The following is a 57,550-nucleotide window of genomic DNA, read 5'->3' as shown; positions in this document are numbered from 1 at the left end:
GACCCGTTCACCGGGTGCTCGCGCGTTCGGCGCCCGCCTTCCCCGCCGGTCCGGTCCCGTCCAGGCCGGGAACCGCCGACCGGCCGACGGAGCGTACGGGTGTTCGCTTAACCTGGCAGTGTCGGACGGCCCTGGTGAGGGGCCGTACGGCAGGCCCGGCGCACGGCGGTACCCTGCGCAGGGCTCGGGGGAACCGGCGCCGACCCGGCACGCGGGCGCGCGGAACCGGCAGAGGCGGATGCAGGTGAGGAATGGACAGCAGTCCCGTGCGCGAGGCGGCTCGGCCGCGACGGGAGCCGGGCGACCGGTGACCGGGCGAGCACACCGAGCACACCGAGCACACCGCCAGGAGCGCCGGGGCCGTACGGGGGCGGGTCGTCGTGGATAAGGTCCTGCTCACGGCCGCCGGCCTGTACGTGATCGTCCTGCTCCGGGCCGGCGGGACCTTCGCCCTCGGCTGGCTCGCCGGTGCGGGCGCCCGGCGCAGCAGGTTCGGCGAGCGGATCTCGCAGTCCAAGTTCCAGCGCGTCGAGAGCGCCATCCAGCGGTGGGGCGCCCCGGTCGTCGCCGTCTCCTTCCTGACCGTCGGCTTCCAGACCGCCGCCAACTTCCTCGCCGGCAGCATGCGCATGCCGCTCACCCGCTACCTCCCCGCCCTGTTCATCGGCGGCGCCTGCTGGGCCCTGCTGTACGCGACGGCCGGGATCGGCATCCTGGAGATGCTGGGCAGGCTGTTCGCCCAGCACACGGCGCTCGGTGCGGCTGCCGTCGCGGCGCTGGTGCTCGCGGTGGGCGCGCTGGTGGTGTACCGGCGCAGGCGCCGAAGCAGCGCGGAGACGGTCTCCGAGGACGCGACGGCCGACGAGTCCTGAGGGCAGGCCCCGGGAGCCCGGACTCACTCAGGGCCCCGCGTGCACCTGGCAGGCCCACAGACTCGGGGTCCGCGGATACGTGTCCCGCAGCGCGCGCACCGCCGCGTGCAGGGCTTCAGCCGCCCGGTCGACGTCGAGCCCGCCGTCACCCGCGGCCAGCGCCTCGTACACGCTCCGGGCGACGCCCGCGCCGATCGTGTCGTCCACGTGCCACAGCGAGCCGATCACGTGCGGGAAGCCCGCGATCTGCAGGGCTCCGACGATGTGCACGGCCTCGTCGGCGAGTTGGGGGCTGGTGCGCAGCGTGTCGCAGGCCGACAGATAGGCGAGCCGCACCGACGGCAGCCGCAGCCGCGCGAGGTCACGGACCGTGAGCGGACGCTCCGCGTGGTCGTGCAGGACGAGCCGGCTGCCCGACGGCCGGACCAGGTCACCGAGCGCGTGGCAGGCGAAGTGGGCGTACGCGGAACGGGGCAGAGCCGCGAGCACCGCCGGCCGGGTCGCCGAGTCGTCCGCGAGCACCTCGGCGCCGGGCAGCAGCCCCGCCACCTCCGCCGCCTCGCGCCGCGCCGCCGGCAACGGGGCGAGCCCGCCCGCCGCGCCCACGGCCACGACCAGGGCCCCGCCCGCCGCTCCCCGGCCCTCCGCACGCGCGGCCCGCGCACGGGCGTGGTGCAGCGCGCGCAGCGTCGGCGTGTACGAGGACACGACCCGGTCGAGCGCACCGGGCCCGCCCTCCGCCGGGGTGGCGGCATGCAGCGGCAGGGTGCCGAGCACCCCACCGAGCGACCACCACACGCGCCCGCCCACACCCGGCCCCAGCTGGTCGAGCACAGGCCCGGTGACCGCCTCCCACAGCCAGCCGAGGGTGCCGTGGACCGTACGCTGCGCCCGCAACGACTGGTCGCGCGAGGTGTCCGGCGCCTCGATCCGCAGCAACGCGTCCTGAAACGCCCTCAGTTGACCGGCGACAGAGTCCGGGTCGAGGCGGGCGAGCGGCACGGCGTCCACGCCCCGCGCGGTGACGACCAGGGCATGACTGCCGTACGAGGAGACATTGACCAGGACCACCGGGCCCGGCTCGGCGATGGCGCGCAACTCCTGCTCGTCCCACGCACGGACCGGGCGCAACAGGCCGAGGCCGGGGTGCTCGGCGCGGATCCGCCGCGTGAGCTCCCGCCACTCGGTGGCGAGCTGCTGACGCCGGTCGGCCTGAGCGTCCTGCGGGTCGAGCGCGCCCGGGGCAGCGGGCAAGGCCGGGTCGCGGGCGGCCTCGGGCTGAGCGTCCGCGTCCTCGGCCAGCAGGCCCTGGTTACCGCCGAGCGTGGCCGCGTCGAGCGCGTCGCGCAGCGCCGTGAACCGATCGGCCAGGTCCGGGGCCTCCTCCCGGAGCCGGGTGAGGTCGCTGTCGGCGTCGAAGGCATGCGAGAGGATCACGCCCCTGGCCTGTTCGAGCAGCCCGACCGCGAGCCCCGGTCGCCCGCACCGCACCGCGCAGGCCGCTGCCGCCGCACCGAGCCCCACCGTCCGGCTCAGCCGGAACTCCTGATCGTCACGGACCAGATGGCGGGGCGCGACGGACTGCAGCAGGTCGACCGCCAAGACATAGCCGTCCAACGCCCCTTCCCAGTCGCCTAGTTCGGCCCGCGCCTCACCCAAGGAGCGCGCCGCGTCGAGGCGCAGCCACGGGTTGCCCTGCTCCTCCAGGGCCGCCGCCTCGAACGCCTCGGCGGCCTCGACCAGACGTGCCTGGCGACGCCGACGGCGGCTCGGGACGAGCGAGCGCTGCCGCAGCGTGCTGCCGAGGTGGGTCAGACGCAGCGTGCGCTGCGGATGGCCGGGCGGCGTCAGCTCCACCGACCGCCGGAACAGGGCCACCGCCTCGTCCCGCACCCCCGACGACACCAGCGCCCGCGGGCTCACGAGCCGCGCCCCGGCCGCCACGGTCAGCGCACCCGGCAGTACGGGCGAGTGCGCGGGCAGCGCGGCGATCGCCAGGTCGGCAAGGTCACGCGCCTCGCGGGCCTCGTCGATCCGCAGCGTCAGGCCGATACGGGTGAGCAGCGTGATGGCGAGATTCAGCCGCCGTGCCGGCAGCATCGGGTCGTCGTCCGGTGTCAGGGCGACCGCCTGCCTCAAGTGGCCCACGGCTTCGTCGAGTTGGGCGCGAGGATGGGCGGCACGCTCGTACCCGGTCGACAGGCTGATGCCGAGCGAACTCGTCAGCGCCGCCCGGTGCCTGGGGCCGAGGCCGGGCAGCGCGGCGGCCCGGCGCCGGAACTCCTGGGCCTCCCGCAGGTCCTCGCCGTCATCGGTCAACTGGTGGCGCAGGCTCAGCACGGCCCCGAGGTTGAGCAGCCGCACCCCGAGCAGGGCGTGGGCCCCGGGTGTCAGCGTCACCGCCTCCCGGTGCGCGCGCACCGCCTCGTTCAACCCGTCGGCGCCGCCGGAGCGTTCGTACGCCGCCCGCAGCACCAGGCCGAGGTCGTTGAGGGCCAGGGGCCGGTCCGGGTGCTCCTCGGGCATCAGCGCGAGGAACGCGCGCACCTGCCGCAGGGCCTCGTCCAGCTCGGAGCCGTCCGCCCGCGGGTTGTGCAGGTGACGGGAGTAGAGCGCCATCGCGCGCTCCAGGTACGGGGGTCGGGGTTCCGTGAGGGCGGCGGCGGGCGAGGTGCCGGACGTGTCTGCGGGAACGGGAGGCTCCGTCGGCTCGGCGGCGTCCACAGGCTCGGAGGTGAGGGCGAGTGCCTCGTCCAGGTCGCGCGGGTCGCCGGTCATCACATGCCGGGCGCGCAGCGCATTGCCGAGAGCGCTCCGCAGCACGCCCTCCTCCTGCGGATCCGTGGCCGCCCGCAGTGCCTCGCCGAGTACGGTGACGGCCTCGTCCAGGTCCGTGGGCAGACCGGTGTACTGCGCCCGCAGCAGGAGCGCCGACCCCAGGGTGTGGCCGGTGAGGGCGGGCCCGTCGGGGTTGCCGGGCACGGCGCGGCGGCACACGTCGACCAGCTCGTCGCAGGCCTCGGGCGTCGCGCCCTCCCGCTGCAGCCACAGCAGCAGCGCGCGCCCCAGGGACCGGAGGCAACTCGGCATCAGCGGGCTGCCGGAGGGGAGTTGCGCCAGTACGTCACGAGCCAGGCCGACCGCCTCGGCCAGGTCTTCCGGGTCGTACGACGTCAGGTAGCGCTCGTGCAGCCGGTCGCCCAGGGCGTGCAGCGCGTGCAGCCGCTCGGGGGAGTCGGCGGGAAGGGTCCGCAGGGCACGGCGGGTGAGCCCCAGCAGGTCGGGCCCTGCCGGTTCGTCGGCGCCCCCGGCCGTGGAGGCCAACTCCCCGAACGGCCAGTCCCGTCCGGCGAGTTGGAGGGCGCGGGCCAAGGCGGCGGCACGGTGCGCGTGCGCCGGCTCGTACTCCGGTGTGGCGAGGACCGCGAGGCTGCCGCAGCCGACCGCCGTGGCGCGTGCGATCTCGGGCGGGAAGCCCATGCGCGCGAACACCCCGGCCAACTCGTGGAGCCGGCGCACGTCCTCGGTGGCGTCGGCCGAAGGCGAGTCCTGCCGCCCCTGCGCGACCAGTGCCAGGGCGGCGCACTCGGCCGCCCACTCGGCCGGGCCGTCCGCGTTCGCCGGGTCGGGTCGTACGGCGGGGTCCAGACTCGCGAAGTGCTCCGCCAACGGCTCGGGCACCAGGGACGGGTCGGCGACCCACACCGGGAAGAGCAGCGTTCCGGCCATGCTGCCGTGGACGGTGCCGTGGCCCCCGTCGTCGGCGGCCGCGCGGGCGGCGCACAGCCAGCCCGCCGCGTGCCGGGCCTCCAGGTCGGTCCGGGGGTCGGCGGCCCGCAGCAGCGCGCGCAGCTCGGCGTCGGCCGCGCCGCCCGACACGGCTTCCGCCCGCACCTGCCCGTCCTCGGTCCAGGACCGCAGGACACGGTCCCGTACGGCCTGTACGAGCCGGTCGCGCTCGCCGCCCACCCATCCCGCCGGACGGTTCTCCACGTCCGGGTCCCGATCGTCCCTCACGTCGCCTTTTCTCCCCTCGCAGGCGGCCCAAGGATGTCAGGAAACCCCTCAACAGGCCTGCCGCTGCGGCACACTTGAGCCATGACCGCACCGGCCGACCGCCCCCGACCCGACCCCAGGACCGCGGCGCTCTGCGCACTCCTCGGCTCCACGGCCGAGGTGCGGCGGCTGCCCGAGGTCGAGGCCGCGGCCCGGCGCGCCACGGACCTGCTCCGCTCGGGCGCCGACCCCGCAGCGCTCGAAGCCTGTTTCGACGTACTCGACCGGGAGCTGCGCCGGGCCGGGGACGCGGGCGGACTCGTGTACGGCTCACGCGGCACACGCGCGCCGGGCGTCGTGCCGCACCTCAAGGTGGCCGTCTGCCCGGCCCCGGACCGCTGTACGCGCGTGGAGCGGGCCCGCGACCTGCTGCCCGCGCCGCCCTGCGCCGTCCACGGCACCCGCATGCTCAAGACCCGCCTGCGCTGACCGGCGCCGCTCCCGGAAAGCGCCGCGAACCCATGAACCCGCTCCTCACCACCCTGGGCAGCAAGCTCACCGAGCGCTGGCTGAACCTCCTCGTGCTGCCCGGTGCGCTCTTCCTCGCCGCCACCGCCCTCGGCGCGACCCTGGGCCACCGCCACTGGCGGGACCTCGACCTGCTGCGCACCACTCTGGACGACCTCGCGGCCCGCCCCGCACTCGAACGCCCGGGCACCGCCGCCCTGTTGGTGGCCCTCGCCCTGCTCGCGGCGGCCGCGGCCTCGCTCGCCGCGCAGTTCCTCGGCGGCGCCATCGAACGGCACTGGCTCCGCCACCCCCGCGGCCCGCTCACCCGCGCCCTCACCGAGCGCCGCCGACGGCGCTGGGCGGCGCGGGACGCGAAGGTGGACCAGGCACTGCGCCAGACCGTCGCGCACACCGACCCCGGCGCCTGCGACGAGTCGCCGCACCCCGACTCGCCCTCCGCCCGCGCCCTCGCCCGCCTCCAGGCCCGCATCGAGCACCGCGACCGCGTCGCGCTCCGCAACCCGGCCCGCCCCACCTGGTACGGCGACCGCATGCAGACCACCGCCGACCGGGTCGCCGACGCGTACGGCGTGGACCTCGCCGCGCTCTGGCCACGCCTGTGGCTGACCCTCCCCGAACCGGCCGTACGACAGCTCCAGTCCGTCGGCGACTCCTTCTCCGCCGCCGCCCGTCTGGCCGCCTGGGCCGTGGCGTACGCGCTGCTCGCCTGCTGGTGGTGGCCCGCCGCGCTGGTGGCCGTGGGCTGCGCGGCCGTCGCCCGCACCCGCGCGCACACCGCCCTGGACGCGCTGGCCGAGCTGATCGAGGCGGCGGTCGACGTGCACGGGCGTGAACTGGCGGCGCGCGTCGGCCTGTTGGCGCCCGAGTCCACGGGGCGCCTGGGCCCGGAGACCGGCGACCTCCTGTCGGAGCTGTTCCGAAAGGCCGAATGAGGGCTCTCCGGAGCGCGCGTACGTCCGCGTGGACCCGCCCCCCGGACCGCAGCCGCCTCCGCGGTTCCGCCGTACCCCGCTGGCAGGCTACGAGCGGCATGACGCGCCCGCACCGGGGCGCCGCCGACCACACGTACCGCCCTCCCGGAGGAACGATGGACCACCTCACCGTCACCGGCATCACCGCGGACCTGGCCGTCCCCGACATCGCCGCGGCCCGCGGCTTCTACACCGGCTATCTCGGCCTGAGCGTCGAGGACTTCAACCTCGGCTGGGTCGCCCGCTACCGCTCTCCGGACGGCCGCGCCGAGATCCAGCTCCTCACCCGCGACGCCACCGCGCCGCGCAACCCCGTCGTCTCGGTCAAGGTCGGCGCGGCCGTCGGCGAGGCGTACGAGGAGGCGAGGCGGCGCGGCTTCGAGATCGTGCACCCACTGACGGAGGAGCCGTGGGGCCTGCGGCGCTTCTTCGTCCGCGCACCGGACGGCAACATCCTCAACATCGTGAGCCACCGCGACGACTGACGGCACGTCATCTGAACGGCCTCCACCAGCCACGGGGCACATCACCTACAGGAAACGGCCACCCCGGGCCGCGGACGCCAACTCCTCCAGGCTGTCGAAGCGCGCGTCGAACCGGTCGGTGTCCCGCGGCGGGTCGCCGGCCGGGCGCCGCACGTGGGCCGTTCGCATGCCGACGGCCTGCGCGGCACGGAGGTCCCAGGCGTGCGCCGCGACCATCAGGACCCGTTCGGGCGGGCATCCGGCGGCGTCGAGCGCGAGCCGGTAGACCTCCGGTGCGGGTTTGCAGGCGCGGGCGTCGTCGGCGGAGAGGGCCAGATGCCAGCGCAGTCCCCCGTACGAGGAGAGCCGGAGCAGCGTGGCGCGGTCGGCGTTCGACAGGCCGATCACGGGGAAGTGGCGGGCGATGTCCGCGAGTCCGGCGACGGAGTCGCCCCACGGTGGAAGGCGCTGACTCGCCGTGGCCAGCCGCTCGATCGTCAAGGGGTCGGTCACACCCGCCAGTTGGGCGACCTGCCGGGCGGCTTCGCCGTCGAGGGTGGCGGAGTCCGCGTAGGCGCGATCGCCCCGTCCGATGCGGGCCTGCTGCCGCGCGACGTACTCCTGCCAAACCGAGGCGAGGTGATCGTGCGGCGTGGTGTCAGCGGTGGGGACGGCCTCCCGGAGGGCCGTCCGCAGCCCGCCCGGCTCGTCGACCAGCGTGCCGAGGACGTCGAAGACGACCACCTCGATGCCGGATGCCTCACCCATGTGCGTCTCCTCGCCCTCGGCCGGCCGTGCGTCACCGGTTCAACTGGTGACGATGGTTGCCCGGACGACCGTCACCGGTCAAGATGGTGACGTGAGATTCGCCTTCGTGAGCGGCAGCCCGGCCCTCGACCTCATCGGCACGGTGGGCTCCCGCAGGGACACCCCCGTCGACCTCCTGGCCGGCCCCGCCGACCTCCGGCAATGGGTCCTGGAATGCGGCGAGTTGCCCGATGACGTGCGCGTGGACGAGCCGAGCTTCACCTCGGCGCTGCGGCTCCGCGAGGCGCTGTACGAGCTGGCGCTCGACCGCCTGCGCGCCCGCGCCTTCTCCCGCGCGTCCCTGGACGTCGTCAACGAAGCCGCCGCGGCCCCGCCCCCGGTCGCCGAACTCACGGACGCGGGACTGACGTGGTCCGGCGACATCCGCGCCGTCCTCGCCCATGTCGCCCGCAGCGGCATCGCCCTGCTCGCCGACCGCGACGCCTGCCTCAAGGAGTGCGGCCGCACGGGCTGCACGCGCCTGTACGTCGACCGCTCCCGCGGCGCCCGCCGGACCTGGTGCGGAATGGACGCGTGCGGCAACCGCGTGAAGGCCGCGGCGTACCGGGCCCGGAAGAGAGGGAGTTCAGAGCTCTGAGGTGCAGGGCCCGTCTCCCCGGTCTTCGCGGGCCCGCGACGCCTGGCGCGCCCTCTCGCCGCACGCCCGCATCAATCAAGTACGTCCAGTACGAGGGCGATCCGGACGCACTCCCCCAGCCTGCGGCCGGGGGGACCCCAGAGCACGCTCCCCCAAGCTCTCGACTCCTCCCCCAGCCTCCGGCCGGGAGGTGCCCCCAGAGCAGGGGGAGCCAGGGGAGCCCCATGACGCCGCGGCCTGATCCGCGAAGATCGGGAAGACGGGCCCCAGCGCTCAGGCGGTCACGCGGTCACTCCACCCGCTCGATCCACTCGCTGCCGCCCAGCGGGTAGTCGTAGCCGGGCCGACCCTTGTTGCCGCTGGTGCGGAACGGGACGCCGGAGTTGTCGACCTTGACGGTGCCCCGGCGGTCGCCGCTCGACCAGGTCAGGGTGAGTTCCCAGCGGACGTCGTGCGCCACCGTGTGCGCCGAGACGTAGAAGACCTTCGGGTCGGACTCGCTCACCTTGTAAGGGAAGGCGCCCTGGCTGTTCTTGGCGGTGACGACGGGGCTGCCCGCGTCGAGGTCGATGTCGAACGACTTGGTCTGCACGTCGCCGCCGCAGCCCACGCCCATCGAGTAGTCGTTCCACGCGAGCGGCGCCGCCTTGCCGACCACGCGCACCCGCAGCGACTCCAGCACGACCGTGTCGTCGCCGGTGCCCTGGATGGTGAGCGCCACCCGCTGTTCGCCCCCGGAGACCGCCCCGTAGGCAGCCGACCAGCGCTGTGCGTCCTGCTCGCTCGCGGGCGGGCCGACCTGCTCGGGCTCGCTGTCGACGAGGAAGTGCTGGGCGCACGGATTCTCGTACACGTACGGGCGGGTGGCGACGTGCAGAGGGGCGGCCGAACTGTCGCCGGTCCCGGCTCCGTCCCGCCGCTCGCCGCCGCCCTTCGCGTCCCCGTCCGTGCTCGCGTCGGCGCCCTCGGTGGACTCACGCGGCGTGGCGGACTTGGACGGCGACGCGGGCTCGTCGTCCTTCCCGCGCGCGGGCGGCGATGCGGAGGCCGACACAGACGGCTCCGCCTTAGCGTCCCCGCCGCGCGCCTCACCTCCCCCGCCCGGCGGTAGTACGGCGAGCGCCACGGCCCCGAGCGCGGCGGCCACCGCGACGGCGGCGATCAGCGCGGTACGCCGCCGCTTCCCGGTCCGGGCGGCGGACGGCACATCGGAGACCACCTGCTCACCGGACGCACTGCTCTCGACACGCTCCCCGGGCTCCTCGCGCTCCCTGGGCTCCCCGGCCTCCCCGGGCTCCTCGCGCTCCCTGGGCTCCCCGGCCTCCCCGGGCTCCCTGGGCCCCCCGCGCCCCCCGGACTCACCAGACTTGCTGTCCGGTAAGGGAGTTGCTGAAGCCCCCTGCGACGCGGGACCCGCCCCGCCCTCCGCTCGGCGCCCCCGGGACGCGTCCGCCAGGATCCACTGCCGGTGCAGCTCGACCAGCTCGTCGGGCGTCGCCCGGCACAGGCGGGCCAGCCGTTCCACCGGGGCGTAGTCGTTCGGCACCGCGCTGCCGTTGCAGTAGCGGTGCAGGGTCGACGTACTCATGTGGAGCCGCTTGGCCAGCGCCCCGTAGCTCAGCCCGGAGCGGTTCTTCAACTCCCGCAGCAGCCTTGCGAACTCGTCCCTGCCCGAGGACCCAGCAGTGCCCGACATTCGTTCCTCCCCGTTCCACGTGTCCCAGTCCCGCGTTCCAGGGACACGGCGTTCCCCCTGGTCAGAGCCGTATCGGCGTTCCAGCGTCCCCAACTGGCGGCCAGCTGTGGCCGTCGGGACGGATCACCGCACAAGCTCCACTCATCCAAGCACCACAGCCACCCCAACTCCGAAGGGGCATCACCATGTCAGGCATCCGCACCTCCTTTGCGTCCCGTCCCGCCCGTCCCGCCCGCACCTCCCGCACCTCCCGCGCCCGGCTCGTCGCGGCCGCCGCGTCCGTCGTGCTCGCTGCCTTCTCCATGACCGCCTGCGACAGCGGCACGGGCGTCACCGACGAGGGCGCCGCCTCGACCGCGTCCTCGGCCACCCCGGGAGGCGATGAGCCCGCCGACCACGGGGCGACCGGAGGCTCCACTTCCGGCAAGCCCGCCCCCGACGCCACCAAGCCCGACGCCACCAAGCCCGCCCCCGACGCCGACCGGTCCCGGGATCAAGCCGCGCCCAAGGCCGTCACCTGCGAGGGATCCACCACCAGGACCGTCGCGTCCCCGCTGAAGCGGCCCGTCAACCGCATGCTCCTGACCGTCACCAACACCGGCGGCAAGCCCTGCTCCCTGTACGGCTACCCGGCCGTGCAGTTCGGGGAGGCGCAGTCCGTACCGCCCGCCTTCGAGGACTCCAGGCCGCAGGCCGTCGTGACGCTCCAGCCGGGCGCGTCCGGCTACGCCTCCATCGCCCTCTCCGGCACTGACGGATCCTCCGACGGGTACACGGCCAAGACCCTGGCCGTCGCCTTCCAGGGCCGGTCCGGCAATGAGAGCGTGGGCGAGATCGCGCACCCGGCACTGCCCGCCAAGGGCGTCTACGTCGACAACACGATCCGGGTCACGTACTGGCAGCAGGAGATGAAGGACGCCGTCAGCTGGTGACCCGTCAGTTGGTGACGCCGTCAGCTGGTGAGGCCAAGCATCGGGTGAGGCCAGGCATCGGGTGAGGTCGACCCGCTGCACACCCCTTGACGCTGTTCGGCGGGGGAAGGCAGCATGCGTACCGACTGGGCGGTATGTGCGGTGCCCATGTGTCCCGAGGGCGGCAGGGGGCAGCGGGGACCGTGCGGGCCGCCCGCCCGGCCCGGACCTCACCTGGAGACCCGCATCGTGACCAGTGTTCTGATCGCCAACCGTGGCGAGATCGCCGTCCGAGTCGTCCGCGCCGCACGCGCCTCGGGGCTGCGGCCGGTCGCGGTGCACACCCCCGGCGACCGGGACGCGCTGCACGTACGTCTGGCCGACCAGGCGCACGAGTTGACGGGCGCCGACGGCTACCTGGACGCCGAGCAACTGGTCGCCTTGGCCCGGCGTGCCGACTGCGAACTGGTGCACCCGGGCTATGGATTCCTCAGCGAGAACGCCGAGTTCGCCCGGCTCTGCCGCAAGGCCGGGCTCACCTTCGTCGGCCCCTCGCCCGAGGTCCTCGTCGAGTTCGGGGACAAGGCGCGGGCGCGGGCGCTCGCCGAGGCGCAGGACGTGCCGGTGCTTCGGGCCACCCCGGCCGGGACCACGCTCGCCGAGGCGGCCGCGTTCCTGGACGGACTCGGGCCCGGCGCGGCCGTGATGGTCAAGGCTGCCTCGGGCGGCGGCGGTCGCGGCATGCGCGTCGTACGGCGTCCCGAGGAGTTGGCGGAGGCGTTCGAGCGGTGCCGTTCCGAGGCCGAACGAGCCTTCGGGGACGGGGCGTTGTACGTCGAAGAGCTCCTCGATTCGGCCCGGCACATCGAGGTGCAGGTGCTCGGCGACGGCAGCGGTGCGGTCAGCCACCTGTGGGACCGGGAGTGCACGATCCAGCGGCGCCACCAGAAGCTGGTCGAGGTGGCGCCGTGCACGACGCTCGGCCTGGAGGAGCGCGCTCCGCTGCTCGACGCGGCCTGCCGGATGGCCGCGGCGGTCGGCTACCGGGGCCTCGGCACCTTCGAGTTCCTCGTCGACTCCCATGACCCCGGCCGCTGGTTCTTCATGGAGGCCAACCCGAGGGTCCAGGTCGAGCACACGGTGACCGAGGAGATCACCGGAGTCGACCTGGTCTCCGCCCAGTTGGAGGTCGCCCTCGGCCGCACGCTGGACGACCTGTGCCTCACCCAGGCCGACATCCCGGCCCCGCGCGGGGTGGCCGTGCAGGCGCGCGTCAACCTGGAGACCCTGCGGCGGGACGGCACCGCGCGGGCCACCTCCGGCCGGATCGAGGTCTTCGAGGTGCCGACCGGGCCCGGCGTACGCGTCGACACGCATGGGCACGCGGGTCTCGTCGCCGACGGCCGGTACGACTCGCTGCTCGCGAAGGTGATCGTCTCCGTGCCCCGTGGCGGGCTCGACCAGGCGGCCGAGCGGGCGGACGCGACGCTCGCCGAGTTCCGCGTCGAGGGCCCCGGCACCAACATCCCCGCGCTGCGCGCGATCCTGAACCACCCGGCGTTCCGCACCGGCGAGGCCACCACCCGCTTCGTGGACGACCACCTGAGCGCCCTGCTGCCACCGGAGGAAGCCGCGTCCCCTGAGGGCGACCTCACCGAGGTGCGCGCCGACTTCGTCGCCACCGTCGTCTCCGTCCCCGTACAAGAACGTCAACACGTCGAGGCGGGAGCGCCGTTGGTGGTCCTGGAGTCCATGAAGATGGAGCACGTCGTGACCGCGTCCGTCGCGGGCACCGTGCGCGAGGTGCGGGCAGCCGTCGGCGACACGGTGGCCGAGTCGGGGCTGCTGATGCGCCTCGACCCTGACTCCACGCAGAACGAACAGGCGGCCGCCGTAGCGGAGTTGGACCTGGACGTTGTCCGGCCCGACCTCGCGGAGATCGAGCGGAGGCATGCCTGCACCCTCGACGAGAACCGCCCCGAGGCGGTCGCCCGCCGCCACGGCACCGGGCACCGCACCGCCCGCGAGAACGTCGACGACCTGTGCGACGCGGGCTCGTTCGTCGAGTACGGCTCCCTCGCCGTGGCCGCCCAGCGCCGCCGCCGCTCCCTCGACGACCTGATCGCGCACACCCCCGCCGACGGCATGGTCACCGGGATCGGCACGGTCGGCGGCGCCCGCTGCGCGGTCCTCGCGTACGACTACACGGTCCTCGCCGGGACGCAGGGGTACGTCAACCACCACAAGACCGACCGGCTGCTCGAACTCGCCGAGCGGCAGCGGATTCCCGTGGTCCTCTTCGCCGAGGGCGGCGGCGGGCGGCCGGGGGACACGGACAGCAACACGGCCTCGGGCCTGGACGTCCCCACGTTCGCGACGATGGGCCGGCTCAGCGGCGGCGTCCCCACCGTCGGCATCGCCTCCGGCCGCTGCTTCGCGGGCAACGCCGCGCTGCTCGGCTGCTGCGACGTCATCATCGCGACCAAGGACGCGAACGTCGGCATGGGCGGCCCCGCGATGATCGAGGGCGGCGGCCTCGGGCGCTACCGGCCGGAGGAGGTCGGCCCGATGTCCGTGCAGGTGCCGAACGGCGTCGTCGACGTCCTGGTGGAGGACGAGGCCGAGGCCGTCGACGTGGCCCGCCGCTATCTCTCGTACTTCCAGGGCCCGCAGGAGAGGTGGACCCACGCCGACCAGCGCGCGCTGCGGCACGTCGTCCCGGAGAACCGGGTGCGGGTCTACGACGTGCGGGCGGCCGTGCGCGGGATCGCCGACGAGGACTCGGTGCTCGAACTGCGGCCCGCGTTCGGCCGCGGTGTCGTCACGGCCCTGGTCCGGGTCGAGGGCCGCCCGATGGGCCTGATCGCCAACGACCCGACGCACCTCGGCGGCGCCATCGACTCGGCGTCCGCCGACAAGCTGGCCCGGTTCCTGCAGCTCTGCGACGCGCACGGACTGCCGGTGCTCTCCCTGTGCGACACGCCCGGCTTCATGGTCGGCCCGGACGCCGAACACACCGCGACCGTACGGCACTTCAGCCGGCTTTTCGTGGTCGGTGCCAACCTGCGGGTGCCCGTCGTGGCGGTGGTCCTCCGCAAGGCGTACGGCCTCGGCGCGATGGCCATGGTCGGCGGCGGCTTCCGCGTCCCCGCCGCCACGGTCGCCTGGCCCACCGGCGAGGTCGGCCCGATGGGCATGGAGGGCGCGGTGCGGCTCGGCTACCGGCGCGAGCTCGACGCGATCGAGGACCCGGCCGCCCGGCAGCGCGCCTTCGACGAACTGGTCGCCGAGCACTACGACCGCGGCAAGGCGGTCAACGCGGCCACGGTCTTCGAACTCGACGACGTCATCGATCCGGCGCACACCAGGGCCTGGATCACCGGCGCACTGCCGCCCGCGTCCGGCGAACCGCCGTCCGTACGCCGGTCGTTCGTGGACACCTGGTGAACGTACGAGCGTACGCATGTGACGGCGACTGTGGAGGAGCAAGCCTTGAACAGCGACAAGCTGGAGCAGTACCTGCGTAACCTGCGCACCCGGCAGGACGCGTCCCGCCCGCCCGGCATCCCGGCGACCGTGCGCTACCCGCTCGGCGAGACCGGCATCCCCGAGCACGTCGCCCACTGGGCCCGTACGGTGCCGGACCGCCCGGCGATCGTCTTCGAGGGCCGCACCACGACGTACGCGGAGCTCGACGCGCTCATCGGCGCCGTGGCGGGCTGGCTGCACGAGACCGGCGTACGGCCCGGCGACCGGGTGGCCGTCCTGCTGCCGAACACCCCGCAGTTCCTCGTCGCGATGATGGCGATCCTGCGGCTCGGCGCGGTGCACGTGCCGGTCAACCCGATGTTCCAGGCGGCCGAGTTGGCGCATGAGCTGGCCGACAGCGGCGCCGAGATCGTGATCACCCTCGACCGCCTCCTTCCGCTCCTCGACACGGTGCTCGACCGCGTTCCCGTACGCGAGATCCTCGTGACCGGACCGGACGAGATGGCCGCCACCGGCACCGAACCCCTCCTGCCCGCGGGTACCCCCGGCCTCACCGCCTGGTCCGCGGCCGCCGCACACGCCCCCGCGCCCGCACACCCCACGGACCTGGACGCCCTCGCCGCGCTCAACTACACCGGCGGCACCACCGGGCTGCCCAAGGGCTGCGAGCACACCCAGCGGCACATGCTCTACACCACCGCGTCCAGCGCGAGCGCCATGGGCCGCGGCGCCGACGGCGACTTCATCGCGCTCTGCTACATCCCGGTCTTCTGGATCGCGGGCGAGAACCTCGGCATCCTCAGCCCCCTCGTCCTCGGCGGCACCTCGGTCCTCATGCCCCGCTGGGACCCGGCCGCCGCCCTCGACCTGCTGGCCCGGCACCGCGTCACCACGATGGTCGGCACGGTCGAGAACTACCTGGAGCTGATGGAACGCCCCGAGTTCCCCGCCGCGGACCTCTCCGCCCTGAACGACCCGATGGCCGTCTCCTTCGTACGGAAACTCAGCCCCGAGGTCCGCCACCGCTGGCAGTCCGCCGCCGGGGCGCACTCGGTGCTCCGCGAAGGCGCGTACGGGATGACCGAGACGCACACCTTCGACGCCACGCCCTACGGACTCGCGAAGGACGACCGGGACCTGCTCGCCGAGCCCGTCTTCTGCGGGGTGCCCGTGCCCGGCACCGACATCGCGGTGGTGTCGTTCGAGACCGGTGAGCCGCTTCCCCTGGGCGAGGTGGGCGAGATCGTCGTCCGCAGCCCCTCGGTGATGACCGGGTACTGGCGCAACCCCGAGGCGACGGCCGCGCAACTGCGGGACGGCTGGCTGCACACCGGGGACAACGGCCGGATCGGCGAGGACGGCTGCCTGCGCTATCTGGGCCGCGACAAGGACATGATCAAGGTCAAGGGGATGAGTGTGTTCCCGGCCGAGGTCGAACTGCTCCTGACCCGGCACCCGGGTGTCCGCACGGCGGCCGTCGTGCCGGGCCGGCATCCGGAGAAGGGGCAGGTGCCGGTCGCCTTCGTGAGCCTCGAACCGGGTGCAACGCTCACCGCCGCGGGCCTTCAGGAGTGGGCGCGCTCGGCGATGGCCGCGTACAAGGTGCCGAAGGTGCGGATCGTCGGCGAGTTCCCGATGACGACCACCGGGAAGATCCGCAAGGTCGAACTGGTCGCGCGGGCACAGGAGATCGTCGACGCGGGCTGAGGCGTCTGGCGTGGCCGCCCGACGAACGGTGTGACGCGGCTTACAGGGCGGTGCCGACCGTTGACGCCGCCCGTCCGCTGCGCGAAGGTGGGACCGTATCGCTAAGCAACTGCTTAGTATGGCAAGCTTCTGAAGGGGTCATGATGCCGGAAGCCGTGATCGTCGCCACCGCACGCTCGCCCATCGGGCGGGCGTTCAAGGGCTCACTCAAGGACATGCGCCCCGACGACCTGGCCGTCCAGATGGTGCGGGCCGCGCTCGCCAAGGTGCCCGCGCTCGACCCGGCCGACATCGACGACCTCGTCCTCGGCTGCGGCCAGCCCGGCGGCGAGTCCGGCTTCAACATGGGCCGCATCGTCGCCGTGCTCGCCGGGATGGACCAGGTGCCCGGCACCACCGTCAACCGCTACTGCTCGTCCAGCCTGCAGAGCACCCGCATGGCGCTGCACGCGATCAAGGCGGGCGAGGGCGACGTGTTCCTCTCCGTCGGCGTGGAGACCGTCAGCCGGTACGGCAAGGGCAACGCGGACGGCCTTCCGGACACCAAGAACCCGCTGTTCGGGGAGGCCCAGACCCGGACCGAGAAGTTCGCCGCGGGCGGTCAGACGTGGGCCGACCCGCGCGAGTCGGGCCTGCTGCCCGACGCGTACATCACGATGGGGCAGACCGCCGAGAACGTCGCCCAGTTCATGGGCGTGACCCGGGCCGACCAGGACGCCTTCGGCGTGCGCAGCCAGAACCGCGCCGAGCAGGCCCTCGCGAACGGCTTCTGGGCCCGCGACATCACGCCGGTGACACTGCCCGACGGCACCGTGGTCAGCAAGGACGACGGCCCGCGCGCGGGCGTGACCCTGGAGGCCGTCTCCGCCCTGAAGCCGGTCTTCCGCCCCGACGGCACCGTGACGGCGGGCAACTGCTGCCCGCTCAACGACGGCGCCGCCGCCCTCGTCGTCATGTCGGACACGAAGGCCCGTGAGCTCGGCCTGACCCCGCTCGCGCGGATCGTCTCCACCGGAGTCTCCGGACTCTCGCCCGAGATCATGGGCCTCGGCCCGGTCGAGGCCAGCCGCCAGGCCCTGCAGCGCGCCGGGCTCGGCATCGGCGACATCGACCTGGTCGAGATCAACGAGGCCTTCGCCGCCCAAGTCATCCCGTCCGCCCGGGAGTTGGGCATCGACGAGGACCGGCTCAACGTCAACGGCGGGGCGATCGCCGTCGGCCACCCCTTCGGCATGACGGGTGCGCGCATCACCAGCACGCTGATCAACTCGCTGTTCCACCACGACAAGCAGTTCGGCCTGGAGACCATGTGCGTGGGCGGCGGCCAGGGCATGGCCATGGTCATCGAGCGGCTGAGCTGAGGGACCCCCACCATGAGTACGAACGGCACGAGTACGAACGGCACGAGTACGAACGGCACGAGTACGCAGTCCGCCACCGACCCCACGAGCAAGGACCCCATGAGCACGCGTTTCGCAGGACGTACGGCCATCGTCACCGGAGCGAGCCGGGGCATCGGCCTCGCCATCGCCGAGCGGCTGGTGGCCGAGGGCGCGAAGGTCGTCGTCACCGCCCGCAAGCAGGAGGCGCTGGACGAGGCGGTCGCGAGCCTCGGCGGGCCCGAGCACGCCCTCGGGGTCGCGGGCCACGCCGACGACACCGGCCACCAGGCCGAGGTGGTCAAGCGCGCCATCGACACCTTCGGAAGCGCCGACCTCCTGGTCAACAACACCGGCATCAACCCGGTGCACGGGCCGATGATCGACCTGGACCTGGGCGCCGCCCGCAAGATCGTCGAGGTCAACTGCCTCGCCGCGCTCTCCTGGGTGCAGCAGGTGCACGGCGCCTGGATGAGGGACCACGGCGGCTCGGTCGTCAACGTCTCGTCGGTGGCGGGCATCCGCCCCGCGCCCGGCATCGGCTTCTACGGTGCCTCCAAGGCGATGCTCACCCACATCACCGAGGAGCTGGCGGTCGAGCTGGGCCCCGACATCCGGGTCAACGCCGTCGCCCCCGCGGTGGTGAAGACCAAGTTCGCCACCGCGCTCTACGACGGCCGGGAGGAGGAGGTCGCGGCGGCGTACCCGCTGAAGCGGCTCGGCGTACCGGACGACATCGGCAGCGTCGTCGCCTTCCTGCTGTCGGCCGACGCCGCCTGGATGACGGGTCAACTCCTCGTGGTCGACGGTGGCGTGACCCTCACCGGAGGCGTCTGATGGCGTGCGGCGGCACGGCCCCGGAGGCGGGACGATGACCGGCGGCCGACGCCGGGTCGACGCCGTCGTGTTCGACTTCGGCGGCGTCCTCACCGGCCCGGTCCGGGAATCCATCGCCGCCTGGCTGAACCGCGACGGCATCGACCCGGCCTCGTTCTCCCGCACCCTCAAGGCCTGGCTCTCCCGCGACGCCCCGGACGGCACGCCGATCCACCGCCTGGAGACGGGGGAGTTGACCGTGGCGGAGTTCGACGCGCTGCTCGCCGCCGAGCTCACCACCCTGGACGGCCGCCCCGTCCACCCGGTCGGCGTGCTCGACCGGCTCTTCGCGGAGATGCGCGAGGACGAGGCGATGTTCGGCCTCGCGGACGAACTGCGCCGACTCGGCCTGCGCGTCGGCCTGTTGTCCAACAGCTGGGGCAACATCTACCCGCGCGAGCGGCTCGACGCACTGTTCGACCCGATCGTCATCTCGGAGGAGGTCGGCCTGCGCAAGCCGCACGCCGAGATCTTCGAGCTCACCCTCGACCGCCTCCGACTCCCGGCCGGACGCGTGGTGTTCGTGGACGACGCCGAGCCCAACGTCCTCGGCGCCCGCGCCGTGGGCATGCGCGCGGTCCTGCACACCGACCCGGCCGCGACGCGCGCGGCCTTGGGGGAGCTGGTGCCGGAGCTGACCTAGCTCCAGCGGTGGTACGGCGAGGACCGGCCGGTGGGGAGCCGGCCCTCGCCGTACTCGGTGTGGACGTCAGTCAGTTGAGGAGTGTCCCCTGGCCCCCGCTGCCGGGGCTCCGCCCCGGGCACTCGGAAGCACCCGGCAGACACCGAAGCCGACCGCCTCGCAGGCGTTCAGGCCCCGGTCGTCGAGCCCGGGCGCACGATCATCAGCACCGTCACCGTCGCCCACAGCAGATTGAAGATGCCCGTGAGCATCGCGAGCCGTGCCGCGCCGGCCCGCCGCGCCTCGGTGGTCGGCGTGTCCGTCTCGGGGAGCAGCCGCTCCTGGCCCGGCAGGATCGCGAACAGCAGGAGCCCCGCGGCCGCGGCGGTCAGGACGATCGAGATCAGCAGCCACGGATCGGTGAGCACGCCGAGCTGTGCCCCGGTCGCGAAGCCGAAGACCGGCACCACGACACCGACGAGTGCGTACGCCCGGCAGATCCGATGGAGCAGTGCCGCAGTGCGCGCCTTCTCGTCCGGTGTCTCCTCAGCGGCGACCGGGCCGCCTTTGGTGGCCTTCGCGGGGCGGACGTAGCGCGGAAACATCGACGCCGCGACCGTGATCGGCCCGACCGCCAGGATCGCGGCCAGCACGTGCACGGAAAGCAGGAACTTGGTCACCGGAGTGCCCTTCTGGGTGGCGGTCCATGGGGCGGGTCCATGGGCCAGGTCCATGGGTAGGCCGCCAATGGATTGGCTGTCGACCTATCAGTAGCACGTCGTCACCTCACTTGGGTAGGCTGCCTAACCATGAAGGCGAGTGCGGTACGCGGACATCTCGACGGACTCCTGCTGTCCGTCCTCGAATCCGGCCCGCTGCACGGGTACGCGGTGATCACGGCCGTCCAGGAACGCAGCAACGGCGTCCTTGAGCTGCGCAAGGGCACCATCTACCCGGCCCTGAACAAGCTGGAGCGCCTCGGACTGCTGCGCAGCGTCTGGGAGTCGGAGGGCGAGCGGCGCAGGCGCTGCTACGAACTCACCGACGCCGGTCGCCGCAGCCTCGCGGAGGAGCGGTCGGTGTGGAAGGAGTTCACGACCGCCATCGGCTCCGTGCTCGACCCGGCGTCCGCCCCCGGCCCGAAGCCCGCGACGTGACGGCGACGGCCGAAGGCGCGGCCACCCCCGCCGAGAACCCCATCGAGACGCACGTCGCGGACCTGGCCGCCGCCCTGCGCGGCCCCGCGCGCGCCAAGTCCCGCATGCTGGCGGAGTTCCGCGAGGGACTGATCGACGCCGCGAGGGACCTGTCGTGCGACGACACCGACGTCGACCGCGTCCGTGCCGCGCGCCGGGCCGTCCGGGAGTTCGGGACCGTCGCCGAGCTCGCACCGGACTTTCAGCGTGAACTCACCGTCGCCCAGGCCCGGTTGACCGCCCGTACGGTCATGCTCGTCGCGCCGCTGCTGCTCATGTGCTGGTACCTGCTGCGGTGGTGGCCCGGTACCGGAGGCGCGTCCGCGCCCGGAGCGGCCCGCGTGCTGGTCGCGCACCTGGGCGCAGTCGCGGCCGTCACCGCCCTCCTGGCCGCGGCCGCCCTCGTCGCCACCGGCGCGCTCGCGCGGCGGCTGCCCATGCCGCGGCGGCTGCCGCTGACCGTGGCGTGGTCGGGCACGGCTGCGGCTGCGGCACTGGCCGTCAGCGCGTTGACGCTCGTCGCCTCGTCCGTACTGGCGAGCAACTGGCCGCTGTGCGCTGCCGCGGCGGGTGTCGTCCTGGTGTTCCACGCGAAGATCGCGGGGGCGGCTCGGGCTTGTCGGGAGTGTGCGCGAGTGCTCTGAGGGCGCGCGTGGTCTTCCCCTACCCGCCCCTTCCCGCAGTGTCCAATATGCGGCTGGCGCCGCGTGGCCTCGCCGGACGGGCCTCCTCAATGGCCGAAATTGAGCCCGGACCGGCAAATTCAGCCCCTCCGGCGATTGAGGAGCGGGGTCCTGGGCGGAGCCCCGAAGCTGCCGCAGGCTTTCGGGAAGGGGCGGGTAGGGGAGAAGATCGCCCCCGGCCACAGAACCCCAGGTCCGACCCCAGTAAAGTGCGCCCGGTCAGCTTCGGCCGAACCCCCACCCGCACCCCCGAACCCCGAGGTACCGCCCCCCGTGACGCCCGTACCACCACGACCGACCCCCGCCGTCACCGTCGTCGGGATCGGCGCCGACGGCTGGGACGGGATCGCGGACGCCGCCCGCGCGGCCCTGCGGGACGCCGAGGTGATCGTCGGCGGGCCCCGCCAGCTCGACCTGCTGCCCGCGGAGTGCACCGGCGAACACGTCCCTTGGCCCTCGCCGTTGCGCCCCGCCGTCCCCGGACTGCTCGCCGCGCACACGGGCCGCCGGATCGCCGTACTGGCCAGTGGGGACCCGATGTTCTACGGCATCGGGCGCGCCCTCACCGAAGAGCTCGGCGCGGACGCGCTGCGGGTCCTGCCGCACCCCTCGTCCGTCGCGTACGCCTGCGCCCGGCTCGGCTGGCCGCAGGAGGACGTGGAGGTCGTGACGGTCGTGGGCCGGCCCGTCGCCCGGGTCGCCGCCGCCCTGCACGACGGCTGTCGGCTGCTCGTGCTGAGCGCGGGCGCCGCCACCCCCGGCGAGATCGCCGCGCTCCTCCGCGACCGCGGCTTCGGGCCCAGCCCGATGCGTGTCCTCGAACAGCTCGGCGGCCCACGGGAGGAGACCAGCGACGCACTGCCCGCCGACGACTGGCCCGCCGACCGCCTCTGCGACCCGCTCAACATCGTCGCCGTCGACTGCCGCCGCGCCCCGGGCGCACTCCGGATCGGCGCCGTGCCCGGACTCCCGGACGCCGCTTACGAGCACGACGGCCAGCTCACCAAGCGCCACGTACGGGCCGCCACGCTCGCCGCCCTCGCGCCCGCGCCCGGCGAACTGCTGTGGGACGTTGGCGGAGGCTCCGGTTCCATCGCCGTCGAGTGGATGCGCACGCACCCCTCCTGCCGCGCCGTCACCGTCGAACGCGACCCCGTGCGGGCCGAGCGCATCGCCCGCAACGCCGACCGCCTCGGCGTCCCCGCCCTGCGTGTCGTCACCGGGGCCGCGCCCGCCGCGCTCGCTCAACTCCCGCGGCCCGACGCCGTGTTCATCGGCGGCGGCCTCACCGCGCCCGAGCTCCTTGAGGCCTGCTGGGACGCGCTGCCCGTCGGCGGGCGGCTCGTCGCCAACACCGTCACCCTCGAATCGGAGGCGCAGCTCGGCGCCGCCCACCGGCGCCTCGGCGGCGAACTGGTGAAGCTGGCCGTCGCCCATGCCGTGCCGGTCGGCGGTTTCACCGGCTGGCGGCAGGCGATGCCCGTCACGCAGTGGGCCGTACAGAAGACTTCCGCAAGCGATCCCGAGTACACCGGCCCCGCGTCGGACGACGACCCCGCAGGAGCGACACGATGACCGTCCACTTCATCGGAGCCGGCCCCGGCGCCGCCGACCTGATCACGGTGCGCGGCGCCCGCACGCTCGCCGCCTGCCAGGTCTGCCTTTACGCGGGCAGCCTCGTCCCGCGCGAACTCCTCGCCGAGTGCCCGCCCGACGCCCGCCTCGTCGACACCGCGCGGCTCAACCTCGACGAGATCACCGCCGAGCTGGTCCGCGCCCACGAGCAAGGCCTTGACGTGGCGCGGCTGCACTCCGGCGACCCGTCCGTGTTCAGCGCCGTCGCCGAGCAGATGCGGCGCCTCGACGCGGCCGGAGTGCCGTACGAGGTCGTCCCCGGAGTGCCCGCCTTCGCGGCCGCCGCGGCGTCCCTGAAGCGGGAGTTGACCGTCCCGACCGTCGGCCAGACCGTCATTCTGACCCGCGTCGCGCAGCGCGCCACCGCCATGCCGGACGGCGAGGACCTGGCCACGCTCGGCCGCAGCGGCGCGCTGATCGTGCTGCACCTGGCCGCCGGTCTCGCGGACCGCGTTGTCGGTGAACTCCTCCCGCACTACGGCGCCGACTGCCCCGCCGCCGTCGTCGCGTACGCGTCCCGGCCCGACGAAGTCATCCTGCGCGGCCGGCTCGACGAGATCGCCGCCCAGGTCAAGGAGGCCGGCATCCAGCGCACCGCCGTGATCATCGTCGGCCGCACCCTGGGCGCGGAACAGTTCCGCGACAGCCACCTGTACTCGGCGGAACGCGACCGGCACGTCTGCTGACCGCCGCCGCACCCGGGCGCCCGCGTACCCTCCAGGACATGGACGAAGAGATCATCCCGATCCTCCGGGTCGAGGACGCGGCATGAGCCGTCGACTGGTACGCGCGGCTCGGCTTCCGGCAGCAGTGGGAGCACCGCTTCGAGCCGGGCTTCCCGGTCTTCACGGAGGTCGCGCGGGGTCCCGTACGGCTGTTCCTGTCCGAGCACAAGGGCGACGCCCGGCCGGACACCCTCGTGTATCTGCGCGTACGCGACCTCGACGCCGTGGCCGCGGAGTTCGGCGTACGACCCGAACAGGCGCCCTGGGGGCGGGAGTTGGAGCTCACCGACCCGGACCGCAACCGCATCCGGGTGGGCGAGGCGACCGACTGAACGGCGCGCGTCACGCAACCGTGCTGCGCCCCACCACCGTCCCGGCCCGGTCGATGCAGATCACGTCCACCGCGACCGGCGCCCCGCGCAGCACCGACAGCGCCGCGTCCCGCGCCGCCGCGGCCACCAGATCGCCCAGCGGCACCCCGGCCGCCCCGCACAACTGCAGTGCCGCGAGGCCCGTGTTCGCCTCGGCGATCCGCGCGGCGAGCGCCTCGTCCGCGCCGCCCGTGCGGGCGAGTCCGGCGAGGAAGCCCTTGTCGACCTGAGAGCGCGCCGAGTGCAGGTCGAGGTGCCCGGCGGCCAGCTTGGACAGCTTCGCGAAGCCGCCGCAGACGGTCAGCCGGTCCACGGGATGGCGGCGGATGTACTTGAGCACGGCGCCCGCGAAGTCGCCCATGTCGAGCAGCGCGTCCTCGGGCAGCGCGTACTCGGAGAGAACGGTCCGCTCCGACGTCGACCCCGTGCACCCCGCCACATGCGTACGCCCCGCCGCCCGCGCCACATCCACCCCGCGCCGGATCGAGTCGATCCACGCCGAGCACGAGTACGGCACCACGACCCCCGTCGTACCGAGGATCGACAGGCCGCCGAGGATGCCGAGCCTCGGGTTCCACGTGGAACGGGCGATCTCCTCGCCGTGGTCCACGGAGACGGTGATCTCCACATCGCCGCTGCCGCCGTGCCGGGCCGCGACCTCGGCTACGTGCTCGCGCATCAGCTGCCGCGGCACCGGGTTGACCGCGGCCTCGCCCACCGGCAGCGGCAGCCCCGGCAGCGTGACCGTCCCCACCCCGGGCCCCGCCCGGAACACCACCCCGGACCCGGCGGGCAGCAGCCGCACCGTCGCCCGCACCAGCGCGCCGTGCGTCACGTCCGGGTCGTCCCCGGCGTCCTTGACGATGCCCGCCATCGCGTGCGAGCCGCCCGGGTCCGTCGCCAACTCCTCGGCGGCGAGCGCGAAGGCGGGGGTCTGGCCCTTCGGCAGCGTGATCGTCACCGGGTCGGGGAAGTCCCCGGTCAGCAGCGCCGTGTACGCGGCGGTCGTGGCCGCCGTCGCACAGGCACCGGTCGTCCAGCCGGGCCGAAGGCCGGTGTGCGCGAGCTGGGCGCCACGCCCGCCCTTGGCCGCACCGCCGCCCCGCGCACCGCTCCGCGCCCCACCGGACGTATCGTCGACGCCCTGCACGTCACCGCTCATGATCGGACCCGAACTTCCATGCACGTACTGATACTCGGCGGGACCACGGAGGCCCGCCGACTGGCCGAGCTGCTCCACGGCACCCCCGGCCTGACGGTGACCAGCTCTCTCGCCGGCCGTGTCGCGAGCCCGCGGCTGCCGCCCGGCGAGGTCCGCGTCGGCGGCTTCGGCGGGACCGAAGGGCTGACCGCCTGGCTGCGGGAACACCGCGTCGACGCGCTCATCGACGCCACCCACCCCTTCGCCGGGACGATCAGTTTCCACGCGGCGCGGGCCGCCGCCACCGCCCATGTTCCCCTGCTCGCGCTGCGCCGCCCCGGCTGGGTCCCCGTCCACGGCGACCACTGGCACGACGCCGCGTCCCTGGAGGCCGCCGCGGCCCTGCTGCCCGCCCTCGGCGAGCGGATCTTCCTGACCACGGGGCGCATGGGCCTCGCCACCTTCGCGGACGCGGCTCTGGACGAGCTGTGGTTCCTCGTACGGTCCGTCGACGCACCGGAGGGCCCCCGGCCCGCCCGTACGGAACTGCTGCTCGATCGGGGGCCGTTCACGCTGGACGGGGAGCGGGGGGTGTTGCGGCGGTACGGGATCGACGTGGTCGTCACGAAGGACAGCGGGGGCGCGGCGACCTCCCCCAAACTCACGGCTGCTCGTGAGGCGGGGATTCCGGTGGTGGTCGTGCGGCGGCCGCCGGTGCCGGAGGGGGGATCGGTGGTGGCCTCACCGGAGGAGGCGGTGGGGTGGCTCGGGCACACGACTTGATCCCCTCCCCGCCCCTTCCCGAAAGTCCTGCGGACAGCCACGGGGGCTCCGCCCCCGGACCCCCGCTCCTCAAACGCCGGAGGGGCTGGATTTAGCCCCCAAGGGACTGTTTTTCAGGGGCGCGGGGAACTGCGCGACCAGCCACGACGGCGCCGCAGCCGAGAAGCGACAGCGCCGCAGCCACGCGGCGCCAGCCGCATATCGACACAGTCGGGAAGGGGCGGGGCGGGGAGAAATCAAGCCCCCTCGGGATACCTCCGCGGCGTCCACACCACCTGCTCGCCCCCACCCCTACGCACAACCCGCGTCTGGGAGGACCCGACAAGCAGCAACGTCCGCATGTCCACCTCGGACGGGTCCAGGTCGGCCAGGCGCACGATCCGGACCCGCTCGCCCGAACCGCCCACATCCCGCGCCACGACCACCGGAGTGTCCGGCGCCCGATGCTCAAGCAGCAGCACCCGCGCCTTGCCGACCTGCCAAGTACGGCTGCGCGAGCCGGGGTTGTACAGGGCGAGCACCAGATCCGCGGCAGCGGCCGCGCGCAGCCGTTCGGCGATGACCTCCCACGGCTTGAGCCGGTCCGAGAGGGAGATGGTCGCGTAGTCGTGGCCGAGGGGCGCACCCGCGCGTGCCGCGGCCGCGTTGGCGGCGGTCACCCCCGGAAGCACCCGCACCGGCACGTCCGCGTACTCGTCCTGCGAGGCGACCTCCAGGACGGCCGTGGCCATCGCGAAGACGCCCGGGTCACCGCCCGACACCACCGCGACCCGACGCCCCTTCCGGGCCAGGTCGAGGGCGAACTCCGCGCGCTCGGACTCGACCTTGTTGTCCGAACCGTGCCGCAGTTGACCGGGCCGGACCGGCACCCGGTCCAGGTAGGTGGTGTAGCCGACCAGGTCGTCCGCGGCGGCGAGCGCGCCCCGCGACTCCGGCGTCAGCCACAGCGGCCCGGCGGGTCCGGTGCCGACCACCACGACCTCGCCCACCGACCGCACCGGACCCACCGGCCGCTGGACGTCCACCTCGCTCGGCAGCACCGCCACCGAGAAGTACGGCACCGACTCCGCGTCGACCTCCGCGAGCCGCGCGAGGCGCTGACCGGGCATCGTGGCCCGCTCCACGTACCGCGCGGCGTCGATCCTGCCCGAACTCTCCATCGCCCGGCGGACCTTGGGGAACGTACGGCCCAGCTTCATCACGACCGCGGCGTCCGTCGCGGCGAGCCGCGCCGTCAGCTCCTCCTCGGGCAGCGTGCCCGGCAGGATCGTCAGCACCTCCTCGCCCTCGGCGAGCGGGGTGCCGAGCCGGGCCGCGGCGGCGGACACCGACGTGACACCGGGGATCACCTCGGTCTCGTACCGGTCCGCGAGCCGCTTGTGCATGTGCATGTACGAGCCATAGAACATCGGGTCGCCCTCGGCGAGTACGGCGACCGTGCGGCCCGCTTCGAGGTGGGCGGCGAGCCGCTCGGAGGCCTCCGCGTAGAAGTCCTCCATGGCGCCCTTGTAGCCGCCGGGGTGGTCCGTGGTCTCCGTCGTGACGGGGTAGACCAGGCGCTCCTCGATGTGGTCGGCGCGCAGGTGCTGCTCCGCGATGGACCGCGCGATGGACCGGCCGTGCCGTGCGCTGTGGTAAGCGATCACGTCGGCCTCGCCGATGATCTCGACGGCGCGGACGGTCATCAGGGACGGGTCGCCGGGGCCGAGCCCCACGCCGTACAGCTTGCCGCTCATTCTTCCTCGCTCGCGATCGCGTTGAGGGCGGCGGCGGCGATGGCGCTGCCGCCACGACGGCCGCGCACCACCAGGTGCTCCACGCCCGGGAATTCGGCGAGCGCGTCCTTGGACTCGGCGGCGCCGATGAAGCCGACCGGCACACCGATGATCGCGGCGGGCTTCGGGGCGCCCGCCTCGATCATCTCCAGGAGCCGGAACAGCGCGGTCGGCGCGTTGCCGACGGCGACGACGGAGCCTTCGAGACGGTCCCGCCACAGTTCGAGGGCGGCGGCGCTGCGCGTGGTGCCCAGCTTCGCGGCCAGCTCGGGGACGGCCGGGTCGGAGAGCGTGCACAGCACGTCGTTGTCGGCGGGCAGCCGCCTGCGGGTCACCCCGCTGGCGACCATCTGCACGTCGGTGAAGATCGGCGCCCCGGCGCGCAGCGCCGCCCGGGCCCGCGCCACCGCGTCGGGCGTGTACGAGAGGTCCCGTACGAGGTCGGTCATTCCGCAGGCGTGGATCATCCGGACCGCGACCTGGCTGACGTCGGCGGGCAGGCCCGCGAGGTCGGCCTCCGATCGGATCGTGGCGAAGGACTGGCGGTAGATGGACGCCCCGTCCTTCTCGTAGTCGTACGTGGTGGTCACGGTGTTCTTCTCGCTGCTCTCGGTCGTCATGCGGTTCGATCGGTGAGCGCCACCAGGGCGGTGGCGAGGTGGGAGGGGTCGTCCAGCGGGACGGGTGGTGCGGGTGTGGCGCGTGCTGCGGAGGTGCTCAGCCGGTAGCCGCCCCCGGGGGAGGCGACGACGTCGATCCGCTCGGTCCGTGGATGCCCGCAACGGCGTTCGCAGCCGGACCAGTACAGGGGGAGGTGCGCGCCACCGGCCGCGTCGAGCGCGCGGGCCGCGTCCGCCCGCACATCGGCGTGCGACTTGGCGCAGCCGGGCCGGCCGACGCAGGCACCGACGCGCAGCCAGGGGGAGTCGGGCGAGGTGACGAGCCCGGTGGCGGCGAGCTGCGCGAGCGCGTACGAGGCGGCGGAGGCGTCGAGGCCCGGCGCCGGAACCACCGCTCCGCGCCAGGGAGTCAGCCGCAGCTCCCCGCCGTGCCGCTCGGCGGTCCGCGTCAACACGTCCCACTGGCGGGCCGAGAGACGACCGAGAGGAATGTGGACGGACAGGGCGTCACCGGACACTCCGGGTAGCGGTCCCTCGGTGACGGAGGCCGGACGCGTCCGTATCTCGCAGTCGATCCGCGCCAGAGCCAGCGCCTTCGCGACCGTACGGGTCAACTCCTCGACCGATACGCCCAGTTCGTCCACCCGCCAGACCCGCGCCGCGCTCCCGGTGCTCCCCGCGCTCTCCTCGGCCGACGTGAGAAACGTCTCGGCGGCGATCAGCGCGGACCGGGACACATCGGACCCGGGGACCTCGATCGCCTCGGCGGACGAGCCGAGGGAGAGCAGCGCGGTGCCACCGGCGCCAGCCCGTACCGTCACATCGGCGTCGAGACCGGCCACATCACCGCGGCCGTCGTCGAGCGCGAACAGGAAACGTCCCGACAGGGCGCGCGCCGCGTCACTCGCGCACAGCGCCGCGTCCAGACCCGTCAACCACGGCCGTACGTCGGCGAAGCCGGTGCCGTCCAGGCCCGACAAGGGAGAGGCGACGACGTTCCTGACCCGCTCGTGCGCGGCGGACGGCAGCAGCCCCACCGCGTCCAGGAGACCGGCGAGTTCACCTCCGCAGCCGTCGCGAAGGCCGCGCAGCTGGACGTTCCCGCGCGAGGTCAGATGCAGCTCGCCGTCGCCCAGCTCACGGGCGGCGGCGGCAAGCGCGTCGGCCTGGCGGACGTCGAGCACGCCACCGGGGATCCGGATGCGGGCCAGTGCCCCGTCGTCCGCGGCGTGCAGCCTGAGCGACCCCGGGCAGGCGTCACCGCGGTCCCGTGAGACCGCTGTGGCCTGGGGCGATGGACGGGGGGCTGGCGAGGGCATGGCGGCGAGCATACCTATCGTCATGAAGGCGGAACGCCCCGCCCTTTTGAGCCGACCCTTACTATGCTCTCGGTGGATCTTCGGGTCCGCCGTCGCCACCACGGCGACAGGGGGAGGAAGCCCGGTGCGATTCCGGCGCGGTCCCGCCACTGTGAGCCCGTTCCGAAGGGGTACGTCCCGGAGGGCACGGGTGAGCCAGGAACTCCCTTTCCCCGCTTCAGGTTTCTCCCCGGCCCGCGCCGGGAGCGGCCCGCGAGCAGGGAGACCCCACTCCTGACACCACCCGGGGCGCGGACCCCGAGGAAGGCCTCACGCGCATGATCCTGCTCCTGTCGACCTCCGACACCGACCTGCTGAGCGCCCGTGCGGCCGACGGACCGGTCCCGTACCGCTTCGCGAACCCCTCGCGGCTCTCCCTGGACGAGCTGCCCGCACTCCTCGACGGTGTCGGCCTCGTCGTCGTCCGCCTCCTGGGCGGCATCCGCGCCTGGCAGGACGGGCTCGACCTGCTCCTCGCCGACGGCCGCCCCGTCGTCGTCCTCACCGGTGAACAGGCCCCGGACGCCCAGCTGATGGCCGCCTCTACGGTGCCGGTCGGCATCGCCGCCGAGGCGCACGCGTACCTCGCGCACGGCGGTCCGGCCAACCTGGAGCAGCTCGCCCGCTTCCTCTCCGACACGGTCCTGCTCACCGGCCACGGCTTCGAGTCGCCCGCCGCCGCGCCGACCTGGGGCCCGCTTGAGCGCACCGCGCGCGAGGACGTCGAGGGGCCGTCCGTCGCCGTGCTCTACTACCGCGCCCACCACATGAGCGGCAACACCGCCTTCGTCGGCGCGCTCTGCGACGCCATCGAGGACGCCGGCGGCCGCCCCAAGCCCCTGTACGTGGCCTCGCTCCGCGCGCCCGAGCCCGAACTCGTCGACGAGCTGCGGTCGGTGGACGCCATCGTCACCACCGTCCTCGCCGCGGGCGGCACCAAGCCCGCCGAGGCGTCGGCCGGTGGCGACGACGAGTCCTGGGACGCGGGTGCCCTCACCCAGCTCGACGTACCGATCCTGCAGGCCCTCTGCCTGACCGGTTCGCGCGCCGCCTGGGAGGAGAACGACGAGGGCGTCTCGCCGCTCGACGCCGCCAGCCAGATCGCCGTGCCCGAGTTCGACGGCCGCCTCATCACCGTCCCGTTCTCCTTCAAGGAGATCGACGCGGACGGCCTGCCCGCGTACGTCCCCGACACCGAGCGCGCCGCCCGCGTCGCCGGAATCGCCGTACGCCACGCGCGACTTCGGCACATCCCGGCCGCCGACAAGCGCCTCGCGCTCGTCCTCTCCGCGTACCCGACCAAGCACTCCCGCATCGGCAACGCGGTGGGCCTCGACACCCCCGCGAGTGCCGTCGCGCTCCTTCGCCGCCTGCGCGAGGAGGGGTACGACTTCGGGTCCGAGGCGGAGATCCCCGGCCTCGTCTCGGGCGACGGCGACGAGCTGATCCGCGCGCTCATCGAGGCAGGCGGCCACGACCAGGAGTGGCTCACCGAGGAGCAGCTGGCCCGCAACCCCGTCCGTATCCCGGCCGCCGACTACCGCCGCTGGTACGCGACGCTGCCCGAGGACCTGCGTACGGCCGTCGAGGAGCACTGGGGCCCGGCGCCCGGCGAGATGTTCGTCGACCGCAGCAGCAACCCGGACGGCGACATCGTGCTCGCCGCCCTGCGCTTCGGCAATCTCCTGATCCTCATCCAGCCCCCGCGCGGCTTCGGCGAGAACCCCATCGCCATCTACCACGACCCGGACCTGCCGCCCTCGCACCACTACCTGGCCGCGTACCGCTGGATCGCCGCCTCGGCCGACGACGGCGGCTTCGGCGCGGACGCGATGATCCACCTCGGCAAGCACGGCAACCTGGAGTGGCTGCCCGGCAAGAACGCCGGACTCTCCGCCGCCTGCGGCCCCGACGCCGCCCTCGGCGACATCCCCCTCATCTACCCGTTCCTGGTCAACGACCCCGGCGAGGGCACCCAGGCCAAGCGCCGCGTGCACGCCACCCTCATCGACCACCTCGTCCCGCCGATGGCCCGCGCCGACTCCTACGGCGACATCGCGCGCCTGGAGCAACTCCTCGACGAGTACGCCCAGATCAGCTCGATGGACCCGGCCAAGCTGCCCGCCATCCGCGCCCAGATCTGGACCCTCATCCAGGCCGCCAAGCTCGACCACGACCTGGGGTTGCAGGACCGCCCGGACGACGACGGCTTCGACGACTTCCTCCTGCACGTCGACGGCTGGCTCTGCGAGGTCAAGGACGCCCAGATCCGCGACGGTCTGCACGTCCTCGGCGCCCCGCCCGCCGACGCCGACCGCGTCAACCTCGTCCTCGCCATCCTCCGCGCCCGCCAGATCTGGGGCGGTACGACGGCCCTGCCCGGCCTGCGCGAAGCCCTCGGCCTCGACGAGTCCGCCGCCACCCGCACCACCGCCGACGAGGCCGAGGACAAGGCCCGCGCCCTCGTCCAGGCCATGGACGACGCGGACTGGGACCCGGCCGCGGTGCCCACGGACCAGGGCGAACAGGTCGCCGCCATCCTGGAGTTCGCCGCCCGCGAGGTCGTCCCGCGCCTCGCCGCCACCACCGCCGAGCTCGACCACGCCCTGCACGCCCTGAACGGCGGCTTCGTCCCGGCGGGCCCGTCCGGCTCGCCGCTGCGCGGCCTCGTCAACGTCCTGCCGACCGGCCGCAACTTCTACTCGGTCGACCCGAAGGCGGTCCCGTCCCGCCTCGCCTGGGAGACCGGCCAGGCCCTCGCGGACTCCCTCCTCCAGCGGTACAAGGACGACAACGGCGAGTACCCGGTCTCCGTCGGCCTCTCCCTCTGGGGCACGAGCGCGATGCGCACCGCGGGCGACGACGTGGCGGAGGCCCTGGCCCTGCTCGGCGTCCGCCCCGTCTGGGACGACGCGTCCCGCCGCGTGACCGGCCTGGAGCCCGTCCCCGCCGAGGAGTTGGGCCGCCCGCGCATCGACGTGACGCTGCGCATCTCCGGCTTCTTCCGGGACGCGTTCCCGCACACGATCGGCCTGCTTGACGACGCCGTACGCCTCGCCGCGTCCCTGGACGAACCGGCCTCCGTCAACCACGTACGCGCCCACGTCCAGGCGGACCTGGCCGAACACGGCGACGAACGCCGCGCCACCACCCGCATCTTCGGCTCCCGCCCCGGCACGTACGGCGCGGGCATCCTCCAGCTGATCGACTCCCGCGACTGGCGCACCGACGCCGACCTCGCCGAGGTCTACTCGGTCTGGGGCGGCTACGCGTACGGCCGTGACCTTGACGGCTGCCCGGCGCGCGAGCAGATGGAGACGGCGTACAAGCGCATCGCGGTCGCGGCCAAGAACACGGACACCCGCGAGCACGACATCGCCGACTCGGACGACTACTTCCAGTACCACGGCGGCATGGTCGCCACGGTCCGCGCCCTGCGCGGCACGGCCCCCGAGGCGTACATCGGCGACTCGACCCGCCCCGAGACGGTCCGCACCCGCACGCTCGTCGAGGAGACCTCACGCGTCTTCCGCGCCCGTGTCGTCAACCCCAAGTGGATCGAGGCGATGCGCCGCCACGGCTACAAGGGCGCGTTCGAGCTGGCGGCGACCGTCGACTACCTCTTCGGCTACGACGCCACGACCGGCGTGATCGCCGACTGGATGTACGACAAGCTCACCGAGACGTACGTCCTCGACCCGGTCAACCGCGAGTTCCTCCAGGAGGCCAACCCCTGGGCCCTGCACGGCATCGCGGAGCGCCTGTTGGAGGCCGAGTCCCGCGGCATGTGGGAGAAGCCGGACCCGTCGGTCATCGAGGCCCTGCGCCAGGCGTACCTGGAGACGGAGGGCGACTTGGAGGGCGGCGAGGACTGAGTCCCGCACGCGCCACGCCGTGAGGCGCCGGAGGGCCTGATCCAGCCCCTCCGGCGCTTGAGGAGTGGGGGTCCGGGGCGGAGCCCCGAAACTGCCGGAGGCTTTCGGGAAGGGGCGGGGAGGGGAGGGAGAAGACCAGCCCGTCCGAGGAGGCGCTGCCGGGCGGTGACGGCGCCCGGCCGGGCCGCTCAGGCCTTCGCGCACTCCGGGCACAGCCCCCGGTACGTGACATCGGCCTCGGAGACCGCGAAACCGAACCGCTCCGAGACCGGCAGGTCGGACAGCGGATCGCCGCCGGGGTGCACATCCCGGATCGCGCCGCAGCCCGAGCACACCAGGTGCTGATGCGGCTGGTGCGCGTTCGGGTCGTACCGCTTCGCGCGCCCGTCCGTCGCCACCTCGACCACTTCGCCCAGTGACACCAGCTCACCGAGCGTGTTGTAGACCGTCGCCCGCGAGATCTCCGGCAGCCGGTCCGCGGCCCGCGCGAGCACCTCGTCGGCGGTCAGATGCACATGCTCGCCGTCCAGCACCTCGGCCACCACACGGCGCTGCGCGGTCATCCTCCAGCCCCTCCCGCGAAGCCGTCCCAGCAGGTCACTCATCCCCACCCCACCTAACTGTGCGCATGCGCGCGTCGAACACCGCATGAACGCGTACCCGGAACCTATACGGGAATGCGTACGGGTCTGTCTGTCGTATTGACTTGGACTTCGTCCATCGTAGGATCGACACCAGCGACAGCCAAGGGAGTGGACTGGAGAGTTCGGGGGCTGCGCCCCTGGCCCCGTCCCACCCCACCGCCGCCCAGTTTCATAAGCGTGATCCGCATAGTCACAGTGCAGAGGGATTCCCATGACTGAGAACCACGACGCGATCGTCACAGACCCGAAGGCGGAGGAAGCGGGTGGCTGCCCCGTCGCGCACGGGCGCGCGCCGCACCCGACGCAGGGCGGGGGCAACCGCCAGTGGTGGCCGGACCGGCTGAACCTGAAGATCCTCGCCAAGAACCCGGCGGTGGCCAACCCGCTGGGCGAGGAGTTCGACTACGCCGAGGCGTTCAACGCCCTCGACCTCCCGGCGGTCAAGCGGGACATCGCGGAGGTGCTCACCACCTCCCAGGACTGGTGGCCCGCCGACTTCGGCAACTACGGCCCCCTGATGATCCGCATGGCCTGGCACAGCGCCGGCACGTACCGCATCAGCGACGGCCGCGGCGGCGCGGGCGCCGGTCAGCAGCGCTTCGCCCCGCTCAACAGCTGGCCGGACAACGCCAGCCTCGACAAGGCCCGCCGCCTGCTGTGGCCCGTGAAGAAGAAGTACGGCAAGAACATCTCGTGGGCCGACCTCATGGTCCTCACCGGCAACGTCGCCCTGGAGACCATGGGCTTCAAGACCTTCGGCTTCGCCGGCGGCCGCGAGGACGTGTGGGAGCCCGAGGAGGACGTGTACTGGGGCCCCGAGACCGAGTGGCTCGGCGACAAGCGGTACTCCGGCGACCGCGAGCTGGAGAACCCGCTCGGCGCCGTCCAGATGGGCCTCATCTACGTCAACCCGGAGGGCCCCAACGGCAACCCGGACCCGATCGCCGCGGCCCGCGACATCCGTGAGACCTTCCGCCGCATGGCGATGAACGACGAGGAGACCGTCGCCCTCATCGCCGGTGGCCACACCTTCGGCAAGACCCACGGAGCCGGCCCGGCCGACAGCGTCGCCGAGGACCCCGAGGCCGCGCCGATGGAGCAGCTCGGCCTCGGCTGGAAGAGCTCGCACAACACCGGCGTCGGCAAGGACGCGATCACGTCCGGCCTTGAGGTCACCTGGACCACCACGCCGACCCAGTGGGGCAACGGCTTCTTCAAGAACCTCTTCGAGTACGAGTACGAGCTGACGCAGAGCCCGGCCGGCGCCAACCAGTGGGTGGCGAAGAACGCCGAGGCGATCATCCCGGACGCGTACGACGAGTCGAAGAAGCACCTGCCGACGATGCTCACGACGGACCTGTCGCTGCGCTTCGACCCGATCTACGAGCCCATCTCGCGCCGGTTCTACGAGAACCCGGAGGAGTTCGCGGACGCCTTCGCCCGCGCCTGGTACAAGCTGACGCACCGTGACATGGGCCCGGTCGTCCGCTACCTCGGCCCGGAGGTCCCCTCCGAGGAACTGCTCTGGCAGGACCCGCTGCCCGCCCGCGAGGGTGAGCTGATCGACGCCGCGGACATCGCCTCCCTCAAGGAGCGGATCCTCGGCTCGGACCTGACCGTCTCCCAGCTGGTATCGGCCGCCTGGGCCTCGGCCTCCTCGTTCCGCGGCAGCGACAAGCGCGGCGGCGCCAACGGTGCCCGCATCCGCCTGGAGCCGCAGCGCAGCTGGGAGGTCAACAACCCGGACGACCTCGCGCACGTCCTGCGCACCCTCGAGGGCATCCAGGAGTCCTTCAACTCCTCGGCCACCGGCGGCAAGAAGGTCTCCCTCGCCGACCTGATCGTGCTCGCGGGCACGGCGGCCGTCGAGCAGGCCGCCAAGGACGGCGGCGTCGAGGTCGAGGTCGGCTTCACGCCGGGCCGTGTGGACGCCGCGCAGGAGCAGACGGACGTCGAGTCGTTCGCCGCGCTCGAGCCGTCCGCCGACGGCTTCCGCAACTTCGTCGGCAAGGGCAACCGCCTCCCCGCCGAGTACCTGCTGCTCGACAAGGGCAACCTGCTCACCCTGAGCGCCCCCGAGCTGACCGTCCTCGTCGGCGGCCTGCGCGTCCTGGGCGCCAACCACGCCGGTTCGAAGCACGGTGTCCTCACGGACAACCCGGGCACGCTGACGAACGACTTCTTCGTCAACCTGCTCGACCTGGACACCACCTGGAAGTCCACGTCCGAGGCCCAGGACCAGTTCGAGGCCCGCGACGCCTCCGGTGCCGTCAAGTGGACCGGCACCCGCGCCGACCTGGTCTTCGGCTCCAACTCCGAGCTGCGCGCCGTCGCCGAGGTGTACGCGAGCGACGACGCGAAGCAGAAGTTCGTCAAGGACTTCGCCGCGGCCTGGACGAAGGTCATGGAGCTGGACCGGTTCGAGCTGGTCTGAGGTTCCTCGGCACCGAGGTCGCTGAGGCCCCTTCGGGGGCGTGACCTGACGAAGTGGCGGTGGCCCGCCCGGCGTTGCGCCGGGCGGGCCACCGTCTTCATGTGCCCGTTCAGCCTCTCAGCCTCTCAGTCGCTCAGCCGCGCAGCAGGCGGGCGATGTCGTTCTGGCCCTTCTCCTCGGCGTGGTCCAGGGCCGTCTTGCCGGAATTGTCCTCGATGGAGCGGTCGGCGCCCGCGTCGAGGAGGAGTTTCACGGACTCCTGGTGCGCCTCGCCGCCGCTGCCGAGGATCACGGCTTCGAGCAGGGCGGTCCAGCCGAGGTTGTTGATGTGGTCGACGTCCACATCGATGTCAGGGTTGGTGGTGACCTCGCGGATGTAGTCGACGTGGCCGTGTTCGCCGGCCGGGATCAGCGAGGTGCCGCCGTACCGGTTGAGGATGCCGTAGTCCGGGTCGGCCTCCGCCAGGACACGGGCCATCTCGGCGCTGCCCGTCACGCCGGTGACCAGCCACGGGGTGTCGTGCTGGTGGTCGAGCGCGTCCGGGTCGGCCCCGGCCTCGACGAGGATCTCGGCGGCCTCGACGTGGTCGTCGGTGACGGCGAGGAGCAGGGGAGTGCGGCGGCTGTCGTCGCGCGTCTCCAGGTCGGCGCCCCGGTCGATGGCCTCGCGTACGGCATCGGCGTCCCCGGAACGCGCGGCTGCCAGCAGGTCGCGGCTCGCTGCGGGGTCCTTCGCGGGTTTCTTCTCGGCGGCGGGCGAGGAGGCCTCGGCTTCGGCCCCGGGGGAAGCCGACCTGGAGGCGCTGGACGACTTCGTGGGCCGCTCGGCCCCATCCGTCTCGGGCTCCGCACTGCACGCGGTCACTAGCACGGCGGCGCCCGCGAGCGCGGCGAACAGGAGGGTGGTGCGTCGTGCGGAGGCCATGGCGTTTCGCTTTCGGTGGGGGAGGGTCGTCAGCGAGAGGAGGTGCGAAGAGGTGCGAGGGGGTGCGGGGGGCGAGGGGGTGTGAGGGGGTGCGAGGGGGTGCGAGGGCCGTACCGTCCATGCTCGTTCCGCATTCGGGACCGGCCGTCGCTGAACCGGCTGGAGATCACCGGGCGTTGGGACGACCCGTGGGTCATCCGATCGGTTGATGCGTGGCCCCGCCGTCGGGGCCAGGGTTCCCGCTCTCCCGCTCGGCCCGCGCGAGGACCAGGATTCCGGTGAGCAGCAAGGCTGTTCCCGCGGCGGCGGCAAGGGCCAGCCGCTCGTCGAAGAGGAGTACGCCCAGGGCGAGCGCGGCGAGCGGCTCCAGGAGCATCAGGGTCGACATGGTGGTGGCCCGCACCACGGAAGCGGCTGTGAAGAACAGCGCGTACGCCAGCGCCGAGGGCACCGCCGCCAGATACCCGAGCAGCAGCACCGACGGCCAGACCTCCGAGCCCTTCGGCAGCACATCGGTGGTCAGGAGTACGGGGAGCAACAGCACCGTACCGACGCCGAATCCGGCGAGTGCGGCGTCCAGGGGCTCCCCGTCGGGACGTCGACGGCGGCGCTGGCCAAGGAGGTTGACCGAGGCCAGCCCCGCCGCCGACAGCAGAGCGCACGCGAAACCCGCCACCGGGGACGGGCCGGTGGCGGGCACGCCCGAGCCGCCGCCCGAGCCGCCGAGGACGACGAGCAGCAGCCCCACCACGGCGAGCGCGGTGGCCGACAGGTCAGCGGGCCTGGGCCGTTGACGCGACAGCAGCCAGGCCCCGAGCGAGGTGAGGACCGGTGTCGTACCGAGGGCGACGGTCGTACCGACCGCGAGCCCGGTGAGGTCCACAGCGATCAAGTAGAACGTTTGGAATACCGCCATGCACAGGCCGAGCCCGAGGAGATGCGGACGTACGAGACGCCTCAGGCCGGAACCGAAACCGGAACCGGAACCGCAAGCAGGCGTGGCTGCGTGCACCCGCCTCGACCGGCTGTGCAGCAACAGGGGCCGGGCGCCGAGCAGGAGCAGCGCTCCGATCAGGAACCGCCAGAACGAGACGGTCAACGGGCCGAGCCCGCTGTGCTGATGGAGCGCGGTCGCCGCCGCTCCTGCCGTGCCCCAGGTGCTGGCGGCGAACCCCGCGTACAGCAGGCCACGCCCCAGCGGCAGTGGAGGCGGCGCGGGCGGTACGGCCATACGGGACACCTCTCGCGGGGCTATCGGTCACATCCACAGCTCATCGAAGCACTGCCGGTGCGTTGTCAGTGGTGCGCTTTACGGTGGAGCGCATGACGGGGATCGCATACGTACGAGGGGACGCCACCGCGCCGCACGGCAAGGGCGTCAAGCTGATCGCACATGTCTGCAACGACCTGGGCGGCTGGGGCAAGGGCTTCGTGCTGGCCGTGTCCCGCCGCTGGCCGGAGCCCGAGGCGGCCTACAGACGCTGGCACCGCGAGCGCGCGGGCAACGAATTCGGCCTGGGCGCCGCTCAGTTCATCCAGGTCGAGCCGTACGTGTGGGTGGCGAACATGGTCGGCCAGCGCGGCATCCGCACCGGAAGCAAGGGTGTGCCCGTGCGGTACGAGGCCATCGACGCGGCGTTGGGACGCGTCGCCGACAAGGCCGTGGAACTCGGCGCGTCGGTCCACATGCCGAGGATCGGCTGCGGCCTGGCGGGCGGCAAGTGGTCCCGGATCGAACCGCTGATCATGGAACGTCTCGTCGCGAGAGGGATATCGGTGACCGTGTACGACCACGACGGGTAGCCGAGGCCGGAGGCGTATGTGGCCTACGCGCGGCGCGCTCTGCACGACCCGGCCGCCGCCGTGACGCGGAGGTGGCCATACGGAGGTTCCTACGGAACTGACGGCGAAATTTCGGCGGGATTCCGGTGGTATACCAAACTCGTGAGGTCCGGACCTGATGAGAGAATGTGCCGCATGGCAGGTAGTGAAGGCTTCGAGCCCGAGTCGGATCGGGTCACGCGTCAGCTCCGGGACGACATTCTCGACGGTGTACGCCGACCCGGCAGCAAGCTCGTCGAGCGTGAACTCGCGGCCGAGCTCGGGGTGAGCCGGCTGCCCGTCCGCGATGCCCTCAAGGCGCTCGTGAACGAGGGTCTCGTCACTCCTCGCCCGCGCACCTGGGCGGTCGTACGGGAGTTCAGCCCCACCGACATCTCGGACCTGGACGAAGTGCGGTCCGCCCTGGAGACACTCACGTTCCGGCTCGCCGCTCAGCGCAGCACCCGCGCCGGTCTCGATCGGCTCCGCGCCGACCTCGACGCCGAGCTGGAGGCCGCGCGCCGGGGCGACGCCGTACGTGCCCGCCGCGCCGCGGCCGACTTCCACGAGACCGTCACGTGGCTGGCGGCGAACGAGCTGCTCAGCGAGTTGGAGAGGACCCTGCGCAGCCGGATGCGCTGGCTGCTCAGCAGGCACGACGACCTGCTCGCCGTGGCGCAGGAGCACGAGGAGCTGTACGACGCGATCGCGTCCCGGGACGTGCCGCGCGTCGAGGAATTGGTGATGAAGCACCTGGAGACGGGCCGCAGCGCGGCGGCGGCGCATTTGAGGGCCGCGAAGGACTGAGCACGTCCGGCACCCGGCGGAGGCTCAGGCGAAGATGATTCCTTCCGGCACATCGGGTTTGATCTCCGTGCCGACGCGGCGCTCCAGCAGATCGTCGAGCCGGTCCAGCGGGCCGATGAGTGCGCGCCCGCCCGCCTGCGCGACCCGGATCGCGGCGTCGACCTTCGGCTTCATCGAACCCTCGGCGAAAGCGAGTTCGCCGATCGCCTCCGGGGATGCCGTGAGGATGTCGCGCTGCTCCGGAGTGCCCCAGTTCTCGCTGACGTAGTCACCGTCCGTCAGCATCACCAGCATGTCCGCCTGCAGCTCGGCCGCCAGAGCGGCGCTGGCGAGATCCTTGTCGACGACCGCCTGAAGCCCGGTCCGGCGGCCCTTGCCGTCGGTCTTGACGGGCACACCGCCGCCGCCGACGCACACCACGAGCCGGTCGTTCTCCAGCAGCGTGCGCACCAACGGGGCTTGCACGATCCGCAGCGGGTGCGGTGACGGCACGACCCGGCGGAAGCCAGCGCCGTCCCGGGCGATGGTCCACCGGTACTCGGCCGCGGCGTCGGCCGCGTCGTGTGCCGAGTACATCGGGCCGATCAGCTTGGTCGGGAGGCTGAACGCCGGGTCGTCCTCGTCGACTTCGGTGGTGGTGAGCACCGCCGCGACCTCACGGGCGCCGCCCAGCGCATTGCTGAGCTCCTGCTGGATGACGTATCCGATCATGCCCTGCGTCTCCGCGCCCAGAATGTCCAGCGGGTACGCCGCCACGTCCTGGTAGGCCAGGTTCTGCAGGGCGAGCAATCCCACCTGCGGACCGTTGCCGTGGGTGATGACCACCTCGTGCTTCCCGGCCAGGTCGGCGAGCGCCTCGCAGGACGCCCTGACGTTGGCCCGCAGATGGTCCGCGGTCATCGGCTCGCCCCGCCGGGCCAGTGCGTTGCCACCCAGGGCCACGACGATGCGCATGGAAGTCCTCCTCGAATGGGTCGCTTCTGGTGGCGAAATGGTATACCAATTCTTCGTAGGGTCACCGCGAGTGGAACCGGCCTCGGCGTTCTGTTCGGGCGGGAAGTGAAGGGGAGTGGACATGGTGTCGGTGCGCGCATCCGCGGTGCTGCACTCGCGCTCCGGGGACGCGGCGCTGCTCGCGCGACTGCGCACGCTCCGCGGCCGCGGGCGCGTGGACAGTGTCTTCCGTGGCGTCCTCAACCTGCAGTTGCCGGACGGCGAGCTCGTCTCCCTCGCTGCCCGAGGGTGCGAGAACGCGCCGCGCACCCTGATCGTGGACATCCCGCACTGGGGCGGCAGCGGGGTGCGCCCGGGAGAGCCGGTCGAGTTCGCGCCGGGTAGCCTCACGCTGCCCGGAGGTCACGGCGGCATCCGGATCTGTCTACGGGAATCCGGAGAATGGAATCCCATTTTGCCGAGCCTTGACCAGCTGACGTCGAGCGAACTCTCCACAGCGGCACGCGCCCTACGGCAAGCGACGTACGCCTACGGGGAGTTGGGCGGCATGCTCGGCGCAGCTCCCACCGCCGCCCCGATGGAGACGGCTGTCTGCGCCGCACTCGACCACGGCCGCCGGCGACTCGTGCGGGCGGTCCGCTCGTCGTGCGGGGCACCGTACCGCTGCGACGGTGACGCAGTGACCGGTCAGTCCTCGCCGTCCGGCCCGGACCCGGTGCGGCGCGGGTCCGAGGTCGCCCCGACCGCCACCGACCCCACCCCGCGCGAGGCCGCCGCCCCAGGCGAATCCTCCTCCCCTCTGGACGAGGCGGTCCTGGCCCTCCTGGGACTCGGTCCCGGACTCACCCCGGCCGGTGACGACTTCCTCGTCGGCATCGCCGTGCTGTCCGCGATCGGCGGCAGCAGGCTCGGCCCCTTCGCCCGTGCCCTCGACCACATCCTCACCGAACACCCCTGCCGCACCACGCTGTTGAGCACCACCACCCTGCGTGAGGCCCTGGCGGGACGCGTCCGCGCCCCGCTGGTCGACGTGCTGCGCTCACTCACCGCCACTCGCGGGCAGAGCGACGCGCAGGCCGTCGACACCATCCGAAGCCCGGTCCGCCGCGCGTTGGCCCACGGCCACACCTCGGGCGCCGACACCCTGTCCGGTCTGGTGACCGGGCTCCACCTGGAGAAAGAACTGCGAGGTTCGCTGTGAGCAGCACAGCAGTCGTCAAGAAGAACACCTACTTCGACTCCGTGTCCCTGATGGCCATCTCGACGAAGGCGAACGGCCTCGACGACGTGGAGCAGGCCTTTGTGGCCATGGGCACGGAGATGAACAAGGGGGTCCTTGCCAACCTGGGCCTGCTCACACCCGAGCTCGAAGCCGCGGGCAACGGCGACCTGATGGTCGTCGTGGAGGCCCGCGAGGGCGCCGACGTCGACACGGTGCTCGCCGCCGTCGAGGAACTCCTCACCCGCAAGGCGCCCTCCGCCGGAGACGCGACGGTCACCCACCGCACCATCGCCGCCGCCGCACAGGACAACCCGGCGGCCAACCTCGCCGTGATCGCCGTCAACGGCGCCTACGCGGGCCGCGAAGCCCGCAAGGCTCTGGAGAACGGCCTGCACGTGCTGCTGTTCAGCGACAACGTCTCCGTCGAGGAAGAGATCGCCCTCAAGCAACTCGCCCACGACAAGGGTCTGTTGATGATGGGCCCGGACTGCGGCACCGCCATCATCAACAACGTCGGGCTCTGCTTCGCCAACGCAGTCCGGCCCGGCTCCGTAGGCATTGTCGCCGCCTCCGGCACCGGATCGCAGGAACTCAGCGTCCGTATCCACGCCCTCGGCGCGGGTGTCTCGCAGCTCATCGGCACCGGCGGCCGTGACCTCAGCGAGGAGGTCGGCGGCATCATGATGATCGACGGCATCCGCGCGCTCGCCTCCGATCCGACGACCAGCGTCATTGTCCTGGTCTCCAAGCCCCCGGCCCCGTCCGTCGAGCAGAAGGTGCTCGCCGAGATCGCCTCCGCCGGAAAGCCCGTCGTCGTGTACTTCGTGGGCGGGTCCGAGGAGGCCGTCGTCGCCGCGGGCGGGCACTTCGCGACCGGCACCCAGGACGCCGCACTGCAGGCAGTCCGTCTCGGCGCGGACCCGAACGCCGACGTCGAGCCCCTCGACACCACCCGTATCGACGAGGTCGCTGCCCTGCTCGGGCCGGAACAGCGGTACGTACGCGGCCTGTTCTGCGGCGGAACCCTCTGCGACGAGTCGATGTACGCCATGCTCGACCTCGGCGACGACGTCTGGAGCAACATCCAGAAGGACCCGGCCCGCCGCCTCACCGCCGACAGCCCCAGCACCGGCCACACCTTCCTCGACTTCGGCGACGACGACTTCACCAACGGGCGCCCGCACCCGATGATCGATCCGTCCCTGCGCCTGGCCCGCCTGGTCGAGGAGGCCAAGGACCCCGAAGTCGCCCTGATCGTCATGGACTTCGTCCTCGGCTTCGGCGCCCACGAGGACCCCGTAGGCGTCACCCTGCCCGCCGTCGAGCAGGCCCAGCAGATCGCCGCCGACGCCGGCCGCCACCTGGAGATCGTCGGATACGTACTCGGCACCGACCTCGACACCCCGGCCCTCGACGAGCAGATCGCCGCCCTGAAGGCCGCCGGAGTCACCGTCACCCGCAGCAGCACCGAGACGGGCCAGTTCGCCCGCGCCCTCGCCCGGAAGGTCACCCACGCATGAGCAACCCCCTGAGCACCCCCGTCCACGACCTTTTCGCCGGCGACCTCGACGTCGTCAACGTCGGACTCGCCATGTTCGAGCAGGACATCGCCGCGCAGGGCGCCAAGGTCACCACCCTCGACTGGACACCGCCGGGCAGCGGCAAGCCCGAGATACTCGACGCGCTCGACGCACTGGAGAGCCCGGAGGCCGCCGCGCGCATCGAGGCCGCCAACGCCCTCGCCGTCGAGCGGATCGCCAACTCCCAGCCCCTGCTGACCGGTTTCGGCCGCGCCATCGACGTCGTGCCCGGCATGACGCCCACCACGATCCTGCACGCGGGACCGCCCATCACCTGGGACCGCATGGCCGGTGCGATGAAGGGCGCCGTCACCGGCGCGCTCGTCTTCGAGGGCCTCGCCGACGACCTCGACGAGGCTGCCGAACTCGCCGCGTCCGGCGCGATCACCTTCTCGCCCTGTCACGAGCACGACTGCGTCGGCTCCATGGCCGGAGTCACCTCCGCGTCGATGTACATGCACATCGTCCACAACGAGACGTACGGCAACACCGCGTACACCAACCTCTCCGAGCAGATGGCGAAGATCCTGCGCATGGGCGCGAACGACGCCTCGGTGATCGATCGCCTGATCTGGATGCGGGACGTGCTCGGCCCCATGCTCAAGGAGGCCATGGAGATCGGCGGCCCCATCGACCTGCGGCTGCTGCTGTCGCAGGCCCTGCACATGGGCGACGAGTGCCATAACCGCAACATCGCGGGCACCGTGCTGCTGATGCAGGCCCTGGCCCCGTCCCTGCTGCAGACCGGCTTCACCACCGAGCAGAAGAAGGACGTCCTCGACTTCATCGCCGGCTCGGACTACTTCTCGGGCCCGACCTGGCTCGCCATGGCCAAGGCCGCCATGGACGCGGCGCACGGCATCGAGGACTCCGCCGTCGTCACGACGATGGCGCGCAACGGCGTCGAGTTCGGCATCCGGGTCAGCGGCCTGGTCGGCAACCAGTGGTTCACCGGGCCCGCCCAGCAGGTCGTCGGACCGATGTTCGCCGGTTACCGGCCGGAGGACTCCGGCCTCGACATCGGTGACAGCGCGATCAGTGAGACGTACGGCTTCGGCGGCTTCGCCATGGCCACCGCTCCCGCGATCGTCGCCCTCGTCGGCGGCACCGTGCAGGAGGCCATCGCCTGCACGCGCCAGATGGGGGAGATCACCACCGCGCAGAACCCGAACGTCACCATCCCGATCCTTGACTTCCAGGGCATCCCCACCGGGATCGACGTCCGCAAGGTGCTGGCCACCGGGATCCTGCCGGTCATCAACACCGCTATCGCCCACAAGGAAGCGGGCATCGGCATGATCGGCGCCGGCATCACGCACCCGCCCGTCGAGGTGTTCGAGAAGGCCGTCCTCGCCCTCGCGGCCGCCCTCGACTGATCCGCGCGCCAGCCCGCTTCGGAGACCCTCCCCATGGACAGTCGTCAACCCCTCGCGGACGATGCCGCACACGCGAGCCCGGAGCTCGAACCCGACTCGGAGTACGAGCACAGCCCTGTTCCGCCGGAACGCCGCAAGTCCTTGCTGACCGTGTCGGCCGTCTGGTTCGGCTTCCCGATGATCCTCACCAACGCCGTACCCGGCGGGGTCGTCGTCGCCGTCCTGGGTTTCTGGCGTGGGCTGGCCGCCATCGTCGTCGCCAATCTCGTGATGCTCGTCTACGTCGGGCTGCTCAGCCACCGCGCGGGCAGCACCGGCGAGAGCTTCTCCCTCCAGGCCACCAAGACCTTCGGCCGCATCGGCTACATCGTGGCCTCCGGCTTCCTCGCCACCATCGTGGTGGGCTGGTTCGCCTTCAACACCGGAGCCACCGGGGCCACCCTGCACCAGGCCTTCGGCTGGCACGAACAACTCGTCGCCGTCGTCGCGGGCGCGGCTTTCGTCGCCATCACCTATCTCGGCATCCGCGCCCTGTCCTGGCTCGGTGCGATCGCCGCTCCGCTGTTCATCGTCGTCGGCGTCATAGCCGTCGTGCTCGTGGCCCGCGACCACGACCTGGGCGCGATCTTCGCGTACGAGGGTGTCGCCGGCGCCGGCGCGATGACCTTCGGTGCGGCCGTCTCGCTCATCATGGCGACCTTCGCCGACTCGGGCACCATGACAGCCGACTTCACCCGCTGGTCGAGGAACGGCATGCAGGCCGTCATCGCCACCGCCACCGCGTTCCCGCTGGCCAGCCTGGTCGCGCAGATCACCGGCGGTGTCGTCGTGGCGGCCGGGGCGATCGCCTCCGCCGAGACCGTGGGCGGCAACTTCCTGCCCCTCCTCACCGGCGACCACGGAGCCCTCCTGGACGCCCTGGCCGCCGTCTTCGTCTTCGTCAACCTCGGCTCGGTGTGCAGCCACTGCCTCTACAACGGGGCGCTCACCTGGTCGCACCTCACCCGCACGCAGATGCGGATCATGACGCTCGTCCTGGGTGCCATCGGCACGGCCGCCGCACTCGCCGGGGTGTGGAACCACTTCCTCGACTGGCTGGTCATCCTCAGCGTCTTCGTCCCACCCCTCGGCGGCGTCCTCATCGCCGATCAGGTCATCCTCCGCCGCCACGTCGAAGGCCGACCCACCGGTGCCATACGCCCCACCGCCTTCGGGGCCTGGGGCGCCGGTGCTCTCGTCGGCGGGCTCGTGCACTGGTACGCACCGCGGTTCTCCGACGCGGTCAGCGGACTCGTCGTCGCGGTGATCGCCTACTTGGTCCTGGAGCGCACTCTCGCCAAGGCGACGGAGGCGCACTAGGTGACCGCCGAAGACCAGCGCAGGACGGGAGTTCGGGGAGAGACCCGCCCGGTGGACCAGCCCGGGAACCCGCACCCGACGGGCGAGGCGAGCCAGCCGGGAGAACCGGGCAGGCCGGGCCAGCTGGGAGAGGCGGGCCAGCCGGGCCAGCTGGGAGAACCGGGTCAGCCGGGAGCTCCGGAAGCTCCGGGAGCGCGAAGGCCGGTGGGCGCGAGCACGGCGACCGGTGCCCTCTCCTCCCTCCGGAACAGCCCGCCGTTCCGCCGCCTGTGGGTGTCCAACCTGTTCTTCTTCTGCGGCACTTGGACCCAGACGCTGATCCTCGGCTGGCTCGTCTTCGAGTCCACCCACTCGGAGATACTGCTCGCCGTCTTCACGTCCGCCCGCCTGGCGCCGATGCTCCTCGGGCCGTTCGCCGGGGTGCTCTCGGACCGCCTCGACCGGGTCAGGCTGCTCACCTTCGCCTGCACCTGGGCTCTCGTGGCCGTCGCAGCGGTGGCGACCATGGAGTCCTTCTTCCGCGTGCCCTACTGGGCGCTGGTCCTCGGCGGACTGGCCATCGGCCTCGCCCAGTCCCCGTCCCAACCGGCCCGCTTCGCCCTCGTACTGGACCTCGTGGGCCGCGAGAGCCTCAGCAACGCCAACGCTCTCAACGCGATGGCGATGAACATGACTCAGGTACTCGGACCGGCCATCGGCGGCGCCATGATCAGCGCCGTCGGCGCGCCCGCCGCCCTGTGGATCTCCACCGCCTGGTACGGGATCTCCCTGATCGCCCTTCGGCCCCTGCGCCACCGGACCCGGCGCACACCCCACGCCACGGCCCGCAGGCACCCCGAGTCCGTGGGCCGGATGCTCACGGCCGGGCTGCGCACCGTGCTGACCAACCGCCTCGCCGCGGGCGTGCTGTTCGTGACGCTGGCCGCCAACATCCTGCTGTGGCCCGTCTACCAGGGCTTCATGCCGGTGTTCGCGGACGAGTTGCTGCACCTCGACGCCGCCGGCCTCGGCTGGCTGCTGACCTGCGGCGGAGCGGGCGGCCTCGCCGGGTCCCTGATCATCGCGGGCCTGGGTGACTTCCGGGCCAAGGGCGGCCTGTTCGTCATCGGCACAGCGACCTGGGCTGCCCTGTGGGCATTGTTCGCGCTCTCCCACCACACTGCCCTTTCGTTCGTCCTGATGGCGTGCATCGGTCTGACGAGCGCCACGTTCGGTGTTCTGCAGTCGACGTTGTTGCTGATGGTCACGGAACCCTCCGTGCAGGGCCGCGCCCTCGGCATCCAGGAACTCGCCATCGGCGTCATGCCATTGGCGTCCCTGGTCCTCGGCGTGGCAGCCCAGCAGGTCGGAGTCGGCACCACCACGTTTGTCAGCGCGATGCTGCTCGTGGTGTTTCTCAGCGTCCTGGCGTTCCGCGTGCCGCAGCTTCTGCGCTACAGCGGGCGCGAGGACACGCGGGTCTGAAACGACCTGACGGTCCGCACGCGGCGGCTTCGATATTTGCGGCTGGTTGTCCTGCTGGTGACGTGTGAACGCACGTGATCCGTGCGAGAGTTCCCGGCCGCGAAGAAAAAGTTCGGAGAAATCCTGACGAGCAAGTCGCGTCGGGTCCGGCCGAGTTGGAGTGATCGACAGCGCGTCGGGCGATTGTCAGTGCGATGCCCTACGTTCGGATCCATGGACGCCTATCTCGCGGGCATGGAAGCTCAAGAGGGTTCGCCCGCCCACACCCTGTACCTCTGGATCGAGACGCTGCACGAGCGGATGGACCTGCTCGTGGACCAGTTCACCGGCGAGGGCTGGGAGCACGACTACTCGATCGACTCGCTCAGACTCCTCGAGGAAGACCTGGCCTCGATCTACGGCACCGACGACGGCACGCACGCGCAGGCGTTGTACATGGAGTGCCTCGCGGGCTATCTCGGCGAGGCCCTGCTCGAGGAGGGCGGCGGCCGCTGGGTGTGGGACGAGGAAGCGGGCGCCGTCGGCATGCCCGCCGTCCAGCCGGACCCCGTGCTCGGCCTGGAGCCGATCGTGCCGATACTCCTGGTCGGCCAGGCGGTCTACGAGAAGACGGAGAACATCTTCGCGACCGTCGCCCTGCGCTTGCGCAAGGCTGTGGTGGAGCACAAGAAGGCCAACCCGGGCTGGAAGCCCGACCGGGTCCCCACGCCCTGGGTGCGGTTCCACGAGTTGGAGGCATTCGGCCACTACTGGAAGCAGTGGCCGAGCGAACGCTTCCACGACTACCTCGGCTGGTGGGCGGAGAAGGCAGGCGGCGGCCGCGAACGCTGGGACTTCTCACCCGCCTCCCTGGACGCCCTGGAGGAGCTGCTGCGCGACCGCCTCGGCACGGTCGAGGAGTACGACCGGGTGGCGGAGCGCTCCTTCTGGATCGTCGCCGCCTGGTACGTGGGGGAGTACGTAGTCCGCAACAAGGACGCCGGCTGGCAGTTCCGCAAGACCAACCCCGAAGCGCCGCCCGGCACTTGGTACGCGGAGGACTCGTACTGGACGGACTCCATCTACGTGGCCCAGCCGATGCGCTACGCAGGATGGGCCGAGCATCCCGCCGAGATGATCCGGGCCGTCCTGCGCGGTGAGCCCCTGCGCGACGTGGTCGACAAGTTCCCCGACCCCGGCGAGGAGCACCGGCGCGACGGCCGGCCGAAATCCGCGGGCGAACCCTGGCCCGAGATCCTGTGGCCCCTCGTCGCACCGGAACACCTCCCGCCGCCCCTCACCGATGAACAGCGCCGACAACTCGCCGATGAACTGCGGGAGTTGGAGGCAGACCCGGAGCTCGATGACCCGGACTGGCACGACAACCCGCGCCTGCACGCGTATCTCGCCGAGCGCCGCGAAGCCTTCCCAGACTGGGCCGAGCTCGCCGGTGGGGGAGTGGAGGCCTGGGACTTCTCACCGGAGAGCCTGGACCGCCTCGGCGCCCTGGTCCGCGAACGCTTCCCCACGTACGAGGAGATCACGGCCGCACAGCACGAGCCCTTTGTCCAGGGCGCGGGCTGGTACCTCGGCGAGGTCCAGGTCATCCACCGCGACGCCCGATGGTCCCTACGCCCCGAACCGGATGAGGACAACCCGTACGACGAACCCACGGTGCTCGAACGCCCCAGAGATGAGGACGACTTCGAGTACGAGGACGGCGACGACTACGACGAGGACGCTGTCGACCCCGACGACCCCGACGACCCGGACGACGACCAGGGGTATCTCTGCCAACCAGTGGGCCATCTCCGAGGCCTGATCGCCCGCGACGACCCGGACGAGCGCCTCAGCGAGGTCCTCGACGGTTACAGGAAGCGGGGATCCGGGACGGCGGGGACGGAGGGCGACGGCCGGAAGCCCACAGACGAGGTGCGGCCCAAGTGGGGCAGCGGCGCCACGCTGACGCTGCTCTTCCCGCCGTTCCCGGAGCAGGAGCAGGAGCAGGACACCGGCGCGGAATCCGCCGACGACCGGGGCGACGTGGGCGTGACTCCCCACGACCCGGTGCGTGCCCGGCAGTTCGTGGAGGCGTTGGGCACGGTCGCGGAGGTTGTGGAGGAGTTGCCCTGTGTCCCGGCCGTGGATGTTCCGATGCCAGAGGTCAGGGCCGACCTCGACCGGGTCGCGGTGGGCTGCTGGGGCAACGTCGTCCACATCGTCGAGCCGGCGCTGGGCAGTGACCTGCTGACGGAGGCCCTGTACGCGGAGATACGCCGCCAGCGGGCCCGGCACCCCGAGGCACGGATCGTCGGCTCCGTGGAGATGGACTACGGCAACAGCTATCTCGAGGACGCCGTGCTCCTCCCAGGCGGCGAGGAGGTGATCGCCGGCGGCTGGGACTGCGACGAGGACTGGAACATCACGGGCGACCCCGAAGCCCTGCTGCGGGCGATCGGTGTGGACCGGGAGTCGGCGGCGGAAGCGGGCTTCGATCTGGACGACGAGCCCAGCGAGCGCGACTGGCCGATGCTCGGGGGTGCTCGCCCTGGGCGGCGAACGCGCCGCCTGGCAGGCAGGGCGGCAGATCTCGGTGTTCCATGTCCGGCGCACGGACAGCGCGGCATTTCACCTGGAGGAGGTGTGGTTCCCCAGCTGAGGCCCGGCCGAGTGTGAAGGGAGCGGCGGCCCGGCCTCAGTGGCTACGCGGGGCGTACATGATCACTGCCATCCCGACCAGGCAGATCAGAGCGCCGATGACGTCGAAGCGGTCGGGCCGGTAGCCGTCGGCGATCACGCCCCAGGCGATGGATCCGGCAACGAAGATCCCGCCGTACGCGGCAAGGATGCGGCCGAAGTTGTCGTCGGACTGGAGGGTGGCGACCACGCCGTAGAGGCCGAGGGCGATCACCCCCGCACCGATCCAGATCCAGCCCTTGTGTTCACGGATGCCCTGCCACACGAGCCAGGCACCACCGATTTCGAAGAGGGCGGCGACGACGAAGAGGGCGACGGAGCGGGCGACGAGCACGGCGGGACGATCCTTCGGAAGGGGGTGAGGCGGGACAGGAACCGGAACGAGCGGCGAGCGGCAGTCGACTCAGACAGAGGCGGGCGTGAGCAGGTGTCCCATCGAGGCGAGCACGGACGGCTCGACCCGGTAGTAGACCCAGGTGCCCCGGCGCTCGGAGGCCAGCAGGCCGGCCTGCTTCAGCTTCTTCAGGTGGTGAGAGACGGTCGGCTGGGAGACGCCGACATCCGAGATGTCGCAGACACAGGCCTCGCCGCCCGGGTGTGAGGCCACCAGGGAGAAGAGCCGCAGCCTTACGGGGTCACCAAGGGCCTTGAACATGGGCGCCGCATACTCGGCCTCCGCGGCGGAGAACGGACGCTCGGTGAGGGGAGGGCAGCAGGGAGCGGTGGCGATGGCTTCCACGTGGGCCTCCACAGGGGGTACTTCGGGAGCCTGCACGGGGACCTCCGCAGGCGCGTCCGCGGGGACCTCCGCAGGGGCGTCCGCGGGGATCTCCGAGGGGGCGGCCTCAGCAATCGACATACCGTTATTTTGGCATACGTCGAATCACGGCTCCGGGGGTGCAGTGTACGCAGTGTCCCCTACCCCTCCGGCACCGGCCCGTGCTCGCCCGGGGGATCAGTCGCGTCGGGAGTTCTGGGTACGCGGCGGGGTCGGCCGAGGGGCCATCGATGAGCGGCGATGTGGGCGGCTCGCGGAGGCCGAGGAGGGTGCCGTCGCCTCCTCGGGTGCCGCGCCGTCCGGGGGTGGGCACGTCCACGACCAGCTCGTCGGACGGTTCGATGCCCGCCTCCGTGAGTGCCTCCCGGCAGCCGTCGATGCGGCTGCGCGAGCTGAACGTGAAGCCGGCGGCCCCGCGACGCGAGCGCGGGAAAGCGATGCGTCGATGGCTCAGGTTGACCAGATGCCGTACACCCGCGCTGGCTCACGTACACGACGGGCACGCCCAGGCCGTCCAGGCGCGCTCCTCAGGAGTCAGGTCGAATCAGGAGTCAGGCCGAACGGCACGAGGAGGAGCGCGTCGGCGTTGCGCCGGGCCAGGGCGGCGACGCTCCTGACGCTGGTGCTGTCCCGCTCCTCGTACCTGTACCAGGGCGAGGAGTTGGGGCTTCCGGAGGTCGCCGACCTCGCGCACGTCGACCTCCAGGACCCGGCGGGGGAGCAGACCGGGCGTCGCCGCAAGGGCCGGGACGGCTGCCGGGTGCCGCTGCCGTGGACCTCGGAAGCGGCTCGACCCTGGAGCTGCACCCACGAAGCGACGAGGCTGCGCCGCAAGGTGCAGGACGACGAGTCCCGCTGTCTGCGGGGGAGGTGCTGCTGAGCTCCGGGGAGACTCCGTCGGACGGGCTGGTGCCTCCGGACGCCACGGTGTGGCTGCGGGCCCCCGGCGACTGACACGACCTGGCCGGGTCCTTTCGTTCGGATCGTCTGCGGATGGAAGCGGGTGCGCCCCTGGTGGAGGCGCACCCGCTGGGAATCAACCCGGTGCTACAGATTGGTCCACTGGTGGGAGGAAATGGTGTTGTTCAGCCTCACGTTGGACCCGTCGTACTTGTACGGGTGGAGATCCGTGAGGTACACGCCGTTGTGCACACCCCGCCGCCCTCCCTCGTAGCCCGTGTGCTCATAGACCCACACGTCGTCCATCGCCCCCGGGTAGCCGTTGTTGTGCAGCGAGGAGGCCCAGTCCGAGCAACCCCACCACGTACCGCCCCAGTCGGCCGAGTTGCTGGACCATGAGCAAGGTTCGCCGCCGCCCCGGTGGGTTTCGCCCCAGGCGTACAGTTTCCCGTCGGGGCCCTGTGCACCGATGCCACCCTCGGGCGAGGGTTCGGCCGCCTGTGCCACCGGTGCGGTGGTCAAGGTCAGAGCGGCGAGCGCCGCACCTGCCATGACCGTGCGCTTGATCCTCAAGATTCCTCCCGTTGTGATGTGTTGTCCGACGCGGGTCTGTCCCGCGCCCCCGTTTCCGTGCCCTGCTCGCTCTTCTCGACGATCGAGCGGGCACGGGGTATCGCGGCAAGCTGGAGCCGTTGTCCGGTGTTCACCTCGGACCGGAACCGCTGCCGAAACTCTGTGTCGAAGCGCTTCTGAAGAGCCTTCACCTTCTTGGCCAGGCCGGAGCTGTGGGCGCATTGCGCCTCCGCCACCGCCAGCCGGATCTCCTCGTTCCGAGGCAGGGGCTGCTTGGCCAGCTTCTTCCGTACTTCAGCGGGGTTGTCGAAGGAATGCCCGGCCGCGCGCATGCACCGCGCCCAGGGACGTACCGCTGTGGCGAATCCGGAGTCTTCCAGTACCCGTTGTCTTGTCAGCTCGGGTAACACTTCGAGCGTCGACCGGGCCTGGAACCAGGCCGCCAGGTCGCCGTACAGCCGCCGTTCCGCTTCTGCCTGGCAGCCCTCGTCGCTGCGCGTGAGCCGCATTCCGTCCGGGGTTTTCGCGGTCAGTGCGTCGGGGCGTGCCCCATTGGCGGCTTCGAGCGCGGCGGCCCGGCGCTCCGGCGAAAGGCTCTGGAAGTAGCGCTGGTTGGGATTGTCCCGGCGCAACTCCCGCTGTTTCCGCTGGATATCTGTCCCGTGACCGTGCTCCCGCGCCCATGCCACATCGTCGATGACATAAGGGAATTCTCGTGCGTCCTTGACCGGATGCTCCGCCACCATTCGATAGGTGAAGCCCCGCTCGCGCATGCAGTCCCGCAGCAGAATCTGTTCTGCCCGGTGCAGCAGGCTCCTCTCCTGTCGCGTCGGCTCCCGTGCCGGCCCCGGACTTTCTTCCTCACCAGAGCCGTAAGCCGCGTAAAGGGCCAGCGGGGCCACCAACGCCGAGCACGCCAGGACAGTCACGAAAGTGTAATTCCGCTTTCTGCTTGCGGGCTTTCGCGGTGTTCTCGTCGTCGACTCGCTGTTCCGATACTCGGGCGTGCCCATTCAAAACCCCCGTGGTGCACCTCGGTCCTGACACGAAGAATCCTGCCCTGGCGTCACGGCTCAATGGAAGGATTTTCTGATCGGACAACGGCACACATTGATAGACCAGTGCTTATGAGCGGAATCCAGCACCTGGGCATACCTCGGCTCCGGGTTCCTGCTCCGGGTTCTCGGCTCTGGGTTTCCTGCTCCAGGCCGGAGGTCTCACTCGGGCCGGGGCGGCACGAGCGGAGCGGGCCCGCCGGCCCGTCGGGGTACGCGGGCGGCATCAGCTGCTGCGGCGAAGCACACTCCGGGCGACGGTGCGGATGAGTTCCACATCGTGGCGATCACGATTCCGGGCGGTCCAGGTCAGTGACATCTCACACGGCTGCAAGCCCGGAATATCGCGGTATCGAATACCAGGTCGGGGGTAGAATTCACGCGCCGACGCGGGCAATATCCCAATCGCTTGGCCGTGCGCAACGGCATGCAAAACCCCTTCCACATCGACAGCAACTGGGCCGAAATGGATGGGAACTCCGTCCGGGCGTGGGTTGACCGCCCAGAAGTCTCGCCATGCGCGGGGCGACTCGGGAGGCATGGTCGTCATCGTGCGCGCGGACAGGTCGTCAAGGGTGAGTACGTCCTTCTCCGCCAGAGAATCATCGGCCGGGAGGCAGACGACACGTGGCTCCTCCGCCAGCTTCAGGGTCTGGAAGCCAGCCGGTACAGGGGGACGAAGGAAGGCGATATCGACCTCGCCTCGGGCAAGCGCGTCGTACTGGTTGACGAAGTTCAGATTGAACAGCTCGACCTTCAGCTGCGGATGCTTTGCATGCACTTCGCCCAGAATGGCGCGAGTGATCGGCATCGCGGACTCCGCTGCGAGGGTCCCTACGACGACCCTCCCCGCCGCTGCTCGGCTCTGCGACTCGACAGTTCGGCGCAGTCCGGCCATGGCCGCTGTGACTGTGCGGGCCTCGGAAAGCAGGGCCTGCCCAGCTGAGGTGAGTTCGACCCTGCGGGTCGTGCGCTCCACGAGGCGCAGACCGAGCCGCTGCTCCAGCATGCGGATCTGCTGGCTGAAGGCCGGTTGGGACATGAAGAGTCGGGCCGCGGAACGTCCGAAATGCAGCTCCTCCGCCAGCACACTGAACAGCCGGAGTTGATGGACGCTCGGTTCCGCGTAACTGCCCCGTCCACTGCTCGCATCGACGCCTTCGGACATGGGAGAGAAACTATGGGACAACCGCGTCCATCAGCCACGTACCTTCAGGCCAGCTTTTCCCTGGTCGAAGGCGCTGACTGCCGGTCGACGGATGGCTCGGGGTTCGGTCCCCAGGACGGACCATTCGACGGGCGCGGGCCTGCGCGATCTCCAGGTGAGCGTCAACTGCTTCGGCGCGGTCGCCGCCCTGGAGACGCCCCTGGGGCCGGAGACACGCCCTAGTCGAGCGTACGGATGACGTCCCGCACCTCGGACGCCAGCTCCTTCGGCAGCGGCGCGTAGCGCAGACGCGGCAGCACTCGCTGGCCCTCCGTGCTCGCCGTGTAGGTGAGGAAGGACTTGAGGCCGGGCAGGGAGTCGGGCTGGTTGCCCCGGTCGCAGACGATCTCGTACGTGACGAGGACGATCGGGTACGCGCCTTCGGCCGACGTCCCGTAGTCGAACTCCAGGGACAGGTCCTTGCCCCGGCCGACGGTCCGCGCCTCGGCGATGCCCTTCGACGCGCTCTCCGGAGTCGGGCGCACGGGACGCGAGGCGCCGGTGTCGACGCTGACCGTGTCGACGTGCCGCTGGACGGCCACAGACAGGTCGAGGTAGCCGATCGCGCCAGTGGTCGACGTGACGGCCGTGGCCACGCCCTTCGACCCGGAGGCCGAACTGCCGCCGTGCCCCAGCCAGTTCTTCTTCGCCGGGTACGGCCAGGCGTCCCCGGCGGCCTCGGACAGGTACGACTGGAAGTTCTGCGTGGTGCCCGAGTCGTCCGAGCGGTGCACCGGGTGGACCGGCGTGGCGGGCAGGTCGACGTCCGGGTTGAGGGCCTTGATCCGCGGGTCGTCCCAGCTGGTGACGCGTCCGTCGAAGAGCCCCGCGAGCGTCGGGGCGTCGAGCACCAGCTCGTCCACGCCCGGCAGGTTGAAGCCGATCGCGACGGGGCCGCCTGCCATCGGCAGGTTGACGGCCCGCCCGCCCACGCAGGTGTGCTCGGAGACCCGCACCTCGTTCTCGCTGAGGGCGCTGTCCGAGCCGCCGAAGGCGGTGGCCCCGCGAAGGAACTGCGCGACGCCTGCCCCGGAGCCGAGCGGGTTGTAGGCGATCTCGACGCCCGGGCAGGCCCGTTGGTACTCCTTCATCCAGTACGTCATCGCGTTCTGCTGCGCGCTGGACCCCGCGCCCGCGACCTGCCCGCGCTCCGCGCAGTCCAGCTCGACGACCGAGGCGGGCTTCGCGGCCGGCCGTTGCCCGGTGTCCTCGGACGGACCGGTGAGCCCGCAGCCCGCGAGGAGCAGGCCGCCCACCACCACGGCACTCGTGCTCGAAACGGCCTTGGAGCTGCTGCGTACCCTGCGACGGCGCTGCACCTTGTCCTCTTGTTCCTCTCAGGTCCTGCGAACGATCACGGTGATCACGGTGATCACGGATGATCGCGGACCAGGGGAGCGGCAGAGCGGCATCCAGGCGAACGCAGGGTTACGTACACCTCAAGGGCGGGTGCCCCGGACCGCGGACGAGCCGGTTCACGCGGCCGCGCGGACGGCGAGAGCCAAGCCCTTGCCGACCGCGGCCGTCGTCGAGGTGAACCCCGCGTCGGCCTCGACGAGCGCGAGGAACTCCGCCACCTCGTCCGGATGCGAGAGGACGTTGTCGATAATCAGCAGTCCGCCGGGGCGCAGCACCCGCCGGGGGTGCGGCCACCAGCCGGCGTACTCGGTCCGCTCCGAGTCCAGGAACAGCGCGTCCAGGGAGCCGTCCGGCACCTCCCGCAGCACCGCGCCCCCGTCGGCCTCCCGCAGCTCCACCTGACCGGCGAGCCCGGCCTCCGCGAGCTGCGCCGCGGCCTCGCGCTGCGCCGCCCCGTCGAGGTCGACGCTCAGCAGCGGTTCGCCGCCGCTCGCGCGCAGGGCGTCGGCGAACCAGATCGCGGAGTAGCCGTTCGACGTCCCGATCTCGACCATCCGCCGGGCGCCCATCGCGCGCAGCACCACGGCGAGCAGGGCCGCCGACTCCGGTTCGAGGTTGCGCCGCCGAAGAAGCCGGTCGCTCTGTCGCGCGTCGTACTCGACTCCGGACCGGTGGAGCGCGCGCAGCAGGTTCATGTCGAGGTGGGTGCTCATGGACAGCCAACGTACGCGGGGGAGTTGGGGCCCGCGCGGCAACGGGCCGGGAACGGCACGGGAGCACCGCGGTTGCAGAGGTTGCAGCGGGTGCAGCGGGTGCAGCGGGTGCAGCGGTTGCAGCGGTCAGGCGTGCCAGGGCTCCCCGGTGACCTGGTGGTCCGCGTGGCTCAGGGCCTCGACGACCAGGCGGCGGAGGTGGCCGTCGGTGAGGGCGTAGACCGCGCGCCTGCCCTCCTTGCGGGCGTGGACGAGTCCCGCGAGGCGGAGTTTGGCGAGGTGCTGGCTGACGGCGGTGCGGGCGGCGCCACTGGCGGTGGTCAGCTCGGTGACGTCCCGCTCGCCCTGCGCCAGGAGCCACAGCAGATGCAGTCGGGTCGGGTCGGCGAGGAGCGCGAAGACCGACGAGGCGGTCCGCAACTGTTCGGGCCCCGGCGCGCGTTCGTGCGCACGGCTCGCAAGTGGGGTCTGTTCGCGTCCCGGCATGGGTTCATCGTAGACCTCCTCCACTGTCATATGCATACGTGCGCAGTTGCGCACATGTAGCTATGGTGGAGGGTGCCGCGTCGCCCGCAGGCCTGGAGGACTCCCGTGCTGGAACTGCTGCGCCACCGCACCTACC

At 72.1% G+C, this 57,550-nt stretch carries 47 protein-coding genes, 2 pseudogenes and 1 riboswitch (1 of these 50 running past the window's edge); of the genes and pseudogenes, 29 read left to right on the top strand and 20 right to left on the bottom strand.

The window, feature by feature from the left end; translation table 11 throughout:
* Nucleotides 1-380: 380 nt before the first annotated feature.
* The gene (locus tag QIT00_RS04235) at nt 381-872 is read left to right on the top strand and encodes a DedA family protein (protein ID WP_282533692.1); all 492 of its coding nucleotides are present in this window, start codon (nt 381-383) and stop codon (nt 870-872) included.
* Nucleotides 873-899: 27 nt separating this feature from the next.
* Here the strand turns inward: QIT00_RS04235 and QIT00_RS04230 are convergent, their stop codons facing one another.
* A complete protein-coding gene (locus tag QIT00_RS04230; RefSeq protein WP_282533691.1) occupies nt 900-4,889 on the bottom strand; it encodes a CHAT domain-containing protein in 3,990 nt (1,329 codons plus the stop codon).
* An 81-nt stretch (nt 4,890-4,970) separates the two neighbouring features.
* On the opposite strand from QIT00_RS04230, the gene QIT00_RS04225 reads away from it, so the two are divergent.
* The 3 genes from QIT00_RS04225 (at nt 4,971) to QIT00_RS04215 (ending at nt 6,855) form a co-directional block, all read left to right on the top strand.
* The gene (locus QIT00_RS04225; protein ID WP_282533690.1) at nt 4,971-5,357 is read left to right on the top strand and encodes a hypothetical protein; all 387 of its coding nucleotides are present in this window, start codon (nt 4,971-4,973) and stop codon (nt 5,355-5,357) included.
* A gap of 32 nt (nt 5,358-5,389) precedes the next feature.
* Nucleotides 5,390-6,331, top strand: coding sequence for a hypothetical protein (locus tag QIT00_RS04220; protein ID WP_282533689.1), 942 nt, complete (start codon nt 5,390-5,392; stop codon nt 6,329-6,331).
* A 98-nt stretch (nt 6,332-6,429) separates the two neighbouring features.
* Nucleotides 6,430-6,855 (top strand): VOC family protein, encoded by a 426-nt coding sequence (locus QIT00_RS04215; RefSeq protein ID WP_282533688.1) that lies wholly within the window; start codon nt 6,430-6,432, stop codon nt 6,853-6,855.
* Nucleotides 6,856-6,900: 45 nt separating this feature from the next.
* Here the strand turns inward: QIT00_RS04215 and QIT00_RS04210 are convergent, their stop codons facing one another.
* Complete coding sequence (locus QIT00_RS04210; RefSeq protein WP_282533687.1) at nt 6,901-7,602, bottom strand: haloacid dehalogenase type II; 702 nt, start codon at nt 7,600-7,602, stop codon at nt 6,901-6,903.
* Between the two features lie 91 nt (nt 7,603-7,693).
* Between QIT00_RS04210 and QIT00_RS04205 the strand changes: the two genes are divergently transcribed.
* Nucleotides 7,694-8,239 carry a CGNR zinc finger domain-containing protein gene (locus QIT00_RS04205; protein WP_282533686.1) on the top strand — a complete coding sequence of 182 codons (546 nt, stop codon included), beginning with the start codon at nt 7,694-7,696 and terminating at the stop codon, nt 8,237-8,239.
* A 289-nt stretch (nt 8,240-8,528) separates the two neighbouring features.
* Here QIT00_RS04205 and QIT00_RS04200 read toward each other — a convergent pair whose 3' ends face one another.
* Nucleotides 8,529-9,935: a helix-turn-helix domain-containing protein gene (locus QIT00_RS04200; RefSeq protein WP_282533685.1), complete on the bottom strand. Its 1,407-nt coding sequence runs from the start codon at nt 9,933-9,935 to the stop codon at nt 8,529-8,531.
* A 185-nt stretch (nt 9,936-10,120) separates the two neighbouring features.
* Here QIT00_RS04200 and QIT00_RS04195 point away from each other — a divergent pair, with 185 nt between their 5' ends.
* The 6 genes from QIT00_RS04195 to QIT00_RS04170 all read left to right on the top strand — a co-directional run bounded on the left by QIT00_RS04195 (nt 10,121) and on the right by QIT00_RS04170 (nt 18,940).
* Entirely contained in the window at nt 10,121-10,867 is a 747-nt protein-coding gene (locus QIT00_RS04195) for a DUF4232 domain-containing protein (RefSeq protein ID WP_282533684.1), read from the top strand.
* A gap of 228 nt (nt 10,868-11,095) precedes the next feature.
* Nucleotides 11,096-14,293 (top strand): acetyl-CoA carboxylase family protein, encoded by a 3,198-nt coding sequence (locus QIT00_RS04190; RefSeq protein WP_282533683.1) that lies wholly within the window; start codon nt 11,096-11,098, stop codon nt 14,291-14,293.
* A 45-nt stretch (nt 14,294-14,338) separates the two neighbouring features.
* Nucleotides 14,339-16,042, top strand: a complete 1,704-nt coding sequence (locus tag QIT00_RS04185; RefSeq protein ID WP_282533682.1) for an AMP-binding protein — start codon at nt 14,339-14,341, stop codon at nt 16,040-16,042.
* A gap of 143 nt (nt 16,043-16,185) precedes the next feature.
* Complete coding sequence (locus tag QIT00_RS04180) at nt 16,186-17,403, top strand: acetyl-CoA C-acetyltransferase (protein ID WP_282533753.1); 1,218 nt, start codon at nt 16,186-16,188, stop codon at nt 17,401-17,403.
* Nucleotides 17,404-17,502: 99 nt separating this feature from the next.
* Entirely contained in the window at nt 17,503-18,258 is a 756-nt protein-coding gene (locus tag QIT00_RS04175; RefSeq protein ID WP_282533681.1) for an SDR family oxidoreductase, read from the top strand.
* A 34-nt stretch (nt 18,259-18,292) separates the two neighbouring features.
* Entirely contained in the window at nt 18,293-18,940 is a 648-nt protein-coding gene (locus QIT00_RS04170) for an HAD family hydrolase (protein ID WP_282533680.1), read from the top strand.
* 167 nt (nt 18,941-19,107) lie between these two features.
* Here QIT00_RS04170 and QIT00_RS04165 read toward each other — a convergent pair whose 3' ends face one another.
* Nucleotides 19,108-19,599 carry a hypothetical protein gene (locus QIT00_RS04165; protein ID WP_282533679.1) on the bottom strand — a complete coding sequence of 164 codons (492 nt, stop codon included), beginning with the start codon at nt 19,597-19,599 and terminating at the stop codon, nt 19,108-19,110.
* Nucleotides 19,600-19,728: 129 nt separating this feature from the next.
* Here QIT00_RS04165 and QIT00_RS04160 point away from each other — a divergent pair, with 129 nt between their 5' ends.
* From QIT00_RS04160 to QIT00_RS04140, 5 genes and pseudogenes are all read left to right on the top strand, one after another.
* Nucleotides 19,729-20,076, top strand: coding sequence for a helix-turn-helix transcriptional regulator (locus tag QIT00_RS04160; RefSeq protein WP_282533678.1), 348 nt, complete (start codon nt 19,729-19,731; stop codon nt 20,074-20,076).
* The gene (locus QIT00_RS04155; RefSeq protein ID WP_282533677.1) at nt 20,073-20,759 is read left to right on the top strand and encodes a hypothetical protein; all 687 of its coding nucleotides are present in this window, start codon (nt 20,073-20,075) and stop codon (nt 20,757-20,759) included. Before QIT00_RS04160 ends, QIT00_RS04155 begins: the two co-directional genes overlap by 4 nt.
* A gap of 312 nt (nt 20,760-21,071) precedes the next feature.
* Entirely contained in the window at nt 21,072-22,373 is a 1,302-nt protein-coding gene (gene cbiE / locus QIT00_RS04150; protein WP_282533676.1) for a precorrin-6y C5,15-methyltransferase (decarboxylating) subunit CbiE, read from the top strand.
* A complete protein-coding gene (gene cobM, locus QIT00_RS04145; protein WP_282533675.1) occupies nt 22,370-23,119 on the top strand; it encodes a precorrin-4 C(11)-methyltransferase in 750 nt (249 codons plus the stop codon). The genes cbiE and cobM overlap by 4 nt, the downstream gene beginning before the upstream one ends.
* Before the next feature lie 38 nt (nt 23,120-23,157).
* A pseudogene (locus QIT00_RS04140) lies at nt 23,158-23,490 on the top strand (glyoxalase superfamily protein).
* Nucleotides 23,491-23,500: 10 nt separating this feature from the next.
* Here QIT00_RS04140 and QIT00_RS04135 read toward each other — a convergent pair.
* Nucleotides 23,501-24,691: a cobalt-precorrin-5B (C(1))-methyltransferase gene (locus QIT00_RS04135; RefSeq protein ID WP_282533674.1), complete on the bottom strand. Its 1,191-nt coding sequence runs from the start codon at nt 24,689-24,691 to the stop codon at nt 23,501-23,503.
* A gap of 18 nt (nt 24,692-24,709) precedes the next feature.
* Here QIT00_RS04135 and QIT00_RS04130 point away from each other — a divergent pair, with 18 nt between their 5' ends.
* Nucleotides 24,710-25,453, top strand: coding sequence for a cobalt-precorrin-6A reductase (locus QIT00_RS04130; RefSeq protein ID WP_282533673.1), 744 nt, complete (start codon nt 24,710-24,712; stop codon nt 25,451-25,453).
* Between the two features lie 236 nt (nt 25,454-25,689).
* Here the strand turns inward: QIT00_RS04130 and QIT00_RS04125 are convergent, their stop codons facing one another.
* Genes QIT00_RS04125 through cobG form a run of 3 tightly spaced genes read right to left on the bottom strand, consistent with a single transcriptional unit; the run spans nt 25,690 to nt 29,179 of the window.
* Nucleotides 25,690-27,189 (bottom strand): precorrin-2 C(20)-methyltransferase, encoded by a 1,500-nt coding sequence (locus QIT00_RS04125; RefSeq protein WP_282533672.1) that lies wholly within the window; start codon nt 27,187-27,189, stop codon nt 25,690-25,692.
* Nucleotides 27,186-27,848 carry a precorrin-8X methylmutase gene (locus tag QIT00_RS04120; RefSeq protein ID WP_282533671.1) on the bottom strand — a complete coding sequence of 221 codons (663 nt, stop codon included), beginning with the start codon at nt 27,846-27,848 and terminating at the stop codon, nt 27,186-27,188. Before QIT00_RS04120 ends, QIT00_RS04125 begins: the two co-directional genes overlap by 4 nt.
* On the bottom strand, nt 27,845-29,179 hold the full coding sequence (gene cobG, locus QIT00_RS04115) for a precorrin-3B synthase (RefSeq protein ID WP_282533752.1): 1,335 nt from the start codon (nt 29,177-29,179) through the stop codon (nt 27,845-27,847). Before cobG ends, QIT00_RS04120 begins: the two co-directional genes overlap by 4 nt.
* A 101-nt stretch (nt 29,180-29,280) precedes the next feature.
* Nucleotides 29,281-29,372: riboswitch (cobalamin riboswitch) on the top strand.
* A 112-nt stretch (nt 29,373-29,484) separates the two neighbouring features.
* Here cobG and cobN point away from each other — a divergent pair.
* Nucleotides 29,485-33,081 (top strand): cobaltochelatase subunit CobN, encoded by a 3,597-nt coding sequence (gene cobN / locus QIT00_RS04110; RefSeq protein WP_282533670.1) that lies wholly within the window; start codon nt 29,485-29,487, stop codon nt 33,079-33,081.
* Nucleotides 33,082-33,269: 188 nt separating this feature from the next.
* Here the strand turns inward: cobN and QIT00_RS04105 are convergent, their stop codons facing one another.
* Complete coding sequence (locus tag QIT00_RS04105; RefSeq protein ID WP_282533669.1) at nt 33,270-33,686, bottom strand: Fur family transcriptional regulator; 417 nt, start codon at nt 33,684-33,686, stop codon at nt 33,270-33,272.
* Nucleotides 33,687-33,936: 250 nt separating this feature from the next.
* Here QIT00_RS04105 and katG point away from each other — a divergent pair, with 250 nt between their 5' ends.
* Nucleotides 33,937-36,159 carry a catalase/peroxidase HPI gene (gene katG / locus QIT00_RS04100; protein WP_282533668.1) on the top strand — a complete coding sequence of 741 codons (2,223 nt, stop codon included), beginning with the start codon at nt 33,937-33,939 and terminating at the stop codon, nt 36,157-36,159.
* A gap of 133 nt (nt 36,160-36,292) precedes the next feature.
* Here the strand turns inward: katG and QIT00_RS04095 are convergent, their stop codons facing one another.
* Complete coding sequence (locus QIT00_RS04095) at nt 36,293-36,868, bottom strand: ankyrin repeat domain-containing protein (RefSeq protein ID WP_282533751.1); 576 nt, start codon at nt 36,866-36,868, stop codon at nt 36,293-36,295.
* Nucleotides 36,869-37,277: 409 nt separating this feature from the next.
* The gene (locus QIT00_RS04090; RefSeq protein ID WP_282533667.1) at nt 37,278-38,315 is read right to left on the bottom strand and encodes an EamA family transporter; all 1,038 of its coding nucleotides are present in this window, start codon (nt 38,313-38,315) and stop codon (nt 37,278-37,280) included.
* 92 nt (nt 38,316-38,407) lie between these two features.
* Between QIT00_RS04090 and QIT00_RS04085 the strand changes: the two genes are divergently transcribed.
* Together QIT00_RS04085 and QIT00_RS04080 are read left to right on the top strand one after the other, a co-directional pair.
* Entirely contained in the window at nt 38,408-38,887 is a 480-nt protein-coding gene (locus QIT00_RS04085) for a macro domain-containing protein (protein WP_282533666.1), read from the top strand.
* A gap of 174 nt (nt 38,888-39,061) precedes the next feature.
* Nucleotides 39,062-39,712, top strand: coding sequence for a GntR family transcriptional regulator (locus QIT00_RS04080; protein WP_282533665.1), 651 nt, complete (start codon nt 39,062-39,064; stop codon nt 39,710-39,712).
* Between the two features lie 24 nt (nt 39,713-39,736).
* Here QIT00_RS04080 and QIT00_RS04075 read toward each other — a convergent pair whose 3' ends face one another.
* Nucleotides 39,737-40,666: a carbamate kinase gene (locus tag QIT00_RS04075; protein ID WP_282533664.1), complete on the bottom strand. Its 930-nt coding sequence runs from the start codon at nt 40,664-40,666 to the stop codon at nt 39,737-39,739.
* 121 nt (nt 40,667-40,787) lie between these two features.
* On the opposite strand from QIT00_RS04075, the gene QIT00_RS04070 reads away from it, so the two are divergent.
* The 6 genes from QIT00_RS04070 (at nt 40,788) to QIT00_RS04045 (ending at nt 50,322) form a co-directional block, all read left to right on the top strand.
* A complete protein-coding gene (locus tag QIT00_RS04070; protein ID WP_282533663.1) occupies nt 40,788-41,867 on the top strand; it encodes an oxamate carbamoyltransferase subunit AllH family protein in 1,080 nt (359 codons plus the stop codon).
* Nucleotides 41,864-43,408 (top strand): acyl-CoA synthetase FdrA, encoded by a 1,545-nt coding sequence (fdrA, locus tag QIT00_RS04065; RefSeq protein WP_282533662.1) that lies wholly within the window; start codon nt 41,864-41,866, stop codon nt 43,406-43,408. Before QIT00_RS04070 ends, fdrA begins: the two co-directional genes overlap by 4 nt.
* Nucleotides 43,405-44,844 carry a YlbE family protein gene (locus tag QIT00_RS04060; protein WP_282533661.1) on the top strand — a complete coding sequence of 480 codons (1,440 nt, stop codon included), beginning with the start codon at nt 43,405-43,407 and terminating at the stop codon, nt 44,842-44,844. The genes fdrA and QIT00_RS04060 overlap by 4 nt, the downstream gene beginning before the upstream one ends.
* A gap of 33 nt (nt 44,845-44,877) precedes the next feature.
* Nucleotides 44,878-46,203 carry a purine-cytosine permease family protein gene (locus tag QIT00_RS04055; protein ID WP_282533660.1) on the top strand — a complete coding sequence of 442 codons (1,326 nt, stop codon included), beginning with the start codon at nt 44,878-44,880 and terminating at the stop codon, nt 46,201-46,203.
* A gap of 204 nt (nt 46,204-46,407) precedes the next feature.
* On the top strand, nt 46,408-47,667 hold the full coding sequence (locus QIT00_RS04050; protein ID WP_282533659.1) for an MFS transporter: 1,260 nt from the start codon (nt 46,408-46,410) through the stop codon (nt 47,665-47,667).
* Between the two features lie 213 nt (nt 47,668-47,880).
* Nucleotides 47,881-50,322, top strand: coding sequence for a DUF6333 family protein (locus tag QIT00_RS04045; protein WP_282533658.1), 2,442 nt, complete (start codon nt 47,881-47,883; stop codon nt 50,320-50,322).
* 19 nt (nt 50,323-50,341) lie between these two features.
* Here the strand turns inward: QIT00_RS04045 and QIT00_RS04040 are convergent, their stop codons facing one another.
* Both QIT00_RS04040 and QIT00_RS04035 read right to left on the bottom strand, forming a co-directional pair.
* Nucleotides 50,342-50,677, bottom strand: a complete 336-nt coding sequence (locus QIT00_RS04040; protein ID WP_282533657.1) for a YnfA family protein — start codon at nt 50,675-50,677, stop codon at nt 50,342-50,344.
* A 69-nt stretch (nt 50,678-50,746) separates the two neighbouring features.
* Nucleotides 50,747-51,202 carry an ArsR/SmtB family transcription factor gene (locus QIT00_RS04035; RefSeq protein ID WP_282533656.1) on the bottom strand — a complete coding sequence of 152 codons (456 nt, stop codon included), beginning with the start codon at nt 51,200-51,202 and terminating at the stop codon, nt 50,747-50,749.
* Between the two features lie 496 nt (nt 51,203-51,698).
* On the opposite strand from QIT00_RS04035, the pseudogene QIT00_RS38885 reads away from it, so the two are divergent.
* Nucleotides 51,699-52,075: pseudogene (locus tag QIT00_RS38885) on the top strand (alpha-amylase); the annotation flags it as partial.
* A gap of 93 nt (nt 52,076-52,168) precedes the next feature.
* Here QIT00_RS38885 and QIT00_RS04025 read toward each other — a convergent pair.
* The 6 genes from QIT00_RS04025 to QIT00_RS04000 all read right to left on the bottom strand — a co-directional run bounded on the left by QIT00_RS04025 (nt 52,169) and on the right by QIT00_RS04000 (nt 57,414).
* Nucleotides 52,169-52,594 carry a hypothetical protein gene (locus tag QIT00_RS04025; RefSeq protein WP_282533655.1) on the bottom strand — a complete coding sequence of 142 codons (426 nt, stop codon included), beginning with the start codon at nt 52,592-52,594 and terminating at the stop codon, nt 52,169-52,171.
* Nucleotides 52,591-53,523 carry a hypothetical protein gene (locus QIT00_RS04020; protein ID WP_282533654.1) on the bottom strand — a complete coding sequence of 311 codons (933 nt, stop codon included), beginning with the start codon at nt 53,521-53,523 and terminating at the stop codon, nt 52,591-52,593. Before QIT00_RS04020 ends, QIT00_RS04025 begins: the two co-directional genes overlap by 4 nt.
* Nucleotides 53,524-53,875: 352 nt before the next feature.
* Nucleotides 53,876-54,817, bottom strand: a complete 942-nt coding sequence (locus QIT00_RS04015; RefSeq protein ID WP_282533653.1) for a LysR family transcriptional regulator — start codon at nt 54,815-54,817, stop codon at nt 53,876-53,878.
* Nucleotides 54,818-55,035: 218 nt separating this feature from the next.
* A complete protein-coding gene (gene pstS / locus QIT00_RS04010) occupies nt 55,036-56,175 on the bottom strand; it encodes a phosphate ABC transporter substrate-binding protein PstS (RefSeq protein ID WP_282533652.1) in 1,140 nt (379 codons plus the stop codon).
* 156 nt (nt 56,176-56,331) lie between these two features.
* Entirely contained in the window at nt 56,332-56,928 is a 597-nt protein-coding gene (locus QIT00_RS04005) for an O-methyltransferase (protein WP_282533651.1), read from the bottom strand.
* A gap of 126 nt (nt 56,929-57,054) precedes the next feature.
* On the bottom strand, nt 57,055-57,414 hold the full coding sequence (locus QIT00_RS04000; RefSeq protein ID WP_282533650.1) for an ArsR/SmtB family transcription factor: 360 nt from the start codon (nt 57,412-57,414) through the stop codon (nt 57,055-57,057).
* 105 nt (nt 57,415-57,519) lie between these two features.
* Between QIT00_RS04000 and QIT00_RS03995 the strand changes: the two genes are divergently transcribed.
* Nucleotides 57,520-57,550: the beginning of an MFS transporter gene (locus QIT00_RS03995; protein WP_282533649.1), read on the top strand. Its footprint extends 1,313 nt past the window's final position; 31 of the gene's 1,344 nt are visible here — the first part of the coding sequence; it begins with the start codon at nt 57,520-57,522; its stop codon lies off the right edge, out of view.

This window comes from Streptomyces luteolus, assembly GCF_029968015.1.
GTDB lineage: Bacteria > Actinomycetota > Actinomycetes > Streptomycetales > Streptomycetaceae > Streptomyces > Streptomyces luteolus.
Note: the sequence above shows the minus strand (reverse complement) of the source record. Positions and strands in the feature narration are given on the sequence as shown.

Excerpts from the sequence above, each read along its gene's own strand:
- QIT00_RS04000 (WP_282533650.1), bottom strand. The coding sequence starts at position 57,414 with ATGCCGGGACGCGAACAGACCCCACTTGCGAGCCGTGCGCACGAACGC.
- QIT00_RS04085 (WP_282533666.1), top strand. The coding sequence starts at position 38,408 with ATGACGGGGATCGCATACGTACGAGGGGACGCCACCGCGCCGCACGGC.
- QIT00_RS04200 (WP_282533685.1), bottom strand. The coding sequence starts at position 9,935 with ATGTCGGGCACTGCTGGGTCCTCGGGCAGGGACGAGTTCGCAAGGCTG.
- QIT00_RS04045 (WP_282533658.1), top strand. The coding sequence starts at position 47,881 with ATGGACGCCTATCTCGCGGGCATGGAAGCTCAAGAGGGTTCGCCCGCC.
- QIT00_RS04105 (WP_282533669.1), bottom strand. The coding sequence starts at position 33,686 with ATGAGTGACCTGCTGGGACGGCTTCGCGGGAGGGGCTGGAGGATGACC.
- QIT00_RS04195 (WP_282533684.1), top strand. The coding sequence starts at position 10,121 with ATGTCAGGCATCCGCACCTCCTTTGCGTCCCGTCCCGCCCGTCCCGCC.
- QIT00_RS04055 (WP_282533660.1), top strand. The coding sequence starts at position 44,878 with ATGGACAGTCGTCAACCCCTCGCGGACGATGCCGCACACGCGAGCCCG.
- cobG (WP_282533752.1), bottom strand. The coding sequence starts at position 29,179 with ATGCTCGCCGCCATGCCCTCGCCAGCCCCCCGTCCATCGCCCCAGGCC.
- QIT00_RS04120 (WP_282533671.1), bottom strand. The coding sequence starts at position 27,848 with ATGACGACCGAGAGCAGCGAGAAGAACACCGTGACCACCACGTACGAC.
- QIT00_RS04180 (WP_282533753.1), top strand. The coding sequence starts at position 16,186 with ATGCCGGAAGCCGTGATCGTCGCCACCGCACGCTCGCCCATCGGGCGG.
- QIT00_RS04070 (WP_282533663.1), top strand. The coding sequence starts at position 40,788 with ATGGTGTCGGTGCGCGCATCCGCGGTGCTGCACTCGCGCTCCGGGGAC.
- QIT00_RS04060 (WP_282533661.1), top strand. The coding sequence starts at position 43,405 with ATGAGCAACCCCCTGAGCACCCCCGTCCACGACCTTTTCGCCGGCGAC.
- QIT00_RS04160 (WP_282533678.1), top strand. The coding sequence starts at position 19,729 with ATGAAGGCGAGTGCGGTACGCGGACATCTCGACGGACTCCTGCTGTCC.
- cobN (WP_282533670.1), top strand. The coding sequence starts at position 29,485 with ATGATCCTGCTCCTGTCGACCTCCGACACCGACCTGCTGAGCGCCCGT.
- QIT00_RS04225 (WP_282533690.1), top strand. The coding sequence starts at position 4,971 with ATGACCGCACCGGCCGACCGCCCCCGACCCGACCCCAGGACCGCGGCG.
- QIT00_RS04220 (WP_282533689.1), top strand. The coding sequence starts at position 5,390 with ATGAACCCGCTCCTCACCACCCTGGGCAGCAAGCTCACCGAGCGCTGG.
- QIT00_RS04135 (WP_282533674.1), bottom strand. The coding sequence starts at position 24,691 with ATGAGCGGTGACGTGCAGGGCGTCGACGATACGTCCGGTGGGGCGCGG.
- cobM (WP_282533675.1), top strand. The coding sequence starts at position 22,370 with ATGACCGTCCACTTCATCGGAGCCGGCCCCGGCGCCGCCGACCTGATC.
- QIT00_RS04075 (WP_282533664.1), bottom strand. The coding sequence starts at position 40,666 with ATGCGCATCGTCGTGGCCCTGGGTGGCAACGCACTGGCCCGGCGGGGC.
- QIT00_RS04125 (WP_282533672.1), bottom strand. The coding sequence starts at position 27,189 with ATGAGCGGCAAGCTGTACGGCGTGGGGCTCGGCCCCGGCGACCCGTCC.
- QIT00_RS04015 (WP_282533653.1), bottom strand. The coding sequence starts at position 54,817 with ATGTCCGAAGGCGTCGATGCGAGCAGTGGACGGGGCAGTTACGCGGAA.
- katG (WP_282533668.1), top strand. The coding sequence starts at position 33,937 with ATGACTGAGAACCACGACGCGATCGTCACAGACCCGAAGGCGGAGGAA.
- QIT00_RS04005 (WP_282533651.1), bottom strand. The coding sequence starts at position 56,928 with ATGAGCACCCACCTCGACATGAACCTGCTGCGCGCGCTCCACCGGTCC.
- QIT00_RS04090 (WP_282533667.1), bottom strand. The coding sequence starts at position 38,315 with ATGGCCGTACCGCCCGCGCCGCCTCCACTGCCGCTGGGGCGTGGCCTG.
- QIT00_RS04130 (WP_282533673.1), top strand. The coding sequence starts at position 24,710 with ATGCACGTACTGATACTCGGCGGGACCACGGAGGCCCGCCGACTGGCC.
- QIT00_RS04215 (WP_282533688.1), top strand. The coding sequence starts at position 6,430 with ATGACGCGCCCGCACCGGGGCGCCGCCGACCACACGTACCGCCCTCCC.
- QIT00_RS04035 (WP_282533656.1), bottom strand. The coding sequence starts at position 51,202 with ATGTCGATTGCTGAGGCCGCCCCCTCGGAGATCCCCGCGGACGCCCCT.
- QIT00_RS04210 (WP_282533687.1), bottom strand. The coding sequence starts at position 7,602 with ATGGGTGAGGCATCCGGCATCGAGGTGGTCGTCTTCGACGTCCTCGGC.
- QIT00_RS04175 (WP_282533681.1), top strand. The coding sequence starts at position 17,503 with ATGAGCACGCGTTTCGCAGGACGTACGGCCATCGTCACCGGAGCGAGC.
- QIT00_RS04080 (WP_282533665.1), top strand. The coding sequence starts at position 39,062 with ATGGCAGGTAGTGAAGGCTTCGAGCCCGAGTCGGATCGGGTCACGCGT.
- QIT00_RS04170 (WP_282533680.1), top strand. The coding sequence starts at position 18,293 with ATGACCGGCGGCCGACGCCGGGTCGACGCCGTCGTGTTCGACTTCGGC.